Origin of the sequence: Bernardetia aquimarina (assembly GCF_042180575.1) — a bacterium.
Taxonomy (GTDB): domain Bacteria; phylum Bacteroidota; class Bacteroidia; order Cytophagales; family Bernardetiaceae; genus Bernardetia.
Genome location: NZ_CP170094.1, coordinates 3,373,700 through 3,431,370, shown reverse-complemented (window position 1 = coordinate 3,431,370; position 57,671 = coordinate 3,373,700). Strand labels below are relative to the sequence as shown.

The following is a 57,671-nucleotide window of genomic DNA, read 5'->3' as shown; positions in this document are numbered from 1 at the left end:
ATCTAGCATCAAAAGTGCAGGTTTCTGCAATAATAATTTTGCAAGCATGACACGCATACGCCAACCTCCCGAAAACTGAGCCAGTGGTTTTGTAAGTTCAGCCGTTTTGAAACCCAAACCTTCCAAAATTTCTTCTGCTCTAGCTTGAATGGAATATCCTCCTAAAGTTTCAAATTCTGTTTGAAGAGTTGCAAGTTCGTCTAAAAGTTTGTCATTATATTCTGTTTCTATCTTGGATAGAATTTTATTAATACGTGCAGAAAGTTCGTTTTCACGAGTAAAAGCCTGCATTGCCACATTGATAATTGGCTCATGACTTTCATAAGAGAGTAAATCTTGATTCAGAAAACCAAGTGTACAGTCTTTAGCCTTGCTAATATCGCCTTCATCGGGCGTATATTCGCCATCGATAAGACGCAAAAGTGTAGATTTGCCAGTTCCATTGGCACCAATAAGACCGATACGTTCTTTAGGTTTAACGTGTAAAGAAGCCTCAAAATAAATAGGGCGATCGGCAAAATAAAACGAGAGATTGTTGATACTAAGCATAATCAGCAAAATTACGATAGTTTCTTGTTAAAACAAAAGGAAATGAATTTGTGTGTGTTAAATTGTCTTATGCTTTTAAGTATTGATAATTTTTCAAACTTTACTCTTTCTCTTCATCACTTTCCATCTCAAAACCCACTTTATTATATATTTTCTCTATTGGAATTTTACATTCTCCCATCAAAACATCCTCATTTTCTGAATAGGTTTTTACTTTAAAATCTCCATCTTTATCTTTTGTATAAGTAATAATTAGCTTTCTTTCGCTACTCACAATAACATATTGCTCCAAACTTTTAAGTTTGAGATAGCATTTCATTTTTTCTCCCATATCATATTCTGCTGTGCCTTTTGATAAAACTTCTACTATGATTTGGGGATTAGTAAGTGCTTCTGACCTTCCTTTTTTCTTTTCTGCAAATTCTGGTTTTTTCACAGACTACAACTATATCAGGGTAACAGTATTTTTTACATTCAGACACATAAACAAGTAAATCGTTAGTAATAACCTCACAATTTGTCTCCTCCAAACAATTTCCTAAATGTCTTGATAATCTAGTAACAAGCAGACCATGATTAAAAGTTGCACCTGCCATAGCAATAATTTTTCCTGCATGATATTCGCTTTTTGTTTCAGCTAAAAATTCTCTTTTCAAATATTCATCTTCTGAAATAAAATCAGTTTTTTTGGAATGCTCTTTTTTAGTATTCTTTGTTCTTAATCTATTTTCTCTTTCTTCCTTTGTAGTTGCCATAATCTTATCTATTTTAGTGTGTTCTATAAAAATACATTATTTTCAGAGAGTTTTAAAATTATCTATTACTTTAAATTTTCTATTTCTTGAAATACCTCCTTTTCCCTTTTGCCATTTTATACAATTTAATAACTTGTATCAGAAATTATTTTTATGATAAAAAATGGTTTGAGTCTGTGCAGCCTTCTGTTTTTACTGTTTCAGTCGGAAACTTGACCGTAGGAGGAACAGGAAAAACGCCACACATAGAATATTTGATTCGATATTTTTTAGAGAAAAATGAAAGCTCAGAAAGTTATAAACTAGCTACACTTTCAAGAGGATACAGACGAAAAACAAAAGGATTTATTTTAGCAAATCAAGAAACAACAGCTTCTGAAATAGGCGACGAACCGATGCAGTTTTATCAAAAATTTGTAGCAAATAATAAATTAGAAAAAGTAAATATTACTGTTTGTGAAAAACGAGTTTTGGGAGTGCAGAAAATTCTTGAATTATTTCCCCAAACAAAAACAATTTTGTTAGATGATGCTTTTCAACATAGAGCCATAAAACCTCATTTTTCGATTTTACTTTCTGATTATAACCGTCCTTTTTATGAAGATTTTTTGTTGCCTATGGGCAGAATTAGAGAAAATAGAAAAGGCGCAAAACGTGCAAATGTAGTTTTGGTTAGTAAATCGCCTTTAGATTTGTCAGAAGAAAAAAGAAAATCTATTCGTCAGAAAATTAATAATTACACTTCGTCGCCTGTTTTTTTTACAAGTTTTGATTATGATAAACCTATTGATTTATTGAATAATAAAGTTTTGGAATTAGACCTAAAATCGAATACTGATAAAAAATATTCTTTTGGAATCTTGACAGGAATTGCAAATTATCAACCTTTTCAAAATTATATCGAAGCTAAATTTGCTTATTTTGGAAAACTAGAAAGACATAAACATTTTCCAGACCATTATAATTATACAGAAAAAGACGTTGAATTTTTGAAAGAAGGAAATAATCAAAATTCTAGTCAAACGATTTGGTTTACAACCGAAAAAGATGCTGTCAAACTTCGTCCTTTGCTTGAGTCTTTTACAAAAGAAGAACAAAACAAGATTTCTATTTTTTATATTCCTATAAAAGTTGTCTTTTTAGATAAAAATGAAGAAAAGCTATTTCAAGCATTGATAGAATAAAAAATTATTCAATAATTCTCATTTCTACCCTACGATTTTTTTGTCTTGATGATTCATTCGTATTATCTGAAATTGGTTTTGTTCCTCCATACGCCTTTGTTTCTATTCGTTTGGCTTCTATATTATTTCTCATCAAATAGAGTTTTACGGCATCGGCTCTTTCTTGAGAAAGTTTATAATTTAGTGTTGCATCGCCTGCTGTGTCGGTATGTCCTGAAAGTTCGATTCTGACTGTTTGGTTTTCTGTCATAAACTCTACTAATTCAGAAATCCCTGTTGTATCACTAAAAATGGCTGTTGCTCTCTCAAAACCAATATGTAAACGAATAATATCACCTTTTTTGATAGAAGTAGTTCCTAATCTAAACTCTCCCTCTGGGAGTTTTTGGAGTTGAGATAATTTGACTAATCCTTGTCCATACGTTCCTGCCCAAACAGTATTATCTTTTGGGTTTTGTACTAATGTACTTACCATAGTAGAAGGAAAAGCTGAATTTTGAGGATTAAAAACAGTCCACTTATCAGATGAATAAAGAGACAAACCACTCAAAGAAGCAGCCCATAACTCATTATTATCTTTAACAGAAAGCATTGTTCGAAACTGATAATGCACATCTTTAGAAGGTTTTTGTTTTTCTTCTCCTATAAAAAACTGTGCTGTACTTTCTAGTGTCGAACTAATCAATAATTCATTATCAGAAGAAAAAGCGATTGAATTAATAGGTTGGTCTTTCAAAGAAGGATAGATTTTCAAACGGTTATCATTATCTAATGTATAAAGTCCTCGCTCTGTTGCTATCCATTTTGTATTATTTTTATCAACAACAATATCAAAAACTCGTGTAAAAGCAACTCTTTCAACACTAATCAAAAGTTTGAATTTTGAATCAATTCGAAATAAACCTTCTTCTTCCGTTCCTACCCAAATTGTTTTGTGTTGGTCTTCTTTTATACAAAGGACTGTGTTTTTATTTGATTTTGAAGGAACTTGTAAGTGCGAAAAATTACCTGTTGCATCTATTTTATAAACACCTGCACCATACGTTCCGATATATTTATCGCCATCTCTTCCGATGGTAATACACTTAATCCCATAATCTTTTAACTCAGAGTTTTTGGGTGTATAGATGGTAGAATCTTTTTCAGACCAATGCACTAATCCACCACCTGTCGCAATCCAAAGTGAATTATCCATTTTATCGAATGCTAAATCATTGATAAAATTATGAGGAATAGAAGAATTTTTTTCATTATAGGTATCAAAGTGCCAAACTGGTGTAGTTTGGGCAAAACTCAATACAAATACGAAATATAAAAACAATGACAAAACAACCTTATAAAAGGTCTTATAAAAGGAAATATGGTTATTCATCACGAAGAAGAAATTAATTATTCAGTTGATAGGAATAGGTAGTTTTTGTATAGAATAACGTATTTTTTCTATTAATCTATATTATATCAGAGTTATTTATTGTGTTTTAACCTATTGAAATAGCAAATAGAATGTTAATTCTTAATAGAAAACTTATATTTATCACTCAATATTCTATCTCCATGACGTACTTGAAAATAGTATTTTTTCGCACCAAAGGTAGAAGCAGCTTGTTTCCATTCTACACGTTTGTATTCTGTATCAAAAACTTCATCTTGACAATAAACAGGAGCTTGACTTCCTTCTTCAAACAAACAAAGAGTTAGGGTTGCTTGGTTTGGGTTTCCATCTAATTTGAAAAAGTTCAAATCCAAATCAATGATTACTTGTCCAATATCAGATTGTGGATATGTTCCGTCTTCTTCTACCAAAAGTAACTTTGGACTATATCCATTGTCTTTCTTACGACTTGCTTCTAAATCTTTTTTATCTCTATAATAACAATCAAATTTATTGAAGGGAGGTATTTTATCAATAATATCTGTCAGTCCATCCATTACTTCATTGACTTCCTGCATTTGTTTTAATTGTTTTATCTTATTGACAATAAACTCATTATCTTCACGAAGTTTGCGTTTTTCTTCTCTAATTTCGGCGACACGCTTGTCTTCTAAAGCCAAATAACGATATTCCTTAAACTCTTTTTCTTTTTTGGATAAAGCTCCTTGATAACTTTTTATAGCTTTTTGAAGTTCTTGTGCTTTTCCCTTTAATTGGCTGGCTTCCTCGTCGGAAGATTCTCTGTTTTTGGCAAGCGCACGAATTGTTTGTTCTAATGTATCAATACGACGTTTCATCGTTTCGATTTCAGAATCTTGTTCTTTAATGATTTCCCTAGATTCATTGAGTGCTTCTTCTTTTGTATTGGTACAAGAAGTCAAAAAAACATTAGAAAATGATAAAGTAAAAAATAAAAAAAGGTAGATATATTTTTGCATTGCGTACTATTTATAATATTGTTTGTGAAAACACAACCAAATGGCAAGAAGGGAATTTTTATAGAAGTAAAACTCTTAGTGTTGCATGATTTTTAATTAAAAGACAAAGTTACTATTCGTTATGCTTTAAAAAAAATGTAGATTTTGAATTGAAAAAAATACATTTTGCGTATTTTAACTCCAAAATACGCAAAATCTATTAGTTTGAAAACAAACTTCAAAACTATTACTCAAAATTTGACAAAGAAAAATCCTTTTCTGATAGTTTGTATCAAAAAAGGATTGATTTTTACAAAGGTAATTCAGTAGAATATCAACAACAGTAAAGGTATTTTCAAGGTTGAAGCAAACTAAAAGCACTATTTTCATACTTCTTTATTATTCATTTTCAGAACTTACCACAATTCGCACTCCGTTTTCTTTTGTATCACTGATTGTCTTTACTTCATTTTCTTTAATAACTGATGCTACATTTTGTTTTCGTGTTGTGGTATCACCATTTTTTGGAGTTTGAAGAGGGACAGAAGTTACGACAATTTTCACACTATCTTCCGAATTGTTTTGAGAAGTCCCTTTTTGCTGATTTTGTGTAGAATCATTTTGCAATAATTCCTCTATCGGCGTTTTTGTATCTTGATAGGTATCCATCTCATTGGTAGGCTTATCTTCTCCCAAAAAGGATTCAAATTTTTGATGAAAATCAGTTGCTCTTTTCATCAATCCTTTTCTATATATTTTCATCGTTGGAGAAGCTGTTTTATTATAGATATAATTTTTTCGCTGTTTCAAAAGCCACTCCCACATTTGTTTTTTGGGTTGAGATTCGATGGCTTTTATGGTTTGCTGATTGAGTTTTCCTGTAACTTTTAGATTTGTGAAACCGTCTGCTTTTAATCGTTCTTGAAAGTAGCCGATTGAAGCAGGTGCAGCATAATACATTTCTGCAAAAAAAGCAGCGATTGCCAAGTCCTCAATAGCATTTGCCCCCGACATATACCAAAATTGCTCACGAATTTTAAAAACATCGTCATCTGTTAGATATTTAAAACGTTGAACAGTGGAAGGAATTTGAAATGTATCTGCCATAGCCAAAAAAGTTTTCCATTCTATACTTCTACTTACATAACGATAGCTATTTATATCTTCAGGATTTGGACGAATGGTATCGATTTTGTTTCCTTCGTACTTTTCTACGTGTGTAATCCAAGCATTGTAGGTTTGTTTGTGTGACTGACTAACCTTTATGATTCCATAAGCTGCCACCGAAGAAATTGATGCAATAAAGAGAATAAGAAGCGTTTTCATTTAGTAGTTTTTTAGTTAAAAAAATTAAGTTGTATTATTTTTAATTTCACTTTTTTAACAAAAACGTTTTTTAAGGTAGAAAAGTTTTTTATTGAATAAATCTAGTCTCATGTTTTCAACCTGCTTTATCGTAATAAACTAAAAAAGCATATCCTAATTTTTAGAATATGCTTTTTTGATTTATTTCTTGATACTCTTCAAATGTTTCTTACTTGTAAGGCGCACCACTTTTTGCATCTTCAGCTTCTACATTTCCTTTGAAAGAAATAACAGTTTGTCCTCCTTCAATATTTGCAGTTATTGTTGCAGTTTTGTTTTGCGCTCCTACTTTTCCAGAAGAGTTAAAACTAAGTGTAACACTTCCTTCAGCACCTGGTGCAACAGGTTCTTTTGTCCAGTCAGAAGCTGTACAACCACAAGACCCTTTTACATTAGTAACTACAAGAGGATTTTCTCCTGTATTAGTAAATTTAAAGGTATGATCTACCGTTTCACCTTGTTTGATGTTTCCAAAATCGTGTTCTGTTTCTTCAAATGTAATAGCAGCCATATTTGCAACTACTTCTGCTTCTGTATTCGCTACTTCTGTTGTTACAGCCGTAGAAGCATCATCAGTTACTGTATTTGCAATTTCTGTACTTGCACTTGTTTCGTCTGTACTTGCTTCACTAGATTTTTCACCAGAACAAGCTACAAAAAAACTACTCATTCCTAAAATAAGGAATGTTCCGATAATTTTGTTCATTTTCATATATGATTGATTTTTTGATGGAATAATTTTTAATAAATAGTTATACAAAGATACTACAAATTATTTTTTATAGTTTAAACTCAAGTAAAAATTTCGCCTACTTTGAATTCTAAGGTATTCTTATAAACTACTTTTGTGTACGAATTTGTGAAATAAGCGCATCAATTTCGGAGCGTAAATCTTCTGTACGTTCTCTTACATCTTCAATTACTTTTTTTCCTTCTTCTTGTGCTTCTTTAGAAAAAACACTTTCATTTGTAGAATTTATTTTATCTAAAAGCGAATTTACTCTATCACGAGTACGATAAAGGCGATAGTTTAGACGACTACGGGTATTTTTTCCTTTGTCTGGAGCATATAAAATCCCAAAAAATGTTCCAATGGCTGCTGCACCCACTACGCCAGCCAGCAATCCTATATGAGATGGTTTCATAGTATTATTATTTTATAAGTAATTGAAAATAAGTCTATAATAGGTCAATTACCTTGATTTAAGTTTGTGTTTTAGTAAGTATTATTTTGGTTAATGTTATACTAACGTATTTTTTGCTTTATAAGTTTGACAAAAATCATATTTTCAGTAGTTCGGAAAAAGCCTTTTTTATTGATTGTCCAAAAGCCCACGTCCACTTTTCTTGATTTGTCCTTCATTGACCAAATATTCAGAAACGGTATCCAAAATACCATTTACAAATTCTTTACTTTTTGGAGTACTATAGTTTTTGGCAAGCTCTACATATTCATTTATCGTAACTTTGACAGGAATACTTGGGCAGTGCATCATTTCACTAATTGCCATCTTCAAAATCAATGTATCTGTCATGGCAACTCTATTTATATCCCAGTTTTTGAGTCGTTCGCTGATAAGTTTTTCATTTTGCAAACTTTCATTTACTGTATTCTGAAAAAGTTCTTCAAAAAATTCTTTATCATCTTCCCAATTACGAGAAAGCAAATAAAGTTCCACAGGTTGATTATTTACAATATTCTCTTCTTCTATATTTTTGATAGTTTTGAGAAGCATATTACGAAGAACACTACGATTTTCTGTCCAATAAATATCATTTTCATCAAAAAATCCGTCTAAGACTTCATTTTGCATAATAAAATCTCTTGTCAGACTTATCATAAACTCTTTATCTTCTAAAAAAGTCGGATTTTTCAGACTGAGATATTTTTTATAAAACTCTTCTTCTTTAAGAATTTTGAACCAATGCTTTATGTTTTCAGTCGCCCAGTTTGAGCCTATCAATAATTCTTGTAATTCTTTATGTGCTACTAAATGCTTTATCAAAGCATTATTTGTAAAATGAAGTTCTGAATCAAAAACAATCTCGTTTGAATATTGCCTAGCCTTACGAGAATTGTATTCGGCTTCTGAATGGTCTGCCAAAGCCATGAGGAGTTTGAGAAGTTTGAGGTAATCATCATGAATTGCCTCTGTTTTCTTTATCATTTCTTGTCTTTGAAAACGTCTTTCTTTTTGGATTTGTGTATTGTACATACGCATTGCCTCACTAACAGCCACATCTACAGTTGGTTGTTCGCTTTTGGATTCCAAAGTTTCGTTTTGATAATTTGCTTCAAACAATTCTTTTCCTAATTTTCTTTTTTGAGCTACCTCTTCGGCTGTCGGAATGACCATCGAATTGAGGTTAGGTTCAAATTTTTGATGGATATAATCCAAGGCTAATTGATAATTGGAACGTTGAGCTTGCTCTAAAGCATACAAAGCCTGCATAGCTTTCAGGCGTAGAATACGACGATTTAACATTTTTGTATATGGAAAGTATCAAAACGAGTGAATAAAAAGAATAACCATTTGCTATTCTTATCATTTATATATTATCTTATTAGTTATAGGAGCTTTATTAAGCATCCACAAAAAACAAATAATCTATTTGACTACAAAAGTACAAAAAAATGTTTGAGTAGATAGAAATTCGTGATTATATTTTTAAATGTAGGAAGAAATTACTTATTCTCCATTTTTCAATCCTCATTATTCTAGTAGTGATTGTTGGAGTCTCTATCAACGCTAAAAACATATATCACACTTTTACCAACAACAGCTTTGATTGATATTTTATGTTAAAGGGTTCACAATTTTACCTAAAAGTAATTTTAAAATAAATTCAAAGTGGGTTATTTTTCGTTATTTTGCTATATCAACTAAGGAGTCTTTAAAATTCCCTAAGGTTTAAACAATAAATGACAAAGATTATCATAAAATTTTATTTCAATGAATAGGTTATTCTCATCATTATTAACTAAGCAAAAAACAATTTTAGCAGTATTACTCTGTATTTTTTGCTCTGTACTTTTAATTAACGCTAGTTTCGGACAAAATACAAAAACAGATTCTTTAACTACTCTTAAAGTAGATTCTACTTCACAAATTATCATTAAAGAAACAGTAAAAGACTCTACAAAGACAGCTAAAAAGATAAATAATGAACTAGATGTAAAGTTAGAACCCAAATTCAAACTTCGCCCTCCTACTCGTGCAGCACTTCTTTCGGCTGCTCTTCCAGGAGCTGGTCAATATTACAACAAAAAGGCATGGGCTATCAAAGTACCTGTGGTTTATGCTTTAATTGCCGTTCCTGCTTACCTTTCTATTACAAATCATGCAAATTATCGTACTTTTAGAGAAAATTATATATATATGCAAGACGAAAATCCAGCAACACAACCTGATGCTGATTTTGTAAATCGTTCGGCAGACCAAGTACAACGCCAACGAGATAGCTATCGCAGAGATAGAGATTTTTATATGATACTAACAGGTATTTTTTATTTATTGAATATTGGAGAAGCTACCACAACAGCACATTTCAATAATTTTGATATTGATGATGATATTTCGTTCAAATTCAAACCTCAAATGGAAAGTATCGGAACAAATGCTGACAAATTAGCTGGAGTTTCTTTAGTAATGACATTCTAATCAATTACGGATTACGGATTAAAAATTACGAACTTTATGATATAAGAAGAGAAATAAAAATTATACACTCAAAGTTATTATGTAATTGTTTATTTCATTGAAATTAACTGATTACTGGTAACTATTTACTGATTACTGACATGAAGATTGCGCTTTTAGGATATGGAAAAATGGGCAAAGAAATTGAAAAAATTGCACTTCAAAAAGGGCATTCTATTTCTTTCAAAATCAATAGAGAAAATAAAAATGATTTAGAAAAATTATCTCCTCAAAACACTGATGTAGTCATTGAATTTACTTCGCCTAAAAGTGCTTTTGACAATGTAAAACTCTGCTTAGAAAAAGGAGTTTCAGTAGTCTGTGGTTCGACAGGATGGAATGAGCAAAAAAAGGAAATTGAAACATTAGTTTTAGATAAGAATAAAGATAACTCTAAAAAATTGGCTTTCTTTTGGGCTTCTAATTTTAGTATTGGTGTGAATATTTTTTTAGAAATAAATGCCTTTGCAGCCAAATTAATGCAAAACTATGCTGATTATGATACAGAAATACTAGAAATTCATCATACAGAAAAGAAAGATGCACCAAGTGGAACAGCCATTACACTGGCAGAAACAATTTTAGAAAATTATGATTCGAAAGAAAATTGGCAATTAGTAGAAAAGAATCAAAGGAATAATCTGAATGAAAATTCTATAAATAAAACTACTATTCCTATCTTTGCAGAACGAGAAGAAGATGTAAAAGGAACGCATACCACTACTTATTCTTCAAACGTCGATGAAATTTCGCTTACACACAAAGCCTATTCAAGAGAAGGATTTGCAAAAGGAGCAGTTTTGGCAGCCGAGTTTTTGAAAGACAAAAATGGCTTCTTTGGAATGAAAGACTTACTCAAAACAAAATAGTTTTAGAAGTAAGAATCTAAAAACAGAGTGTAATAATTACTCTTTCTTAACTACCAACACTGTATCTAATCATTAAAAATTTCGTTAAAAAAGTACACCAAACTTCTTAGTCTATAAAAAAGCATTCTAATTATATCACACAGACAGGAGATTCTATTATACATATTAATAAAATAAATTATGGCATTTTTCAAAAAAAATCAAGTAGAAGAAGAGTCTAAAGACAAAACTCCCAAAAAGAAAAAAAGTGTCGCTAGAGAGTGGTTTGACTCTATTCTTTTTGCTGTTATTGCAGCGAGTTTAATTCGATGGCTTTTATTTGAACCTTTTCAAATCCCTACTTCTTCGATGGAAAATTCCCTTTTAGTAGGTGATTTTTTGTTTGTTAGTAAAGTACATTATGGAGCAAGAACTACAAAAACACCTCTGCAAATTCCACTCACACACCAAACTATTTGGGGAACAGATTCGACAAACTCCTATTTAGATTGGATTCAATTACCTCAATTTCGTTTACCTGGATTTTCTGATATAGAACGCAATGATGTCATTGTTTTTAATTATCCTGCTGAAGAACAACATCCTAGCGATTTGAGAACAAACTATATCAAACGCTGTGTAGCTATTGCAGGCGATGAGCTTGAAATTAAAGACCGAGTAGTTTATGTAAATGGAAATGCAATGGACTTTCCGAGCCAATCACAACATAAGTACATGGTCATTGCTTCTCAACTTTTGAATAAAGATACATTTTATGACCTCGGAATTCCGATAGACACTCAAACTGGTGCTGTCCAACCAACTCCTTATAACTATGATAAATATAATGATTTGCGTGGTTCTATGAATATGTTGATCGAAAATGGTAATGCTACTTTTGAGGGTGTAGAAAAATATAAAGAACAAGATGTATATGCTTACATAATGGATTTGAGTAAAGATGAAGTAGATGAAATAAAAAAACACCCTAAGTTATTTTTAGATGTTATTGTAAGTGTAGATGCCCAAGATGATTTGTTTCCTGCAAATGGAAATTATCTAAACTGGGACATCACAAAAACAGGTGCGACAGCTTCTGATTTTGATTGGAAATTAGATAATTTTGGTTCTTTGAAAGTTCCAAATGAAGGCTGGAAAATGCCTGTAACTCCTCAAAATTTGGCTTTGTATGGAAAATATATCAAAGATTATGAAGGAAATGATAATGTAGAAATTGATAATGGAAAACTCAAAATTGGTGGAAATGAGCTTTCTGAATATGTTTTTAAGCAAAATTATTATTTTATGATGGGCGACAATCGTCATTCGTCTGCTGATTCTCGTTTCTGGGGATTTGTTCCTGAAGACCATATTGTAGGAAAAGCAACCATGGTATTTATGTCTATTGACCCTGATTTTAATAAAGGAGGCTTTTTTAGTCGTATGCGCTGGGATAGAGCTTTTACAATTATAGAATAATATAAATCAGTGAACAGTTATCAGTAAACAGTTACCAGTTAAATACAAATTTCATTTTGGTAAAATTTATTGAAAACTAAGTAATTGTATTTAATATTTTTTTTAATTTAATAACAGATTACTAAATCATAGTTATTCTTCATTATTTAAGATAATTTTGAAATTAACTGATCACTGGTAACTATTTACTGGTAACTGATATAATATGAAAGGAATTATTTTAGCTGGAGGTTCTGGAACACGTTTGCACCCTCTCACACTCGTAATGAGCAAACAACTTTTGCCTGTTTATGACAAACCGATGATTTATTATCCTCTTTCGGTTTTGATGCAAGCAGGAATTAAGGATATTTTGATAATCACAACACCACACGACAACCCAAATTTTGTCAATCTTTTGGGAGATGGTTCGCAGTATGGTTGTAACTTTGAATATGCTATTCAAGAAGTACCCAATGGACTTGCACAGGCATTTGTGATTGGAGAAAAGTTTATTGGAGATGATAGTGTTGCACTTATTTTGGGAGATAATATTTTCTATGGTACAGGTTTACAAGAAACACTAAAGAAAAGTCAAAATCCAACAGGAGGAATCGTTTTTGCCTATCATGTAGCTGACCCAGAACGTTATGGAGTAGTAGAATTTGATAAAGACAAAAAGGCAATTTCTATTGAAGAAAAACCTTTAAAACCGAAGTCAAATTTTGCCGTTCCAGGGCTTTATTTTTATGATAATGATGTCATAGAAATTGCAAAAACTTTAGAACCGTCTGCACGAGGAGAATACGAAATTACAGACATCAATAAGCATTATTTGGAAAAAGGAAAACTCTCTGTTGAGATAATGGACAGAGGAACAGCTTGGTTAGATACAGGAACTTTTCATTCGTTGATGCAAGCAGGACAGTTTGTAGAAGTCATCGAAGCAAGACAGGATTTGAAAATTGGTTGTATTGAAGAAATTGCCTACAAAGAAGGTTTTATTTCTGCCCAAAAGCTAGAAGAACTTGCAAAACCATTGGTAAAAAGTGGCTATGGTTCGTATCTCTTGAAGATTTTGGCGCAGGAAAAGGAATTTGGAAAGTGATATATTTTAAAATCCACAAATAAATTTGTGGGTTTTATTTTTTGAATATATCAAAACCAATATCCACTATTTTTGGTAGTCTGTATTTTCATTAATCACTAATCGTTCATAACTCATCACTATTAAATTTCAATTCCAATCACAGTAATATCGTCTCGTTGAGGTGTTTCTAGTTGGTGCAAGTCTAACATTTCCATAAGCTCAACATACTGTTCTTCCATTGGCAAATGAAGGATTTCTTGTAGTGTTTCTTCAAATTTTCTTGAGCCTATTTTTTTACCCTCTGCATTGGGTTGGTCTATTAATCCATCACTTGTAAGATAAATTTTTGCACCTTTTTGCAGTTGTATTTTTTCACAAACAAAAGACTTTTCTTTTCGTGTTATTCCTCCAATAGACTTTCTTGTTCCTTGTAAAGTCTGTAATTTGTTTTCTGTATCTGCTTCATTTTTTCTACTCTCAGCATAATACAAAGGACGTTTTGCTCCTGTAAAATAAACGGTTCTGTCTGTTTCATTTGTTTCTTCCACAATACACAAGGCTACATCCATTCCATCAGCATTTGCTTTTTCATCTTGTCGAAGTGCTTTCTGAATTTTCTCATGTAGGGATTCTAATATTTCATCTGAATTGTATGTATTTTTTAAATGCACAATTTCATTGAGCAAAATAATTCCAATTACAGACATAAATGCCCCTGGAACACCGTGTCCTGTGCAATCAACGGCAGCAATAATTTTTTTAGTAATTTCTCCTCGTTGCAATTCGATAGGAGAACGACGAGGAAGAATAGATGGAGCAGCCGTTTGAATGGTCGCTGTCCAATAAAAATCGCCACTTACAATATCTTTAGGGCGAAAAATAACAAAATGCTTTTCAAAAGTTTGGTGTAGCGTTTCTTGAGACGGCAAAATGGCTTGTTGAATCTTTTCAGCATAACGAATAGAATCAGTCATTTGCTTATGTTGATGCGATATTTCATCAGACTGTAGTTGTAACTGTTCACTTTGTGTCAAAATTTCTACTTGTTTTTCTTCTAAAAGAATTGTCTTTTCGGTCAAATCATTGGTTCTCTGAATTACTTTATCTTCTAGTTCTTTATTTTTTGCCTCAATAAGTGCTTGTTTTTCTCTCTCTTGTTGGAGTTTGTTATGAATTAATTGTTTTCTTGTTTGATTAAAAGTAGCAGCTAATCCATACGAAAAAAGAGCCATTTGAAGTGTAATACTCGCCAAAACAATCGTTTCCAAATACCTAGAAGCATCAATAAAAAGTAGTAACTCCAAAGAATAAATGGTAATTGCAATTACAAAAAATGAATTTCCCCAAAGGAAATATTTGACATTTTTGTGTCCTTCATAATAACTTTTAAAACCTGCAAAAAGAAGTGCAATCAAAGAAAGTGGTAAAATAATCGTTGTCAAAACTCTTCCTAAATGCCAAAAACGTAAGAAATATAAAACTGTAATTGCTAAAGTAATATAGACCAAAACCTGAATAAAACGATGCCAAGCAGGTGCAAAAATAATTGTCTTTAAATGGTCTTTAGCAAACATAAGAAGTGCAAAAACCGACAAAATTCCACTAAAAAGCCGAACTCCAACATCAAAACGAGGATATTCCATCAAAAAAAGTTCGCCAAGCTGTCCGATATTACTAAAAATATAGGTAAAAATCAGAAAGTTATACAATACATAAAACAAATACTGTCTATCTCTAAGTGCAATAAAAACGAGTAAATTATAAATAAGCATGACCCAAATAGCACCATAAAAAAAGTTGTGAAAACTACGTGCTGTCAGAAACTCAGCTTCATAACCATCTGGTGTATAAGCCGTAAACCAACGGCGAAGGGAGTAACGAGTATCTTGTTCTGATAATTTGGTGCTACTATGCAAGCGAAAAAAAAATGTTTTTGTAGTCTGTGCAGGAATCTCTAATACAGAAACTGAAATTCCACCTCTTTTCACACTCCTTTCCGAACGAGGAATCAAAGAACCTCCAATTTGAGTAGAATAAATGCCTTCTGTTTCTTTCATAAAAAGCGTTACAGAATCTATAAAACCAGTAGGAATAAGTAACCTTTGAGTAGAAAAATGTGGGTTTTTGATACTCAAACGCAGCCAATATGTAGCTACATCTTCCGAAATATCGTGTAGTGTATAGGGAGTAAAAGAATAAGGATTGAGAGTTTCAAAAGTATAACTATTATCTCTATCCTTAAAAACATCAAAGTGAGTGTCTAATTGGTACTCTTCTTTTAAAGAATCCAAGACTAATATCCGTTCGATATCTATGTTTTTTGTAAAAGGCTGAGCAAATAAGCTAGAGGTAAAAATAAAAGTACATAACAAAAAACCTAAAACACTTACTTTGAATTTCAGATTTATTTTAAAATTTTCAAATCCTTGCTTTTTCATTTGAAAGGGGAAAGTAGAATTTTTTAGTTCTTAGTATGCAAATTACATGATTGTTAGTTAAGTTTAAAAATTATTTTGAGATTATCAAAAATACACCTTCTAGAAAAAATAATATTTTTGATTTTACTACTTTTTCAAACACCATGTAGTACTAAAGAAAGCCCATACAAAACACATATAAGTTTGCTCAACATTTTGAAGATAAAATTCATACTACTAGACACTTTTCCATAAATAGGTCAGTCCCAGAGGGCAGACCGTCTATGATAAAACTAAAAACAAGTAAAATTGACTATAAACGGTCTGCTCTACGAGGCTGACCTATACAGTAATTAGTTAGGGCAAACGCACGAAATTTTATTTTTTAAGAATTAGTTCAAGCGAGGACGCTTAAACCAGTTTTTGTCTAATTCAAGCGTCCTCGCTTGAATTTTAAAACTAAAAAAATAGGTCAAAAAGAGTGTAAAATCACACATTTTATTTTCGTGTGTTTGCCCTAGTAATTAGTAAAATGTCTAGTAGTATGGATAAAATTATTACTAATAAAAAAACAAGAAAAATGATAGGTAACCTTGATACACTTACTTGCTACTTTTACTCATGAAATGACTTTAGGTATTCATAACATAAAATATATCAAAATAATAAAAGGATTATTAGTTGAAAAATAGCTATTTATTATAATAATTTATTCAATATCTAATTCTTCACAAGCTCTTCTTGCTGCATCTTGTTGTGCATTCTTTTTAGTGTAGCCATTTCCTGTTGAGATAGGATTTTCATCTAATAAAACTTGTGCTACAAACTGACGGCTATTATTTTCTGCTTTATCTTTTGAGATAGAAAACTGAACGCTTCTATTTTCTTTTTGCGCCCATTCTATAAGTTTGGATTTATAATTTTTATCGGTTTCTATGATGGTTTGTAAATCCAAGTGAGTCAGTAAAATTCTATTAATTATAAATTTTTGACAAAAAGAAAATCCTTTATCCAAATAAACAGCACCAATAAACGCCTCAATGGCATCTCCATAAAGTGACTTGTGAGAATAAGCATTTTTTCGTTTGTTATCTACTTCGATAAGCTCATCCAAACCCATTTTTTTAGAGAGGTCTCCCAAAGAAGCTCTACTCACAATTCTAGAACGAATATCTGTCAAGAAACCTTCATTTTTATATGGATAGCGTTTGAATAAAAAATGAGCTACAATACTTCCCAAGACAGCATCTCCCAAATACTCTAAACGTTCGTTGCTTTCTTTAAAACCATCTTTATTTTCTTTTGCCACCGAAGTATGTTGCATGGCAAGTTTGTAAATAGAAAGATTGGTAGGCGATGTTCCGATAATACGTGTAATTGCATTATAGAGCCTTTTATCTGATTCATTAAGAGAAAATTTGCTAACTTTTGTAGCTATTTTACCAATCCAACTCATAGTTTAAGTTAAAACACTTTCTTTTCAGAATTGCTCGTGGGGACACGAGCAATGGTAAGTTATTTTTCAAAAATTGCCGTATTCTATAAGAACAGATAAAGCTTATTTTATTAAAAATTAATAGATAAAATAATAAACTTTATCGCTGCTCGTGTCCCCACGAGCGACCTAATCTAAAAAAATTATTCTTTATAACGACGCATTACGATTGAAGCATTGTGTCCACCAAAGCCAAATGTATTACTCAAAACTACATCAATATTTCTTTTTTCTGCTTTGTTGAGTGTAAGGTTCAGTTTTTGGTCAATCGCTTCATCAGGTGTTTCAAAATTAATGGTTGGAGGAACTACTTGTCTTTCCAATGCCATTACACATGCCAATGCTTCTATCGCACCTGCTGCACCAAGTAAATGTCCTGTCATAGATTTGGTCGAACTGATATTCATTTTATAAGCATGTTCTCCAAAAATAGTAGTAATTGCTTTTAATTCTTGTGGGTCGCCAAGAGGTGTAGAAGTTCCGTGAACATTTACATAATCTACCTCTTCTGGGCTAATTTCTGCATCTTTGAGTGCATTTTTCATTACATTAGCAGCTCCTAATCCTTCTGGGTGTGGTGCTGTCATGTGGTGTGCATCTGCTGACATTCCACCACCAATTATTTCACCATAAATTTTTGCACCTCTAGCTTTTGCATGTTCTAGTTCTTCCAAAACAAGAGAAATACCACCTTCTCCCATCACAAAACCATCACGAGTTTTGTCAAATGGTCTTGAAGCTGTTTGTGGAGAATCATTTCTTTCTGAAAGAGCTTTCATGGCATTAAATCCACCTACTCCAGATTCAATAATAGCCGCTTCACTTCCTCCCGAAACAATTACATCTGCTTGTCCCAAACGAATATAATTGAATGAATCAATGATTGCATTGGTAGAAGAAGCACATGCTGAAACGGTTACAAAATTAGGTCCTCTCAAGCCGTATTTGATAGAAATATGTCCTGAAACAATATCTACAATCATTTTAGGAATAAAGAAAGGATTGAAACGAGGAATGCCTGTTCCTTTATTAAAATCGGTTACTTCTTGTTGGAAAGTATGAATACCTCCAATTCCAGAACCCCAAATTACACCTGCACGGTCTGCATCTACATTCTTTCCTACTTCTAATCCAGAGTCTTCCATAGCTTGAGAAGCTGCACCTACTCCAAATTGAGCAAACAAATCAAGTCTTCTTGATTCTTTTTTGTCCATGTATTTGGTAATATCAAAGCCTTTGACTTCACAAGCAAATTTTGTTTTGAAGTTAGTAGTATCGAAATGAGTAATCATGTCGCAGCCACTTTTTCCTGCTTCTAGTGCGTCCCAAAACGTTTTGACATCGTTTCCTAATGGTGTAATAGCTCCTAGTCCTGTAATTACGACTCGTTTAAGTTGCATAAGATTATAGTTTGGGTAGAATGATGTGTGTTTGTGTGTTAGTATAAATTTAGAAAATAAATCTGAGCATTGAATTTTTGTATGTTATTCTATTGATAAAAACGTAATGCAAAAATTATTCATCAAAAATAACAACCCATTTTGGTAAGTGGGTATAAAGATAAGAATTTATAAAAAAATAAACCTACGGAGTAACACAAATTTACTCCGTAGGCTTGTACAAATTCAAATCAAATAAAGAATAATTTTGGTAAAAGGAAAGAGTTTAACTTTATTTTATCTAGTCTTATCTTTTCATTTTCATAAAATATATCCATAATTGACTCAAAAATTCTTTCAAAAAGTAATTTTGATAGATTCTATTCAGAAAATAAATAAACAAAGTTATTTAATTAACTCGCTTATGCTTTTGCTGAATGCTCCTCCAAATACTTAATTGCTTGTCCTACGGTAGAAATATGTTCTGCTTGGTCATCTGGGATAGAAACATTAAATTCTTTCTCAAATTCCATAATAAGTTCTACTGTATCAAGAGAATCTGCTCCCAAATCATTTGTAAAACTTGCTTCAGGAGTTACTTCTGAAGGCTCAACTGCTAATTTCTCAACAATGATGTTTTGTACACGTGCTGCAATATCTGACATAATGTTTTGTCTTATTTAGTTTTGTAATGAGTAAACTGAATGCAAAGAAAAAGATTTATCTCAATAAAATCAAATCCTTAGACAAACTTTAAGAGAAAGTTAAGTCTTGAATCTGTTTTTACTCTAAAAAAGAGAGAAAATGACATTTTTTAGGGTTTTTAGAGAAAAGAATTTGAGAATAATCTTGATGTTTTACCAAAAAAAGATATAGACAGCATTAAAACTCTGTTCAATCAAAAAGTGCATCTAATAAAAACTTACTTTTTCTCTTTCTCCAAACCAATTTCAAGATTATCAAAGGACATAATATCTACAACGGATTGCATGGCTTCATCATAAAAAACAGTTACCGAATCACCAGCCTGCGTAATGGGTAATTCTTGTGAAACAGACGAAGAGGCTACAAAAAGTTTGTTTGGTTCGCTATTAAGAAGTAAATAATAAAAAGTTGTACCTCCGTTTACATCTTCTGCAACACGCATAACTCGTCCTTTTATTTTATTGAGTTTACTTTCACTTGTCGGACGAATAGCATTTCCTACACTATTCAACGAACTTTTATATTCACGAAGAGCTTCCTGCAAATTATCGGCTGCTCCCACAATCGTATAATCCTGTACAGAAACCAATGCCATCATTTTTATTAGTCCAGAATTGTCCTTCAATGACATCACATAAGTAGGAACACCATTGATATTATAGGTAATTGGAAACGAACTATAATACCCTTTTTCTTGTACTTTTCCTTCTGCCGAACGCTGTGCAGCATATTCTGTCGCTCCTGTTTGGCGATACCATTTAGCTTCTTTTGTGCGAGTGTCCACCAAAACAAAACCTACTGTTCCCTCATCTGCCCCTACGGAAGTCAAGCCTGTGTACCAATACGAACGATTATCTTCTCCATAAACAAGCGACATTCCAGGGGTAGTGGTTAGTTTGTCTTTATTAGAAAAATTGAAATAACCGTGTACAAACTCGCCCCAGTCATCTAGTTGAGTTTCGATAAAATCTTCGGGTTGAATACGGTCAATCCAAATAGGTGCATCAGCAATAGAATAATTTTGTATGTCACCACTTTGTGCATTTACTACGACTACACCAACAGCTTCATTTCCCAAAAAGCCAACTGTTTTTTTATATTGAGTAAGTACCCAAAATGGATTTCCCTCATCATCAATTTCAAAGGTAAAGTCAGCCAAACCTTTAGTCAAATATCCATTAAAATAAACATGTCTGTGCAAATCATCAAAAGCAAAAGCTGAAGTTTGGTATTTTAAATATACTTGTTTTCCGTTTACTTCTTGTACCAATTTCACATCACGCTCATTGGTTGCCGAAACCATCACATAACCTGGAGTTCCTTCCTTATTGGTAAGCCATTTCAAAAAACCCGAGTGCAAAAGAGGTGCAACCCAATAGAGTTTGTCTTTTACTTTTTGAATATGAAACTTCCCTAAATACGTCTGACTACCCAAAGAAGCTTTTTCTCCCATCACTTTATCGCCTAATCGCTGTGCTACTTGCTCATCAACAATTCGAATATTATCTGTTGAAACAGGAGCGACTTCACTAGCAAAACTTTCTCCTACCTCCAAATCTCCTATCAAATTTCGGTAATCATCAGCTCTAAAAAGTGACCACGAAACTATTGAAGACCAAATAATTGCATAAAAACCAGCAGCAACACCAATTCCCATAATAATTTTTAGAATAGGCTTGTCTTTTGGGTTGACAAAGTTTTTTCCAAAATACATTGTAAAAAATGGAATGCTAAAAAACATAAGTACTGTAGCGAGTTCTGAAAAGCCATAATTCAGAACAGGAAAACTCATATAAGAATAAATAAGAATGGCTACAAAGTATGCAATAGCCAAAAATCGAACAGGTAGTTTCATGGTGTTTTTATTAAAGTTCAAAAATGTCTTTTTCTTTACTTGAATGTAGTGATTTTTTGGGAGAAATGGAATTAGTAATACACAATTTTACAATTAGGAATTAGTTTTGTCAACTGTCTTATTTGTTTTTTTCTAATATCTACCAACTCTACATGTAATTCAGATAAATGAATCAATTTATTAAATTCAATAGGAAAGTAAGTAATATATGCTCCACTCAAATCTAAATATTCTAATTTTTGAAGAGTGAAAAACTCAATAGGCAAGTCTTCTATTGGATTTGAAAAACTGAAATAGGTAAGATTTTCTAAATTAGCAATTTCTTTAGGTAGATTAGTAATTGCAGCACTTCCTAAATTTAATTTTTCTAGCTGTATAATTGAGGTTATAATTTGAGGAAATTCAACAAAATGATTATACTCTAAATTCAGATGAGTAAGTTTTTTTAGAGATAAAATTTCGGAAGGAACTACAGAAATTTCATTATGACTTAAATCTAATACTTTTAGATTTTGAAGAGAAAAAACTGATTGAGGAATTTCTTCTAAATGGAAAAAATGAAGTCTTAACTGTTCTAAATTAGGAAAATATGGAATGTATTTTTCCATTTCTTGAGATTTTAGATCCCAATTAGTGCTTAATTCTAATGTTTTGAGCTGTTTTAATTCTTTCAAACTTTCAGGCAAAATACTGATTCTAGTACGATTGATTATCAAATATTTTAATCTTTTTAAATTTCCTATTTCTTCTGGCAGCTTTGAAATATGAAAACTTTTAATAATCAATACTTCTAAGTTTGTATAATTGAATACCTCTAAAGGAATTTGATTGACTTGCATATTATTATCAAATGCAAATGCTTTGCTTGTAGGTTTTAAATCTTCTACTTTCCGTACAAAATCATACTTTGGGTTTCCCAAACTATCATTTAAATAAAGGGTTTCATCTTCATTCATTACTGCGAATTGAGAAAATGCAGATACAGAAATTATAAAAAATAATGTCGTAAGTAGGTATTTCATAGTTGTTTTAAATCTCTATTTTTGAGATATCAATGCTCATTTGAATTTTTAAGAAACGATATAAATTTTAAACGTCCTTTTTTCTACCTTTGTTTTATCAATTCAAACTATTAAAAGAAAAAATAAAAGATGGATTTATTGCGTTTTGCCACAGCAGGAAGCGTCGACGACGGAAAAAGTACGCTCATAGGAAGACTTTTATACGATACAAAAAGCATTTTTGAAGACCAACTGACAGCCATTGAAGCAGCCAGCAAAAGAAGAGGAGAAGAATATGTAAATCTTGCACTGCTTACCGACGGACTTCGTGCCGAACGTGAACAAGGAATTACGATTGATGTGGCTTATCGGTATTTTGCTACGCCAACTCGTAAATTTATTTTGGCAGACTGTCCTGGTCATATTCAATACACTCGCAATATGGTAACGGGTGCTTCGACGGCACAACTTTTAGTTATTTTGATTGATGCTAGACAAAGAATAGTCGAACAAACTCGTCGTCATACTTTTATTGCTGAACTATTAGGAATCAAAAATTTGGTAGTCTGTATTAATAAAATGGATTTGGTAGAATATGATGAGAATATTTACGATAAAATAAAATCAGAGTTTCTCAGTTTTGTACGAAAGACACGCATTTCAGAAGTGAGTTTTATTCCAATTAGTGCATTGAAAGGCGATAATGTAGTAGAAAAATCAGAGAATATGAAATGGTATAAAGGAACAAGTTTTTTGTATCATTTAGAAAATGCGTATATCGGAAATACATGGGATTTTATAAATTCTCGTTTTGCTGTTCAGCATGTTATTCGTCCACAATCTAAGGAACAAGAATTACACGATTATAGAGGTTATGCAGGGGAAGTTTTGGGAGGCATTTTTAAGAAAGGCGATAAAATTACGGTTTTGCCTTCTGGGTTTTCTACAACAATTAAAAAACTAGACTCCTTTGATGGCGAACGAGAAAAAGCATTCCCTCCTCAAAATATAACGATGCTTTTGGAAGACGACATTGATATTAGCAGAGGCGATATGTTAGTAAAGGCAGACAACAAACCAAACATAGGACAAGATTTGGAAGTAATGATTTGCTGGCTAGGCGAACAAAAACTACAACCAAATGGAAAATATTTGTTACGACATACTACCCAAGAAACAAAAGCAATTTTGAAAGAAGTAGTCTATAAAACAGATATAAACACGCTGCACAGAACAGAAAATGACTTGAATATTGGTTTGAATGATATTGGAAGAATCAGAATCAGAACAGCAAAACCAATTTTTTATGATAGTTATTCCAAAAATAAACGTACAGGAAGTTTGATTTTGATAGACTTACAAACCCATGCGACAGTAGCTGCTGGAATGATTATTTAAAATAACTCAAAAGCTGAATAGCTTCCATTGCAGGTTTGACATCATGAACACGCAAAATTTTTGCTCCATTTTGAAGTGCTATTGTATTGAGAATTGTAGTTCCGTTTAAGGCTTCCAAAACAGGAATATCAAGGCGTTTGTAAATCATAGATTTTCTTGAAATTCCTGCTAAAATAGGTAGTTCTAAATTCTCAAAAACAGCTAAGTTTTTCAATAAAAAATAATTTTGGTCTATCGTTTTGGCAAATCCAAACCCTAAATCAAGAATAATTTCCTCTACTCCGTAGCTTTTTAGCGTAGTTATTCGGCTTTGAAAATAGGTCATCATTTCGGCAATGATATTTTCATAATCAGTTAGCGTTTTCATCGTTTGAGGCGTTCCTTTCATGTGCATCAAAATATAAGGCACATTCAAACTAGCCACCGTTTCGAACATTTGTCTATCCAAACTCCCACCCGAAACATCATTTATCAAATCAGCACCTGCATTTATAGCTTCTCTGGCTACTTTTGAGCGAAATGTATCAATAGAAATAATAGCATTTGGAAATTCTTTTTTTAATAAAATAAATTGGACTTGCCACTCTATTTATTTCTTCTTCAATGGAAATATCCTCAGCATCTGGACGAGTAGAATAACCTCCAATATCCAAAATGGTTGCGCCCTCTTCTAGCATTTGAGAGGCTTTTTGGAGAATTTGTTGGTCAGAATTAGTTTCTATTCTGTTACCTTCATAAAAAGAATCAGGTGTAACATTCAAAATTCCCATTACAATAGGTTTTTGTAAGGAAATGAGTTTGTTTTTTAGACGTAGAGTGGGAATATTTTTTTGCAAAGCTAAATGGAATTATAATCTAATTATAGTGTCTTTTTTTAATAACTTTAGTATTTGCTCACTATCTGTTATGTCATCATAAAAAATCCAATCTGAAATTGTCCCTTTAGGTTTACTATATCTTTTTTCTAATGCTGTTGTATTTCTATTTACAATTGAACTGTCATTTATATTATTCTTAATTTCTGTTATCAATTTATGAGCTTGATTATCATCAATTTCTTGCCAATCTATAATTTGAGCTATCGTTATTTCATCAATAAAACCTTCTAAATCTTTACTAATCCAATAATTTTGTAAATCATATTCATCAATTTTTATTGTAGAAATAGCATTGATTTCTTTTAATGTAAAATCTAAAGGAGTTTCTTTACTTTCAAACTTGAGTATTAGTTGTTTTATTTGGTGTCTTATAGTTTCCATATTTTTGTAAATTAAATCCAAAACTATTTATTCTTGGCTCTTATCTGATATTGGACTGTTAGGAAATATTGTGTAATATTACCAAATTTTATTCGGTGTAAATATCATTTTTTCCATAGAATTGGGTTTGCAAACCCAATTCTATGGAAAAAACAAAACTATATATTGTTGAAAAATGAGATAATCAAAATTATATTAGTATCCCTCCAAAATCCATTAAGAGCCAAAGTTTTATTTCAAATAACTCAAAAGCTGAATTGCTTCCATCGCAGGTTTGACATCATGAACACGTAAAATTTTCGCTCCATTTTGAAGTGCTATTGTATTGAGAATTGTAGTTCCGTTTAAGGCTTCCAAAACAGGAATATCAAGGCGTTTGTAAATCATAGATTTTCTTGAAATTCCTGCTAAAATAGGTAGTTCTAAATTCTCAAAAACAGCTAAGTTTTTCAATAAAAAATAATTTTGGTCTATCGTTTTGGCAAACCCAAAGCCTAAATCAAGGATAATTTCTTCTACTCCATAATTTTTCAAAGTCATTATTCGATTATGAAAATACGTCATCATTTCAGCAATGAGATTTTCATAATTGGTTAGTGTTTTCATTGTTTGGGGAGTTCCTCTCATGTGCATCAAAATGTAAGGCACTTTCAAACTAGCTACCGTTTCGAACATTTGTCTATCCAAACTCCCACCCGAAACATCATTTATCAAATCAGCACCTGCATGTATAGCTTCTCTAGCTACTTTTGAGCGAAATGTATCAATAGAAATAATAGCATTTGGAAATTCTTTTTTTATGGCTGAAATTGGATATACAACTCTATTTATTTCTTCTTCAATGGAAATATCTTCAGCATTTGGGCGAGTAGAATATCCTCCAATATCAAGAATAGTTGCGCCTTCTTCTAGCATTTGAGAGGCTTTTTTTAGAATTTGTTTGTCAGTATTTATTCTACTTCCTTCATAAAAAGAATCAGGTGTAACATTCAAAATTCCCATTACAATCGGTTTTTGTAATGAGATGAGTTTATCTTTTATGCGTAGGGTAGGAATTGTTTTTTGCAAAATCATTAAATGTATAACTTAATTGTAGTATCCTTTTGTAACAAATCTATTATTTTCTCATTTTCTGTTATATCATCATAAAAAATCCAATCTAAAATTGAGCCTTGTGGTTTGCTAATTAGTAAGACATTATTAACAAGTGATAGAATAAATTTTCACAACACCACTAAAATTATAAATAACCACAATGACAAGGCATCAAAAGACCTATTCTTTTGGTTTAGAATAGGTCTTTATTTGGATTAACTCATAATTTTCTTTTTCATGCGTTCGTATTCTTCATCTGTCAAGATTCCTTTTGATTTCAAATCATTGAGTTCAGCAATTTTGGCTTCTTTTAATGCCTCATCGTCTTCATTATTTTTTTCTTCTTCTTTATTAGACTCTTGCTCTTTTGTTTCTGTCGCTTTTTTAGGTGCATTGGGGTCAGTTTTCATTGCTGGCTCGCCATTTTTGCCTAAATCTGTTTTTACTTTTTCACCTTTTTCATTGGCTTCATTATTATTCATAGAATTTTTTGCCTTGTCTTTCATTTCGGCAGCATATTCTTTTCCTTGTTCAAACTTTTCTTTATAGAAACTCTTGAATTTTTCGGTATCAATATCAAATAAATCTCCTCCAGACTCAAAATGTTGAACAAAAACACTTCCGATAGCATACGTAGAAGCTCCTGATAAAACAACCATTGCGCCACCTCCCAAGAAAGAACCAATAATTGGAATTGTTTTGACAGCCGATGCTCCCATACGAACAAGTGTACCACCTGCAAGCATAGAAATAAGCGATTTTCCCATATTTTCACTCATCTCAAAACCGTATAGATTAGAAACTTGCTTCAACATTTCGTATTGCATTGCCGAAACTGCAATCGTGTCTAAAAAAGGAATTGGAATTGCTCCCATTCCCATAGACCATAAAACGTGTTTTTGAACGATACCTTCGGCTTGGGCTTTAGCTTGACTCATAATTTTTTGTGATTGATGATTTGATGAATAATTTTTCTATGAAATTTTATTTATTGTATAATAAATTCTTAACGGAATATAAGCAAATGAAGTTTTGAATAATTCTTATTTAAATAATTTTCTATTTTCTCTCAAATATTCTTTTGCTTCTTTCTTGGTGGAGTGTTTTCGGTCTGCGTGGTCTTTTATTTTTTCATAATAGCCTTTTGCAGCCATATAATCTTTTTCTATGTGAGCAATTTGACCTAAATAAGCCAAAGAGAACAAATAATATCCAGAGTCTTGTGCATCTGCACTTTCTCCAAATTCTACAGCTTTTTTGAGATATTTTTTTGCCTCATCATAATTTCTCAATGCTCTAAAATTATGCGAACCTAAGAAAAATGCTGCATAACGTCCGATTGTTCCCTCGTAACCAAAGGCATTTTGTTCGATAAGTTCTAAGGCTTTTTTAGATTCTTCGATAGTTTTATTTCCATCACCTGTTAGATATAAAAGCTTTAGATATTGGCGATGAAAAAAGGCGTTTTTTGGATAAATTTGATGTAAATATCCTGCTAAATTCAATGCTTTTTCTCTATACATTGGATCTTCTTTGGCTTCACTATCATAAATACGAATCAAAAAAGTTTGAGCTTCTGTTTTGGTATAAAATCCTTCTGCTGTTACTTCTTCTAATTGTTTTATTCCTTTTGCTTTGTCACCATCTTTGAAAAACCAAAAAATAGGTTTTAGCTCTCCATAATTTTCAGGAATCCATTCTACATAATAGTTATAAAGACCATCTCCAAAAAGCAGTTCTGGACTCAAATCGCCATATCCTCTAGCATCTTCTAAATAATTCAAGGCTCGTTTTCCTGCAATAGTGGCAGCCGTCCAATTCCTTCTATTTGATTCTAAACGTCCTTTGAAAGCATAAGCAGCCGATAAAAAAAAGGCAGCTTCTATTTGTTTGGGAGATTTTTTTTCAGCATCATCAAATATTTTTTCGGCATAAATAATAGTAGAATCCATGTATTTATTAAAAATTCCATCATAGGCTTTTTCGTCTTCATTAGGCATCATTTTCCAAAAATTACTCAACCCCATCAAAAAATAACCTAATGGATGTTCAGGATAACGCTTTTTTATCCATTGAAACTGACTTTCGGCACTTCTAAACTCAAAATTGTACATATCGTTTAGCCCTTGTGTAGCTTCAATTTGCATTGCCATACTTGTGATGAGCATTTCGACACTATCTGGATGAGGCAAATCTTGTGCTTTTGCAGTTTGATAAGTAAATGGATAAAATAAAAAAAATAAGAGAATGAGAATATAAGGTAAATTTTTCATTGCTTGATAGAATATTAGTGAGTGAGATGGGCATCTTGAAATAAATTGTTTTTACTTAAACTCTAAAAAAGTCTTTTAGATAAAGTAAAATCATTATTTATAACTACTCTAAATAACAAAACCATACCAAATAATAAAGTTAGAAGTCAGATTGTAAAAAGTTAGAGATGAATGTTATTTTGGGATAAATTGATTATTACACCTTCACTACTACACTACTAGGTTAATCGCACCAAATTTTGAATGTTTTTAGTATTTGCACAAGATAATCACAATAATTTCTTTAAAAAGAACTCATTTTAGTAGAATTACAAAACTTCTATGCTATTTTTACTCAAAAAAGCACAAAATAAGTTTGATTTCCGTTTAAATTCTCTAATTTTGCACATGATTTTATAGAATCCTCTTTTCAGAGGTAAATTTCTCAAAATCAATAGCTAACAACAGCACAAACAAATCATTAAATCAAAACTCATCAAAATAAAAATATTTTTATTTTGATGTATGTTAGATTTAGTCTAATTAGAATTTCAATTTACTTCAATACGAAGTAAGTTTATAATAAAAAATATTTCCATTTATTTTATTAAATAACTTTTTTGTTGTAATAAAATAAAGAAACAATCCTGCTACTCACTCTATTTTATGGGTTTCTTTGACGTATTTACTAGCGATATTGCCATTGACTTAGGCACAGCTAACACATTAATTATTCATAGAGGGAAAATCGTTGTAGATGAACCTTCTATTATTGCTCTTGACAAACGTACTGGAAAAGTAATGGCTATTGGAAGAAAAGCCATGCAAATGCACGAAAAAACTCACGAAGATATTCGCACTATTCGTCCTCTTCGGGATGGCGTAATTGCTGATTTTGATGCTGCTCAACAAATGATAAAAGGACTTATCAAGATGATAGAACGCAGTCGTTTTAATCTTTCTAACCGAATCGTAATTTGCATTCCTTCTGGTATTACAGAAGTAGAAAAACGTGCTGTAAAAGAATCTGCCGAACAAGCAGGTGCAAAACAAGTCTATATGATAAAAGAACCAATTGCAGCAGCGATTGGTATTGGTATTGATATTGAACAGCCTGTCGGTTCAATGATTGTAGATATTGGAGGTGGAACAACCGAAATTGCCGTTATTGCACTTTCAGGTATTGTTTGTGACCAATCTATACGTACAGCAGGTGACGTTTTCAACAAAGATATTTTAGATTATATGCGTCGTCAGCATAATCTTTTGATTGGAGAACGCTCGGCAGAACGTATCAAAATTGAAGTAGGAGCTGCTATGTCGGAGCTTGAAAATGCACCAGACGATTATGAAGTACGTGGACGAGATTTAATGACAGGTATTCCGAAAGTAGTAAAAGTATCGTATAGCGAGATTGCTTTTTCATTAGATAAATCTATTTCTAAGATTGAAGAGGCTGTTTTGAAAGCTCTTGAGATTACTCCTCCAGAATTAGCTGCTGATATTTATGAAAATGGTATTTATCTGACAGGTGGTGGTGCGCTTTTGCGTGGACTTGACAAACGTCTTTCTCTCAAAACAAAACTTCCTATTCATATTGCAGAAGACCCTTTACGTGCCGTAGTCCGTGGAACAGGGATTGCTCTCAATGATGTTGCTCGTTTTAAACCTGTTTTATTAGACTAATTCAATAAAGTTAGAGGTCAGAAGTATGAATTAAGAAGTAATATTCTAAAAATTGTACTTGGCTTCGCTGTTTTATCAAGTTTCATTCTCTGTGTTCTCTGAAACTCTGTGTTTAAAAATGATTATACAAAGTGAAAGAATTAATTAATTTTCTTTATCGGTTTCGTAATTTTTTGCTTTTTCTTTTACTAGAAGCAGTTTGTTTTTGGTTGATTGTAAATCACAATACATATCAACGAATTGTAGTACTTACTTCAGCGAGTTCGGTAGTCGGAACGAGTTTGAATATGCAAAACTGGATAGCTACTCGTTGGAACTTAAAAGATGAAAACGAACGACTTTTAGAAGAAAATGCAAAACTTCATTCACTTTTAGCTTCACAGATACGCAAAAATCAAGTTGAGGATACTCTTGCCTTCGATAAACTCTATCTAAACTTTAATCAAAAACAAAAGGATAGTTTGAGATTTGTTTCCTTGTCTGAAAAATTTGAAGATTTAGATTCACTCCAACTTTTATCTGTTTCTGAATATCAACTTATTCCTGCTAAAGTCATTAAGCATTCTTATTTATTAGAAAGAAATTTCTTGACAATCAATAAAGGAAGCAAACAAGGAATAAAAAAAGGAATGGGAGTAATTACAGGCTCTGGAATTGTAGGAAAAATAGAAGCTGTTTCTAGTAATTATGCAACGGTCAGAAGTATTCTACATATTGATTATCAAGTGGCTTCACAGATAAAACGCAATGGCGTAAATGCAACCACACAATGGGATGGAATAGATTATCGAAACTCAAATCTTTTATATACTTCTGCAAAGGATATAAAAGTAGGTGATACGGTAGTTACGAGTGTAGAAAATAATTTTTATCCAAAAGAATTTTTGGTTGGTTATATAGAAGAAGTTAATTTTACTTCTGCCAAGGGAAACTTTAATGAAGTACGTATGCGTTTGGCAACTGATTTTACAACACTTTCATATGTCTATATCATTGAAAATCAATACAAACCAGAAATTGATTCTTTAGAACAAGTTACGATAGAAAAGTAAAAAAATGAACCCAAGTACGATTACTCAAATTATAAGTTTTTTTATTTATTGGCTTCTTCAAGTGTTACTTTTCAGAAATGTAGCTCTTTTTGATACAGCTTTTTGTTTTGTCTATGTAGGCTTTTTGTTGTTACTTCCTATCGAAACAAGTCTTACAACACTTTTACTTTTGGGCTTTAGTATGGGATTAGCTGTAGATATTTTTTATGATACGGCTGGCGTTCATGCTGCAACAATGGTTATCATTGCTTTTATTCGTCCTTCTCTTTTGCAGTTTTTGCGACCTAGTGGAGGTTATGATAATGTAGAAAAGCCCACACTTTCCAAACTGGGGTTTAACTGGTTTGTCATCTATGGAGGAATTACCTTACTACTTCACCACGCTATTTTATTTTTGATACAAGGAAGTAATTTTTCACTTTGGATTTCTAACTTTTTTGTCATCTTAGCAAGTACAGTTTTGAGTTTGTTTGTACTTGTAATTGGACAATTTTTATTTTATAGAAATAGATAAAACATTGATTTTAATAAGAAACACCTAAAATTATTACTCTAGGTGTTTTTTTTTTGATTTGTAAAAATATCATATTTTTTAGTAATACTTATTTTCTATCAAATAATTTTTGACATAATCTTCTACTCCTTCTTCTAGTGTATGAAATTTTTTGGTGTAACCTGCACTTTTTAGTTTTTGCATATCAGCCTGTGTATAATATTGGTATTTATCACGAATATCAATAGGTGTATCTACAAAACCTATTTCAGGAATTTTGTCAAGAGCATAAAATGTATTTTTTACTAAATCTAAAAAAGTACGTGCTGTGCCACTTCCCAAATTATAAATAGCTGATTTAGGCTGTTGATTCATCAAAAACAAACATACTTCTATCAAATCTTTTACATAAACAAAATCACGAAGTTGTTCCCCATCTTTAAAATTAGGATTATGAGAACGGAAAAGGTTCATTTTTCCTGTTTTCAGAATCTGATGATAGGTATGAAAAATCACTGAAGCCATACGCCCTTTATGAAACTCATTAGGACCATATACATTAAAAAATTTTAAGCCAGCCCAAAAAGGAGGTGTTTTATCTTGTTCTAATGCCCAAATATCAAATTTTTGTTTTGATTCTCCATACGGATTGAGAGGCTTTAAAAGAGGAATTCGACTTTCATCATCTTCATAACCATATTCTCCTGCACCATACGTAGCAGCCGAAGACGCATACACCAATGGAATAGAATAATCAGAACACAACTTCCACATTTTTTTGCTATAATCAACATTCAAATGCTCAAAAATACTATAATCAAACTCCGTAGTATCTGTGCGTGCGCCAATATGAAAGATAAATTCTACGTCGATGTAATTTTCTTTCAACCAATCGAAGAATTCTTCACGTTCTATACGCTGATTAATTTGCTTTTCTGCTAAATTTTTGTTTTTTTCGATAAATGAAAAATCATCTACGGCGATGATATCACCATAACCAGCTTCTAAAAGACGACTAATTAATGCGCTACCAATAAAACCTGCTGCACCTGTTACTACAATCATTTGTATTATATTTTTGTATGTAGGACGAATTAGAACAAAATAAGTATCTATTTGACTATATTTTGCTTGTTTTGTCAGTTAATTTATCAATAAATAATAATTTATGTATTGCTCGTTTTTTATTAACTTTAAATAAACAAACGAAAATCAAAAATAAGGATACTAAACCTAATTTGAAAGCCATACAGCAAAGATTTTCATAGATACGTCGAATGAGAAACATTTTAAGTAGTAAAAACCAAAATAGGTACTTTGTTTGCTATTTTGATACTAACACCTCATTTGATAAAAAAGACCTACTAACAAACGAACTATAAATTTAGCCATTATTTTAATTGACTTTTATAGAATTTTAACGAGTTATTAGTAAAGTATTGATTTTTGGTGTATTTTTGAACAAGAAACTAAGACCTTATTATAAATATCACTCACGTATGCAATTGCTTTTTTACTCATTACTTTTAATTTTTAATTGGAGTTTTTTCACTTTACCTACCTCAAATTTACCTGTAAATACAGAAAGTAAGGTTGTGGAAATAACTGAAAAACCTCAATTTAAACTTACCGAACGCAGTACTCCAAATGGTTGTAAACAAGGAGGTTGTAGTTTTGATAGAGGCTATGTCAGTACCCGTTCTGCTGATTGGGTAGTAGTAGCTGTATATGTACAAACGAAAGCAGGTTACTGGCAGAAAAAAGAATATACAAGACAAGGAGCAGGGTTTATTGAACTCAAACTTTCTGATTGTAATTATACTGGAAATTATTATGCCTTTGCTTGTTTTCAAGATGATGGAACTTGCTCTTTTCCTGATACCTACAAAGTAGAAGAAATGCACAAACAAAAAGACCAAACACCAAAGTTTAAGGTCTTCAAAGTAGATAAATTGCCTTGTGAGGGTACTGATGTTGGTGCAAAAGCAGAAAAAGGATATGTTTATTCTCCAAATGGTGGGCAAGTAGAAATAACGCTCTTTATGGAGAAAAAAGATGGTTCTTGGAGAAAGAAAACGTACTTGTTCTTTGGAACTGGAATGATAGAACTGGATATGCAAGGCTGTGACCTAACTGGTAATTATAAGGCAACTATCAGATATGCAACCTAAAAAAGCTAGAAGTATAAAAAAAATTAGAAATCAATAACATTCAGAATTCTATATCGCTAAAAATAATAAAAAGTCATTTACAATCTATCTTCTGTAAATGACTTTTTTTGTTGCTTTTATTTTACTCTCAAAAGCATATCCATAAAATACCCTTTACAATCAGTATAAGACTCTACAAACTCAAAGCCTGCCTCTGTTGTAATTTCTTTCATTTGATTAGCACTGTATTTTTTAGAAATTTCAGTATGAATAGTTTCCCCCCACTCAAATTGTATTGTTTTATTTAATTTCTTTAAAATTATTTTTTGTTTGGCTGCACTTACAATATAACTTCTGACCTCGCCTGTTTCGGGCATATAAGTAGAGTAAAAATCAAACTTTTCGATATTAAAATTTGCATTTAATTCTCTATTTATTCTCTTTAAAAGGTTTAAATTGAATGCCTTAGTTACTCCAGTAGCATCATCATACGCCATTTTGATAACTTGTGGATGTTTTTTGAGGTCAAAACCCAAAAGTAAATAATCATCTGTGGTTAGATTATCAGCTAATTGTTTGAGGAAATTTAAACTTTGTTCGTTTCCAAAATTTCCAATATTCGAACCCAAAAAGAGAACAATATTTCTTGTAACTTCTTTTTTAGAAGATTCCTTTTTATTTTTTAATTGTGCTAATGCTTCAAAATATTCGCCTTTAATTCCTTCAAAATTAAGAGAAGGAATAGTTTTATTAAATCTTGTTTTTAATTGATGAAGTGCTTCTGCCGAAATATCAATAGGCAAATAAGAAAAAGGAAGAGTTCTTTCTACAAAATGAGAAAGTAAAACCTGTGTTTTGAGTCCGTCACCTGCTCCTAACTCTATTAGATTAAATGTTTGAGTATCTTTTGAAAACTGGTTGTATAGATTTTCTTTATATGATTCAAATATTTCATATTCACTACGAGTAAGATAATACTCTGGTAAATTCATAATGGATTGAAACAATTTACTACCTTCATCATCATAAAAATATTTAGAGGAAAGTTTTTTTGGAGTAGCTTCTAATCCTTCTAAAATATCTTTTTCGAAGGGAGAGAATTGATTTGTTAGTCCAGAGTTTAGAGTAGAAGAAGTCAAAATGATAGAGGTTTAGACAAAAAATAACGACATTAATTTTATACTTCTGCTAACTTATAGAATCAATTTTGGTTCACTTTTTAATTAAAAATTTGATTTACAAAATCTATTCATTCTTTTGGTTACTATTGTTCAAATATGTATTTTTGGAATACAGACTTTTTGAAAAAGTGTATATATTTGACTTTAACTCCCTCATTTTTGTTTCTAGTTTATGAAAAAAACTACTCTTCCGTTGGTATCATGGATTTTGGTTATTGTTATTTCGCTAAGTTTGGCGTATGATATTTTTTCACGCAAACAAACTTTTGACAAAACAACAGCCTTAGTAGAGCAATCAAATAAACGTTTGAGAGGTTTTTTTGGTCTTTATCAACAAGACAAAAATAAAATTGGATATTTCAAAACAAACTGGCAAAATGCACAAGGAGATTCATTAATACATCTTCAAAGTATGGAATATGCCTACGAAAAAAGTCAATCGTTGAGAGAACGTATTGATGCTTTTCGGCAAGAAATGATAGAATCAAATTCTAATTCAGCAACAAATAACGAAACACTTTTTTTATCTCAAAATGCTCAAGGTTTACTAAAAGATAGTCTTGAAACCTATCACGATGTTATTGCTAAAAAATGTAAGGATTGTGCATTAGGTTCTGATGCATATTCAGATGTAGAACTAGACTTTTGGAAATTAGAAACTACATTACCTTTGATTTGGAATACAGCCTTACTTAGCCTAGAAGCCAAAACGTGGCTCTTGCAACACCGAGTTATAGATTTTCACTCTAAGGAGTATCTAAACAAAGAAGTGATTAATTTTCCTTATAGTAATGGTAAACTATATGTAAAATCTGAATTCAGAGTAGTTGAAGAAGGAAAAACGTATAATTCACAAATTTTTTATGGAATGAGCGTACCGATGTTGTATAATTATTTATCTATGAAAACAGATTTTCAGAAAGTAATGGTTAATAATCAAGGAGAAGGGCGTGTTTTGTTTACAACTTGGACAAGTAGTTATGACGAATCAGGTGAGTTTCATAAAACTTGGGAAGGAGATATTTATATCGTAAAAGATTTTATGTTATTGGACAATTCTCTTCAGTTTAAAGATACAACTCTCAATGTAGAAGATGATTATATGCTAATAAGAGAAAGTTATTAATGTAATTCTTGACTTCCTTTATTCTACTTTTTATCTTTTTGTTTCTGTCTTTTGTACTCCCAAGGACAATTTAAACATATGTTTTTACAGCAATATCCTCTTTTTAAATGATACTGCTCTGTAAAAACCATCAATCCTTCGTCATTAAAATAATAATCTCCTTTTTCTATTGTAGGTAATGGTTTTTCGAACATGGTTACATTTTTTATTAAAATTGTTTAATAGAATTTGGTAGAAATTATTCTATAACTCCTTCAAATATTTTTCAAATTTTTCTTTATTTAGTACGATTTGCATTTCATCTTTCAAATCTAAAAGCTCAAAAACTAATTGTTCTTTATGACGATTAACTTTTATATTTGTTAGTTCGCCTTTTGGGTCATTAGGAGCGCAAAACTGACGATACAAAATTGCATCTTCTCCAAAGACAGTCATTTCTTTATACTCTTCTTGTAATTTCTTAATTTGAGAAAGTAGCGTTTCATTGATTACTCTTAATTGTTCTTCTGGGAGTGCATCAGTGTAATTTTCTGAATTATCAGCATTATATTCAAACTGAATCTGTAAAAGTTCATACAAATCTTCATTTTTATAGGCTTCTGTCAGACGACGCATGACATCATTTTTTTCTACTTTTCTTTTTTCATCTTGCTCCAAATCGGGATGTAAATCTTTTGCAAGACGAGTATAAAGAATACGCAAAGCTTGTGCAGTATCAAATGGTTTATTTTTTTTGTCCGAATGAAATACCACACGCTTTTTATTTCCTGTATCAAAATCTTCTATTCTAAATCCTCCATTTTCATCGTTGTCTGCATTTGGGTTGTCAGAGTCTTCATTTATATCAAAACGCTTTTTGTTTTTCTCTCTATTTTTTCGCCAATCAAAAAGTAAATCATTGACTGCTTCTGCAAATTCCTTAGCGACATCACTTGCTGAATTAAAGACATCAGTATCCAAATTTCGATTGTGTTTGACATACTTTTTATACATTTTGCGAGCAGGCTCAAAACGATACTGCTGTAAAAGTTGATGACTACGGTCTTCAATCAATTTTCTGATATGTTCTTTTTGTTTGAACGTAAAAAACTCTTTTTGATATGCTTCATCCAAGATACGCACAAACTCAAATTTTTGAGTAGCAATTCTATCAATAATAGGCATTAAATCTTTACGGACGTGATGACGAGCCTTTTCTATTTGGTTTCTAGTCGTACCAATATCCTTTTTGATGTACTGCAAACGCTGCATACGAAATTTATAAACACGTTCTGCGTGTGTGCTTTGCTTTTGTTTGTCGTCATCACTATTTCCATTTCTTGATTGTTTGGAAAGTGGAATGAGTACATTTTCTTTATTATTATTCTGTTTTTTGAATTTAGACAAATCTAAACTGCTAAAATCGTCTTTTGTATCGTTTTTCATATAAGTTTTATACCCAAATAGTAAGTTTAGCAAATAAACGGAATTTTTGAAGGTAGGGTTTTGATTTGAAAATTTTTGCACTATTAATTTTTCAGAAATTAGCTAAATGACTTTTTGGGAATTAAAATAAGTTAGTATACTACTAGACATTTTATTAATTACTGTATAGGTTACCTCGTAGAGCAGACCGTTTATAGTCAATCCTGCTTATTTTTAGTTTTATAGACGGTCTGCCCTCTGGGACTGACCTATTTATTTGAAAATCTCTAGTAGTATGTAAGTTAGTAATCAATTATTCGAAATCAATTTTTATGCTAATCTAATTGTTGTTTCGTCGTCGCCAAAATCATAAAAAACAAAGTCAATATGTTTTTGTATTTCAGATAAAAGCATTCCTATTTTTGACTTTTTATAAGGCGACCATTTTTTACATATTCTTACTTCATTTTCTATTTTTGCAATAAAAAAATAATCTGTCCCATCTAATCCAGCACCTCCTCTTTTAGAGACTTTAGCTTCTTTTACTGCATTGGTAATACTATCAACTAAATAATCTACTTCTTTTGCTTCAATATTTTTCCCTCTTTCCTTTAGTATTTGCGTTTTAATAGGTTTGTGTTTAAATGGAATATTTCTATCTACACTTGTTTTTACTATTTTTTCTTTATCTATTTTTAAATAAAACATATCTTCAAAAGAAGGCATAACAAACAAAGCTACTTCATTTTCATTCGGTAAATCTACCTCCATTCTATTGATTAGCTTTTCAACATGTTTACTTGTATTAACTTCTAAATACTCTGCGTTGTTGATAGCCTCTTTATAATCTTGATAAGATTTTTTCATCATCTCATCGTCGTAAAACTTACTATATGCTTCTCCAAGTCTTTTTTTATAATATTCTCTGTATTCTTCTAAATTCATAACTGAAATATTAGGTTAATTAAATTTTAATGAATTTAAGTAATTTTTTTCATTTTAAATGAATTTCAAAACAAACAAACTGTAGATACTCCAAAATTTCGTATCTTTTCGTTCTAAACTGAAAGCAACCAAATTATACCAAAATAGATTGTATGCCTAATTCTTCACTTGTTACTCGTGTCGCTTATATTACTGATTATTACAAAGAGTTTCGTCACAAACAGCTCTTGACAGATAGCCGAAAACTTGCCATTCCACACGATACTATATTTTTTGCCATAAAAGGAAAACGTCAAGACGGACATAATTTTATTACAAGTTTGTATAATAAAGGCGTTCGATATTTTATAATTGAAGATGAAGCAGCAGCTTTAAGGCATTTTAGAAATGAGGAAGAGGCAGAGGGAGCGCATTTTTTGCTTGTCAAAAACAGTATTCGTGCCTTACAAGAATTGGCTGCACATCACAGAAAACAGTTTAAACTTCCTGTTATCGGAATCACAGGGAGTAATGGAAAAACGATAATAAAAGAATGGTTGTCTCAGCTTTTGTCGGATAGTTTTCAAATTATCAAAAGTCCGAAAAGTTATAATTCTCAAATTGGTGTTCCTCTTTCAGTTTGGGAGCTTTCAGAAGAACATACACTTGCCATTTTTGAAGCAGGAATTTCTCAACCTGGGGAAATGGAATATTTAGAACCTATCATCCAGCCTAACATCGGAATTTTCACCAATTTAGGAAGCGCACATGATGAGGGTTTTGAAAGTCGAATAGAAAAAGCTACCGAAAAAGCAAAACTATTTGAGCATTGTAAATTCTTGATTTCAAGAGATATTTATTCAGCAGTCAATACAGCAATTCTTTATTTGAAGGAACGAAAAGGCGACCCTCATTTTTTTGGTTGGACTACTCAAGATGTTGCTATCTATCCTTCTGCTGTCGATATGCGCTATCTTGACCCGAATGTTGGAGGTGTAAATGTTGGATTATATGACCCTCATACTGACAAAAAACTCAATTTTTACTTGCCTTTTTCTAATCCTGCTCATGTAGAAAACTGTTTGCATTGTATTGTTACGATGCTACTTTTTGAGTATAAAGAAAAGGAAATTCAAGAAAAAATAAATAAGCTAAAAGCCGTAGAAATGCGTCTTGAACTCAAACAAGGTCTTTTTAATTGTAGCTTGATTGATGACACCTATAATAATGATTTTGCAGGACTAAATGTAGCCTTAGATTTTTTGTTACAACAAAGTAATAAGCCAAAACGAACAGTTATTTTGTCGGACATGCCAGAAGAAAATCAAAAAGGATTATATGAAAAGATATTTCAACTCTGCGCCAAAAAAGGAGTAGAACGTGTTATTGCTGTTGGAGAAAATATCAAAAGAACACTTATTCCAGATACAGAGACACTTATTGATGCAGAGTTTTTTGCCACCACAGAAGATTTTTTGAGTGATTTTGCTGATGGAGATATTCGTTTTGGCAATGAAGCCATTTTGATAAAAGGAGCAAGAAGATTTGAGTTTGAGAAAATTGTAGATGCGTTAGAGCTAAAAGTACACGGCACAAAACTAGAAATCAATCTCAATAACTTAGCGCATAATTTGGATTATTTCCGTTCACTTATTTCTCCTAGAACAAGAGTGATGGCAATGGTAAAAGCCTTTGGATATGGAAGTGGAACAAATTTCGAAATTGCTCATCTGTTGCAATATCATAGAGTAGATTATTTGGCTGTGGCGTATGTAGATGAAGGAATTGCACTCAGAAATGAAGGAATCAGAACACCAATTATGGTCATGAATCCGTCGGTAGATAGTTTTGAAAAAATGTTTGTTCATAACCTAGAACCCGAAATTTATAGTGTTGCAACACTCAAAAGATATGTAGAGTATGCAAAAGAAAAAACCTATCATTTGAATTTGGCAGAGTTTGGAGCAGATGTAAAAGATGTCTTCAAAATCCATTTGAAATTAGATACAGGAATGAGCCGTTTGGGTTTTGCTACTAATGACTTACCTATTTTATTAGATTTGATTCATTCGGTAGGAGAATCTTTAGAAGTGGCTAGTGTTTTTACGCACCTTGCAGCTTCAGACGATGAAACAATGGATGATTTTTCGAATCAGCAAATCAAAGAATTTGAAGAATGGGCTGCCGAATTGGAGAATCAATTAGGTTATTCTTTCCTTCGTCATGCCGTCAATTCAGCAGGAATTATTCGCTTCAAAAATGCACATTTTGAGATGGTACGTTTGGGTTTGGGATTGTATGGTGTTGATGCTTCCAAAAAAGCACAAGAATATTTATTGCCTATTAGTTCACTAAAAGCAACAATTTCACAAATAAAAGTAGTTCATCCAAGCGATAGTGTAGGCTATTCACGAAAAGGACGAGTAGAGCGTATCTCAAAAATTGCTACTATTGCGATTGGTTATGCTGACGGTTATGATAGGCGTTTTGGAAATGGAGTTGGGAAAGTTTATTTGCATGGAGAACTTGCGCCTACGATTGGAAATATTTGTATGGATATGTGTATGGTGGACGTAACCGAAATTGAAGATGCAAAAGAAGGCGATGAAGTAATTATTTTTGGAGAATATCCAACTGTTACAGACCTTGCTGATACCATAAATACCATTCCGTATGAGATTTTGACTAATGTAAGTGAGCGTGTGAAACGGATTTTTTATGCAGACTAAGAGGTCAGTTACCAGTAATCAGTTAATTTCTAATACACAATTTCATTATTCAAAGTTATGCTAAACCAAACAATAGTTTATATCATTTTTATTGCTTTTTTATTTGTTACTCAATTTTCTTTTGGGCAAGTTACTAACAATGAAAAATCGCTTCTAAAAGAACTGAAAGTCAAGACAAGAAAAACAGTTTATTATAAGTCTGAAGATACTACACAGTCTAAACCTAAACTATATTTAAAAAGTGATTATCATGAAGATAGAAGATTAAAAGAACATTATTTTTATGTCTTTTTTGATGTCGTAAAATACTCTCGTACTACCAACTATAAATATGATGATGATAAAAATTTGATAGAATCTACTACGTGGCAAAAAATTTTCAATGAAGGTGATAATGAATATCTTGCTATGTTTGGAGATGACCCAATTCATGAGCGAAGACTTTATACATACAATAAAAAAGGAAAATTGATAAAGAAACGAGAATATACTTTTGGTGAAAAAGAATTTGATGAGAGCAAACCCAATCAGACTATTACTTACACGTATGAAAAGGGAACATTAAAAGAAGAAGAAGGAAATTCGCATCGTAGAAATTCTAAACTTGGAGCATCTTCACAAGATTATATTACTACTTATTCTTATGACAAAAAGAAAAATCTAATTCAGAAAAAAACAGTTTTTATTACTCTTCCAAATAAACCAGAAACAATAATAGATTATAGTTATGACAAAAAAGGAAGTTTAGTAGAAGAAAAAGCTCAAAGTACTTCCTATGGAAATAGAGAGAATTATCACAAAAAATATGAATACAACAAAAAAGGACAAAAAATCAAAGAGTTGGTTTATAATTCTCAAAGTAAAGAGTGGGAAGAAGAAATATTTGAATATAATGACGCTGGTAATATTATTCCAAAAAATACAGAAAGTGATACCTATTATTTCTATCCAAATGGACTTATAAAAGGATATATTTGGAAGAGTGGAAATGAAGTTTTACACTTTGTTGATGAGTATGAATTTTATTAACTCAATAAAAAAGTGTCCACACACCAAAACATCCTACAAAATATAAAGTGTTAGGTTGCTTTGAAGACAAACTATTTTTTTATAAATCTACGCTATATTCTTTGGTTTTTGGTAAAAATTGAGTTGATTTATCAAACTTTCCGTTGCTATTTAAAAGGTACATTTTCTTGACTTTCTCTGTCAAATCGACGATTTTTTCAATACTTTCGTTGTATTCATTTATCATATTACGACTTACTCCAATTTGAATGCTACGAATATTGAGTTTTGCTCCTCGTAGTGTGCGTTCTGGATCCCATTGAACCAATATTTGAGCCTCTTTTATATTTCTGTCCGACTTACTAGCATCTGTATCTACGGCTAATTCAAGACATTTATCCCAGAAAGTTCTTGTAATATGAATTTCTAAGATTCGGTTTTGATTGGTTTTGCTTGCCCAGTTGCTGCGTTCCATAAGCCATAAAAAAGAAGGTTTTATCCAGCTCATTCGATTAAATGAAAACTCATTTCCAAATTTTTGTAATTGTATCGCTTCGTTAGCAATTTTATCATTATAGGCTTGATAGACAATGATTGTATCTTTATTAAAAGTAGCACGAATGGTTTTGTAGTTATCGATATTAGACATTTTCTGATTTTTTTAGAATAAATTGGTTTTTAATCAAAACTCTAATTTGTTGTTTTTAATTCAGAAAAGATAAAAAAAATCCTTCATTCAGCTTTCAATAAAAAACTAAATGAAGGATTTATAAAAATGTTCTAAATGATAAAACCAAAAACTATTTCACTTGCGCCCCAGTATTGACCATTTTTTCAGGACTTACAAAGATGAGTTTTCCATTTTCATTTTCTGCTAAAAGAATCATTCCCTGCGAAACAACCCCTCTCATTTTTCGTGGTGCAAGATTGGCAAGCCAACAAACCTGCTTTCCTATTATTTCTTCAGGAGAAAAATGTTCTGCAATTCCACTTGCTACCGTTATTTCTTTTCCTGCTACATCTAACGTAATTTTGAGAAGTTTATCGGCTTTTTTGATAGGTTCTGCATTTGTGATGGTCGCAACACGAATATCAATTTTAGAAAAATCTTCAAACTGAATTTCGGGTTGAATCTCTGCAATCGGATTTTTTTCATTAGTCACACGACCGTGTGCCTTTTCATTGAGTTTTTTTAATTCTTGCATTTTTCTAGCCTTATTATCTTCTAATTTCTTAACTTGACTTTCTACCAACTCATCTTCTATTTTTTCAAAAAGTAAGGTAGCTTTATTTACTTTTCCTTTTATTAGGTTAAAATTTCCTGCTAAATCCCAAATTGAACCTTCTTTAGATTCTAATTTTAAATTCAACATTTGAGCAATTTTATCAGAAGTTTCAGGCAAAAATGGACGCATCAAAACTGATAAATTAGCGGTCAGTTCTGCACTAATTTTCATAATTTGTTCTACTTGCTGTGGCTCTGTTTTTTGTAATTTCCAAGGTTCTGTTGTGGCAAGATATTTATTTCCAATTCGTGCCAATTCCATTACTTCATACAAACCTTCTCTAAAATTAAAGCTCTCTAAATTCTGACTTACTTTTTCAGTCTGCGTTTTGATTCCTTCTAAAGTTTCTTTATCAAAATCTGTCAAATCTTTTTCAGTTGATAAATCAATATTCGGAACAGTTCCTTCATAATATTTATTTATCAAAACAACAGTACGATTTACAAAATTACCTAATGTATCAACTAATTCATTATTGATTCTTGACTGAAAAGTTGCCCACGTAAACTCACTATCTTTTGTTTCTGGTGCAATGGAAGTCAAGACGTAACGCAATTCATCTTTTTTGGTAGGAAATTCTTCTACATATTCGTTGAGCCAAACAGCCCATTCTCTTGACGTAGAAATTTTATCGCCTTCTAAATTCAAAAAGTTGTTAGCAGGAACATTTTCAGGCAAAATATAATCTCCATGCGCTTTCAAAATGATAGGGAAAATTAGACAATGAAAAACAATATTATCTTTTCCAATAAAATGAATAAGACGAGAATTATCAGATTCATCTTTTTGTTTTAACCAATACTTTTTCCAATCATTATTTGTATCTCTTGCCCATTGTTTTGTAGCCGAAATATAGCCAATAGGAGCATCAAGCCAAACATAAAGCACTTTTCCATCAGCATCTTCTTCTTTTGAAAGAGGAACAGGAACACCCCAATCCAAATCTCGTGTCATCGAACGCTCATGCAAACCTTGTTCTATCCAAGATTTACATTGCCCATAAACACTTGTACGCCACTCGTCTTTTTTGTCTTCCAAAATCCATTCTCTGAGCCAAGTATCATAATTTTGTAAAGGCAAAAACCAATGAGAAGTAGATTTCAAAACAGGTTTTTCGCCACTCAATGCTGATTTTGGATTGATTAATTCTGTCGGACTTAACGTAGAACCACATTTTTCGCATTGGTCGCCAAAAGCATTATCATTCTGACAATTCGGACATGTTCCTACAATATATCTATCAGCCAAAAACTGCTCAAATTTTTCATCGTAAAACTGTTCGTTGGTTTGTTTTGTAAAAACTCCCTTATTATATAGAGTCTTAAAAAATTCTTGTGCTGTTTCTTTGTGTAAATCTGTAGATGTGCGATGATAAATATCAAATTCTATCCCAAAATCTTTGAAAGAATTTTTGAGAAGGGTATCATATTTATCAATAATTTCTTTTGGTGTAATTCCTTCTTTTTTGGCTCTAAGCGTAATGGCTGCTCCATGTTCATCACTTCCACACACAAAAACAACATCGTGATTTTTCATTCGAAGGTAGCGCACATACGTATCTGCTGGCAAATATGCACCTGCAATGTGTCCGATATGAAGTCCACCATTGGCATACGGAAGGGCAGCCGTAACGGTAGTTCTGTTGAAGTCTTGTGAAGTTTTGATAGAAGTCGACATAGAATAGTTGTATATATTTTCAGAACTGAAAAAACAGTTTAATAAATAGCGTTTTAAATGAATTGAAATTAGTATGCAAATTTAGGAAAAATGTAAACCGAATAATAGCTGCAAGGATTAAAACTTTATTATTTTCAAAAAGTATAAGAGTTATAGGATTTTTGAATTAAACAGAAAGTGAAAATTTTATTAAAAGCAAAAAAACATTCCAATTAAATAGCACTATAAAAGGTATTTATATGATTAAACTGCTAATTTTTATTTTTTTTGAAAGAAATGAAAGTTGTGCATCAAATTTGCAAACTAGCTTTTATACTTAATTAACAAAGTATAATCTTAATTACTCAAATTTATTTAATTTAAAATCAGACACTTATGAAAACTCTTTTTTCTTTCATGTTTGCGACGATATTATTCTTCGCTATCCAATCAGAAGCTGCAGCTCAACAATATTTCACGTATGATGGTGATGTTTTTTCTGTACAACTCAAAACAAATAGTGCAAATACTCAAGTAATGGAAGTGTTCTTTTCTAGCAAAGGAGAATGGCACAAATTTGATATTATTGATTTTCACGATTTAGAAGATACTAGTGAAGGAGGTTTTCTTTACACAGTAAAAGATGGCAAAGGTGATACGTATGATGTAGATTATTACCGTAATCAAAATTATATTATTGTGTATGCAAGCGACCACAGTACACAGTGGACACTTTATAAAAGATAAGAGGGTTACTCCCAAAAAATATTCAAAAAACATCTATCAATAATTTGGTAGATGTTTTTTTTATGCAACATAAAATTTTGATAAATACTTTTTTACCCCCCTAAACAACTATATTTTACCGAATACTTGAAATATAATTATTACTGCTTTTTTTATAAAAATACTATGTTTCTAAAACAAAAATAAAAAATATCTTAAAAATAGCACATTGTTTGTGAATAATTTTGTGTGCTTAATTACTAATGTTACTACAACCTAAATTTAAACAGTATGAAAATTTTGTTTTCCTCTATGTTTGCAATGATGCTAGTATTCGTCTTGCAATCTAATGCCTCAGCTCAACAGTATTTTACGTATGATGGAGATGTATTCTCTGTACAACTCAAAACAAATAGTGCAAATACTCAAGTAATGGAAGTTTTCTTTTCTAGCAAAGGAGAATGGCATAAGTTTGACATTATCGACTTCCACGATTTAGAAGATACTCATGAAGGAGGTTTTCTTTACACAGTAAAAGATGGTAAAGGTGATATCTATGACGTAGATTATTATCGCAACCAAAATTATATCATTGTATATGCAAGTGACCACAGTACACAATGGACACTTTATAAACGATAAATAACTTTATTGTTAAAAATATTTTAAAAAACACCTATCAGCTATTTTATAGGTGTTTTTTTGCTTTTATTTTCACAAAATCTTCTGTTGCCATTTCCAAGCTGAAAGCATCATTTCTTGAGTTTGACACTTGTAGTAGTCAAAATACCTAAATTGAATCGTATTGGCACTTTTTTTTTTAAAAATGTAGTGCGAAAAGATGTTGTAAATATCCTTTTTTTATGCTAAACTTGCCTTTTTGTTTTCGACACCTAATTTTAGTATTCCTATGGCATTTTTATGAAAAGACAAAAAAGGCAATGAGTATTACCTGCGTATCTGCAAAAATGTACGTAGTGGTAAAAAAGTACACCAAGAAACACTCTACAGTTTGGGTAAAGTGTCAGACTATAGTGCTGAGAGTTTGCAGCGAATAGGGACACAACTTTACGTTTTGGGAGAAGGCAATTTAGAAGATTTGGCTCACAGTTTAGCCAAAGAAGTGGGTCGTTATAACTATGGTTATCCGTTGGTTGTCAAACACTTACTTCGTACTTTTGGTATAGATACTTTTTTGGAAACGATACAATCTAAGCATCATTTGAAGTATAATTTATGGGAAATGGTCGTCTTAATGCTTTGCAATCGTTGGTCATCTCCCCTATCCAAGTTGGGAACTTACCATACACAGAGCGATTTTTTTGGGTTTAGAAAAGTTAGAACTTCAACATTTTTATCGGACATTGGACAAGTTGAGTCAGTATAGTGATGCTTTGCAGCGTTTGATTTATGAAAAAAATAAATCTTTTGAGTCCTATTGCTTAGATGTTGTTTTTTATGATGTAACCACTTTTTACTTTGATTCAGAACTTGTTGTAGAAGGTGCTTTACGTCAAAAAGGATTTAGTAAAGATGGCAAAATAGATCAGACACAGATAGTTTTGGGCTTATTGTTAGACAAAAATGGGCTGCCTGTAGGCTATGGTTTATATGCAGGAAATCAATATGAAGGACATACTTTAGTGAGTGAAATAGAAAAATTAAAGAAGAGCTATCCGATTGATAAAGTGATGGTGGTGACTGATAGTGGCATGTTGAATACTTCAAATTGTGAACAAATTAAAGAAGTATTGGGCTACGATTTTTTACTAGGAGGTCGTCTAAAAAGTTTGCCTAAAGCTATCAAAAAGCAACTTTTAGATAAAACAAGTTACCAAGTTTTGGAGCTAGATGATACTGAAGAAGAAGCTAAAAAAATATACATTCAGTACAAAGCTATCTTACACAAAGAACAAAAACTACTTTGTACATACAGTCCACAGCGAGCAAAAAAAGATAAAATCAAACGAGAAGAACGCATTGCAAAAGCTACTCAATTACTCAAAAATCCTTCTCAGTTAGAAAAAAAGGCAGCTCTTTATTTTTTGAAAAAAGAAGGGCAAAATAGCTATCGGCTAGATGAACAAAAAATAGCAGAGCAAGCCCTCTACGATGGTTTAAAAGTCATCACTTGTAGTGTCCCCCTACTACCTCAGAAGAAACAATGTTAGTGCAATACAAACACTTATATAAAATAGAGCAAAGTTTCCGAACCTTCAAGAGTTTTTTAGAAACTAGACCGATGTTTCATTGGACTGATGAGCGTATCAAAGGACATTTTGCTTTCTGTTATTTATCTTTTGCACTATTGCGTAACTTGCAATATCAACTCAAAAAAGCAGCTTTGCCTTATACTGAAAATGAACTTAGAAGACTACTCAATGCGATGCAAGTAAGTCATCTAAAACAAAATAAAGAGGATTTTTATGTTCGTTCAGCGATGAATCAAGAAACGGAAAGCATACTAAAGAAAATCAAACTTAAAAAACTACCTAATATGACAACTAAAAACTTGATAGACAAATACTTAACCTAAAAATGTAGTGCAACTAAAAAAACACAAAACATTGACTATCAGATACTTAAAAGCAAAAGCTGTCAAAGTCAAGAAAAAAGGCAACAGAGGAGAACATACAATTATTGAATGCATTGGTACTCTAAAAGTAACCGATGAAGCAGGACAAAGTGTAACAGAAACCTTTTTTGGTCAGTGTGCTTGTTAATTTTTCATTTTTAAAAGCATAAAAAATCCTTCAAAATAAAATTTTATTTTGAAGGATTTTTTAGTTTTGATTTTTCTTTCTTAAAAACGCATTCCCATTACTAAAATATCATCAATTTGAGAACGTTCGCCTTTCCAAGCCTTAAATTTTTCATCTAAGATTTGTTTTTGCTCCTCAACAGGCTTTTCATGAATTTCTTTTAATAGTAATTTGAAATTTTTACTCATAAACTTTTCAGACTTTTCGCCTCCAAATTGGTCTTGATAACCATCCGAAAAAATATAGAGCATAATTGGTTCGCTCAAATCTACTTCGTGGCGAGTATAATGTCTATCTAATTGAAACTGAACACCTCCAATAGGATATTTATCTCCTTTTATCACAGTCATTTCTCCATTTTTGAAATAAACCAAAGGGTTTTTTGCCCCCGAAAACTGTAACTTTTTGTTTTCTGTATCAATAACACAAAGAGCCAAATCCATTCCATCACGACTTCTATTTTCTTCTTGTCGTAATGCCTTTCTAACACTGTCATGAAGTTCGTTTAATATTTTATCTGATTCTATAACTCCTCTAGCACTTACAATCTCGTTGAGTAGGTCATTTCCAATCAATGACATAAATGCACCTGGAACGCCATGTCCTGTACAATCAGCAGCCGTTACGATTATTTTGTTTCCTTCTTTTACAAACCAATAAAAATCTCCACTTACAATATCACGAGGTTTGAAATAAATAAATGACTTTGGAATAGATTCTTTAATTTCTTCTACACGAGGTAATGCAGCATCTTGAATACGTTTTGCATAATTGATGCTTTCTGTAATACTTTGATTTTTTGCTTCAATGATTTCTTTCTGAACCGTAATTTCATTGGTTCTCTCTTCGATTGTCTTCTCTAAATCTCGGCTGTATCGCTCTAATTTTTGATGTAATTGTTCTTTTTCTGTAATTGATTCTTTGAGACGTTGTACATGCTTAATGGTTTTGGCAATAGTCGCTCCCAAATCATTAAAGTTAATTGGTTTGGTTACAAAATCAAAAGCTCCATTATTCATGGCTCTTCTAATATTCCTCATATCTCCATACGCTGAAACAATAACTGTCTGAACAGTTGGATTGACTACTTTTGTTTTGGAAAGCAGCGTAATTCCGTCCATTTCAGGCATATTCACGTCACACAGAATGACATCAATATTCGGATTATCTTTTAATTTTTCAAGTGCTTCAGAACCATTAGCAGCAAAAATAAACTCATATTCATGATTGCGAAGTTGCTTTCTGAATTTTTGTTTCATCAAAAGCTGCACATCTGGTTCGTCATCTACAACCATTAATATTGTCGGCATAGGGTAGTTTATTTTATAAGGAGGTGTATTTTCTTCAGACAAATTTTATAAAAATGGTCTTTTTTATAGGAATAATATAATAAGGCTTAGGCAAATTTAATGCAAAAAATTAGTTTACCCTAAACATACTCAAAAGTTAGGACACAAACAAAGGAAAACTATCGATTAATCAATTAAAACACTCGGTAAACTCTACAAAATTAAGAATAAATAAACAAGGAAAGGAACAATTATTACCAAAAATCAATTATTATTTAGTAAATTTAGAAACAGAAAATATTTTTTTTTGATTCAAATCAATATCATTACTCACCAACTGGTAACTATTTACTGGTAACTGATAACTGAAAAAATGCGTAGTTTTGCAGAATTCAAAGCCCTTTTTGATGAAGATTTACTTCCTCATTTAGAAGATTTGAAAAATGAACTTTCTTGGCGTAATATATTTCAATTTGGAATTGTGATAGCTCTTGCTATTATTTTGATTGTCCTTTTTGTGTTGATAGCTATGGAAATGGTAGCTGTTTGGGCTGTCATTTTGTTGTCTATTTTTTTGATTGCAGGAGCAATTTGGCAAGTACGCAAATTGGCAGACAGACGAGATATTCAGATACGCTACAAAAAATTAGTTAATTCAAAACTAATAGAATTTGTAGCTCCACGAGGAGAATATGATTCGGATGGTTTTGTTCCATACAAAGATTTTTTGGATAGTGAGCTATTCAAACGAGAACCTGATTATTATGGTGGAGATGATTTATTGACGACCAATCAAGGAGGCGTAGAAGTACAGTTTTCAGAAGTAAAAGCAGCTTGGGAAGAACAAAGTGAAGATATAAAAGGTAATGATTCTAGCCAATGGCACGTTATTTTTGATGGTATTTTTATGGTTTCTTCATTGAGTAAAAGTTTTCCTGATATGATTATTATTCCTGATGCTTCAAAGGGAAGTTTTGGTAGATTAGGATATGAAACCAAAAAAGCAAACGAACAACATGGAGAATTTGTAGATATGGAACATCCAGAATTCAATGATTACTTTACAGCGTATGCCAAAGATGCAAAGAAAGCTAAAAGTATGATAAGTGAAGATTTTATGGATAAAGCCGTCGAAATAGCCCAAACTATCGAAGAACCTATTTATTTTTCATTCAAAGGAAGAAAAATGTATGTCGCTATTCGTTATGACAAACCAATGTTTGAGTTTAATACGTATCTTGCCAACGTTACCAGTCCAGAAAAACCTTATGAAATCTTTAAAGAAATGGATTTTCTAGTCAGTATTGGTTCTTCTCTAAATAGTATGCAAAGAAGAGAACAATCTGATAATTTTGGAGGAATGATGGGAGGAATGGAAAATATGGGAGGAATGGGCAATTTGGGTTCTATGTCTTCACAAGATATTGGTCTAACTGATGAAGAAATCCGTGCTATGATGGAGGGAGAATAAAACTATTTCAATAAAAAAATTAATTACTATTTAGCTTATTTTAGGTCATGACTTTTTTTCAACGTATCAATAATTTTTACTTTTGGTTTTTTATAGCCTTTATAGCATGGATGTTTTTTTTAGATGGAAATGATGTTTTGAATCAAGTCCGTATGCGTCAAACATTAGAAGAACTACAAGCCGAAAAAGAGTATTACAGCAAACAAATTGAGCTTTTAGAAACAAAAAAAGCACAAATAAACGATGCCAAAAGCCTAGAAGAAATTGCACGAGAAAAATACCTCATGACAAAAGAAGGGGAAGATGTGTATGTAGTGGAATAATATAAAGGTAGAAGTCCGATTTTAGAAGTTAGAACTGAAAGTCAACGTAGCTAATTAACTCAATTTTATTTTCTATATTTTGCTTTGAAATAAATACACAGTAGTTCTTTTTTTGAACTGATGATATTTTTTAAATAATTGAACGCACTTGCGTTTATAAATGAGTTATGAGCAATCGCAGGAAAAAAAAGAACAAAAATAGTTCATCGTAACAAGCACTTTTCTAACAACTTGTGATTTTTCAAACTAAACAAAAAAAAGAGCTATTATTTACAGAGCATCAGCTTAACAAAATCATTAACTAACCTTTGAAAAAAATATTGAGCAAACGAAAAATTATAGGAACTCATTTAGTTTCGTTTTTAATATTGACAGTTATTTTATTCGTATCATCAGAACCATTATTGAATAAATTTGCTTCTGGAATTCATAACGTTGTAATGTGGCTGAACTTAATAATTTATGGAACAATTGGGATTCTAATTTTAACAATTATTTCGTGCATAATTTTTCTAAAAAAAATGACTCGAATAAAAGACTGATTTTGAATCGAAAATCAAATGTTTGTTTGAGAACAAGCGTTTTAGAACTAATAAAAAGCGAATGCTCATAACATTGGCTTAGCGAAAAATGGGCGTAACCTTTTGACACAGACATTTGAACATAAAATAAACTTTTAGAGGTTTAGCGAGGGAAGAAGCTAAGAAATCCCACTTTCGCTAAGCCATACCGTTGTGCATAATTGATAAAATGAATATCTGTACGTTTCAAATCTACCAATGTCGAATTACTGTTGATATAGATAAAACAACAGCATATTACGCTGAACAAAATCTAATAACAGACGATTGTGATTGTGACGATTGCAGACATTATGCAGAAGATGTGATTAATAAGGATGTAAGAGTTTTCCAGATACTCTCAAAAATGGGAGTGGATTTGGCAAAAAATGAAAACAATCAACCAAGTGGTGTTTGGCATACTGGGTCTCGTGACAAGTTTAAAAACTCCTACATTCATTACTACAAGATTTTTGGAACAATTGGCAAAACAACTTTATCAACTCTAAAAACAGATGAGAACGAACTGAAAAGTGTTGAGTATTTTAATAACGAAACAGACTCATACACCAACTACATTTTTCGACAAACAGAGGATGATGAAATTGAGTGCCAAATTAACATTGAATGCGACCGAATATAAAAACTTCCTACAACGTGATTTTATCAACATAAAAAAAGACAATTTTAAATTAAAAAAATAAAACTATACCTAACATTGTTTAGCAAAAATGAGCTTAACGTTTTGACACAGGCATTTGAACATAAAATAAACTTATTAAGGTTTAGCGAGGGACGAGCTAAGAACTCCCACTTTCGCCAAGCCATACCGTTATGAGCAATTAAATGAAATACGTAATATTCATACTGTCTCTCTCAATTTTTTTTTCTTGTAATAATCAGAAAGAAAATAACTCTGATGCCATTGAAAATAAACAACAGAATACAGAAAAGAATTATAAAGGTCAATTTTACTCTGACTTCGACATATTTACAGGAAATGGAATAAATCCTATTGCACAAAATGAATCTAAACTCTTTCCTAAAATAGAACTCATAGAACGAAATGATTCTCTTCTTGTAAATTTTTGGTTTGATGATTTAATAGAAGGAGAAGGTTCTCTCTTTTTCAAAAAAGAATCAAATTATTTTTATAGAATAGATACATTAGAGTTTGATGGTCAAAAAAGTATTTGGTATGAGTATCACACACAAAATCAAGTAATACAATTCGAAAAATACTTTACCAATAAGAATAGATCAGAGTTTAAACTTTCAGCATCTCTTTTAACCAATAACAAATTTCAAGAATTTAATTTACTCGTAGCTGATTCAATGAATATTGGATTTAACTCACATCTCCTATCAGACAAGCCAAAGAAATCAGAAATAAATTTAAGTGAGACTAATTTTGATGAAATTAGCCCAAGAGTTCGACTGAATGAATTTTCAATATTTTGGCATCATTTCCTTTGTTCGGGAAAATATTGGATTGGATATGGAGTTAGTTGTGAGTATTTAGATTAAAAAAAGAAAATAACAATGGCTCTCACTCGTTTGTCAATAAGTGAGTAAAGATATTTTGAACTGAAAAAAAATATAATGAAAAATACTATCCTTCAAAAAGCTGTTATTGTATTACATATTGGAATATGTGTGTTTTTACTTTTAGGGCTTGTAGAAGAATTTGAAAAGGGAAAGAAAGTAATTTTGAATTTTGATTTATTTTCTCCTTATTTTTATAAAAATTTAGTCTATTGCATTGCCTTTCTTTTAGGCATTTTGTATATCCTAGATAGCATTAAAAAGGGTTTATCAAATAAAGAGTTAAGTATATTATTTTCCTTGTTCTTATTTATTTTTGCAACTCTATTCTCCTATATTCAAATTAATAGGATAAGTTGTACAATGTCTTCTGAAGTTAATGAACGTACTATTTCGGAATGGATAATGATGATTAGCTTTCCTATATTATTTTTATTGCTTTCATTTTCATCGTTAATTTACCCTATCAACAAATTAGAAAAGGAATTATATTTAGATTCAGAGTTAATACAAAACAATATTCCTAATTATTACTTTTGGCGTATTCATCATATCCTTTCTATTCTACTTTGCATTATTGCTTTTGGGACTTGTATCTATATTAATTACAGTTATGATGCAAGCTGGATTCCTTATTCAATTTCTACTTTCCTTTTTATTAATAGCATTTTACTTTGGTTTTTACCAAAATGGGGAAGTATATCATTTTCTATTTTATGTATGATTGTAATTTGTGGTATATACTACTTATTCATATCTAAGCCACCTAAAGCAATAATTCTGATTTGCATTCCTCTATTCATGACTTTATCATTCGGAAGTATTCCATTTATTTTGCTCAATAAAGATGCTCGCAGAGAGTGGGAAATGAAATAATGCAATTTTTTATATAGGAAAAAGCAAATCATTTTTCCCATGACCTTTCTACATTTTGCATTTACTTCTGACTTCTAAAATCTAACTTCTAACTTTATTTTTATCCCATCTTAAAACCAATCACGAGGACATCGTCTATTTGTTGGCGTTGTCCTTTCCAACGCATAAATCCACGCTCTAAAAGTTGCCTTTGTGCTTCCATGTCTTCTGCATAAATATCTCTCAAAACTTGACGAAAGCGTTTTTTCATAAACTTATCATCGTGTTTTCCTCCAAACTGGTCTTGATAACCATCAGAGAAAATATAAAATGATGTTGGTTCTGTTACTTGAATGATATGATCCTTAAAAGTAGGTGTATTTTTGAGATATTTTCTTGAATACCCTCCAATTCCTCTAATATCACCTTTTTGTTGTTTGACATTTCCATTTTGTATATAAATCAGAGGGTTTTTTGCTCCTCCAAAAGTTACTGTATTATTTTGTTTGTCAATTACACAAATTGACATGTCCATTCCGTCACGACTTTGTGTTTCATTTTGACGCAATGTTTTTCTTACAGACTTGTCCAATTCTTCCAAAATCATAGCAGGAGTCATTACCCCCATCACATTGACAATTCTATCCAAATGTGTTTCGGCAATAATAGACATAAATGCCCCTGGAACACCATGTCCTGTACAATCAATCGCTGCAATAATAGTTTTGCCTTCTCGCTCTGTAAACCAATAAAAATCTCCACTTACAATATCACGAGGTAAGAACAAAACAAAGGCCTCAAAGGCATCTTTCAAAATAGACAAAGGTGGCAAAAGTGCATGCTGAATTCGTTTGGCATAATTTATACTGTCTGTGATATGTTTATTCTTTTCTTGAAGAGCAGTTCTGTTTTCATCTATTTCGTGTTTTTGTTCGGCGATTTGTGTATAGGCTTGTGAGTTATCCAAAGCAATTACGATATAGGTAGCCAAATTTCGTAGAATCGACAAATGTGTTGTGTCAAAAGCATTTTCTTTATAACTCTGAACACTTACGACACCAATTTTTCGCTCTCCCAAAACTAAAGGAAGATAAACAACAGAAGAAGTAGTTTTTCCAAAATTTGGACTTGGTTTTTCTTCCATATATTTCAAATACTCTTGTTGAATATTATGAATAATAACTTCACGTTGCTCATTAAATGATTTTACAGCTAACTCATTCTTATCATTCAAATCCAAAACATGAAAAGGCAATACATTTCCATTTTCAATAAATCCAGACACAGTCAAGTAATTTGCATCCTCATCAAAAAGAGCTACTCCAAAAGCATCAGCAGGCATTACTTTTTGAATATTCTCATAAACTGCTTTAATAATTTCTTTGTGATGCAAACTAGCCGTTATTTGCCTTCCAATATCACTCAATAAACGAATATTTGCATACGCATTTTCTAATTGGTCACGCTGAACACGCAGTTCTTCGGTAGTTTCTAAAAGTTCTCCAGTTCTTTCTTTTACTGAGTTTTCTAATTTAACATTTCGTTCTCTGATAGATTTTGTTCGGAAATAATAAATTGACCAAAACCCACCAGCAATAATTAAAATAACAACAATTCTGAATCCCCATGTATTCCAAAATGGAGGTCGCATTCTAATTTTGACAGATGCTCCTTCATTATTCCAAAGTCCGTCATTATTTGCAGCACGAACTACAAATTTATATTCTCCTTTTGGTAAATTGGTATAAGAGGCAAAACGACGGTCATTTACTTCATTCCAGTTTTCTTCAAACCCCTCCAAACGATAGGAATACCTATTATTTTCTGGATGTAAAAAATTAAGTGCTGTAAACTCAAAGGTAATTACTTGGTCTTCATAATCCAGAGTTATTTCATCAACAACTGAAATATGGTGTTCAAGAGGCGAATCTTTATTATTTTCATCTCTAACAGGAACAGACTTATTAAAAACCTTGAAATCCGTCAAGACAACAGGAGGAAGATAATTATTTGACTTTACTGTGTCTGGATGAAACATAGTTAGTCCACCGATTCCACCAAAAAACATCATTCCATCATTTTTTCTCAAATGAGAAGCACCCGAATTAAACTCATTGCTTTGTATTCCATCTTCAATATTAAATTCCCAAACAATACTATCCCCAATATCAAATTTCAAGATTCCATTATTGGTACTCATCCATAGATTTTCTTTTTTATCTCCCAAAATTCCATGAATGACTCGACCAAGTTTTTGGTCTAACTCTCCAAAATGTAATGCTTTTTTAGTTCTTGGGTCAAAACGATTCAATCCATTTGGTGTTCCTAGCCAAAGATAACCTGATTCATCCTCCCAAATAGTTCTGATTGAATTACTACTAATACTTGTGGGATCATCATCTTTGTAAGAAAAATTTTCAAAAGAAAGGATATTTCCTTTGCTATCTCGCTTTGCAAGGCTAATTCCTCCTTCTTCTGTACCTATCCATAGATTTCTATTTCGGTCTTCAAAGATAGTACGAACGCTACCTCCTGCTAAAGAAGTTGCATCATTTTTATTATGCGTAAAATACCTAAAACGATATTTTTTAGTCGTATCTTTTTTTGTTTCTAAATAATTCTCTGTTCTATCTTCATACACTTCATTTAGTCCTTTTCCTAATGTTCCTATCCAAATTTTGCCATAACTATCTTTATACATTGTATAAATGATATTTCCACTTGGGGAAGTATTCAAGCTATCATTTCCTTTTGCTACAAAAGTCTGAAAATCTATAGGAATATGAGTTTTTTTATCAAGTGTGGCTCTAAAAATTCCGTTGTTTATTACTGCTCCCCACAAAACAGAATCTCCTTCATTTAGAGAAGCTACGACATCCCTATTATTTGGATTTTGAAAAGAAGAAAAGAAAGTACTGTAATTGAAAGCTGAATCTTTTGCAGTATTTAGATAACTCCAACCATCGGCAGTTCCTACCCAAAGGTTATTTTTATCAGAGTTTTCTATACTCCACACCCACGCAGGAGGAAGGCTATTTGGATTTTCAGGGTTATGGCGAAAGGTTTTGAATTGCTTGGTACGAGTATTTACTTTAAAAATACCATTTTTATTTGTTCCTATCCATAAAAGTCCAGATTTACTTTTTGCAATAGCTCTGAAAGAGCCATAATTATCGAATGTATTTCCTATATTTTGTCTTGTATAAGTATGATTATTTTGATTGAATTTGCCGAGTTCAGACACTGAAATAATCCATAAGTCACCGTCTTCATCTTGTTCTATTCCTTCA

54 protein-coding genes (2 of these 54 running past the window's edge) are annotated in these 57,671 nt (G+C 31.6%); 24 read left to right on the top strand and 30 right to left on the bottom strand.

Annotation, left to right across the window (positions count from 1 at the left end; all coding sequences use genetic code 11):
• From ACE193_RS14605 to ACE193_RS14595, 3 genes are all read right to left on the bottom strand, one after another.
• A protein-coding gene (locus ACE193_RS14605; protein ID WP_375558959.1) for an ABC-F family ATP-binding cassette domain-containing protein crosses the window boundary here: on the bottom strand, positions 1-549 show its 5' portion. Its footprint begins 1,416 nt before the window's first position; 549 of the gene's 1,965 nt are visible here — the first part of the coding sequence; the start codon lies at positions 547-549; the stop codon falls past the left edge of the window.
• Positions 550-649: 100 nt separating this feature from the next.
• A complete protein-coding gene (locus ACE193_RS14600) occupies positions 650-985 on the bottom strand; it encodes a Uma2 family endonuclease (protein WP_375558958.1) in 336 nt (111 codons plus the stop codon).
• On the bottom strand, positions 930-1,304 hold the full coding sequence (locus tag ACE193_RS14595; RefSeq protein WP_375558957.1) for a Uma2 family endonuclease: 375 nt from the start codon (positions 1,302-1,304) through the stop codon (positions 930-932). The genes ACE193_RS14600 and ACE193_RS14595 overlap by 56 nt, the downstream gene beginning before the upstream one ends.
• A gap of 86 nt (positions 1,305-1,390) precedes the next feature.
• Between ACE193_RS14595 and lpxK the strand changes: the two genes are divergently transcribed.
• A complete protein-coding gene (gene lpxK, locus ACE193_RS14590) occupies positions 1,391-2,488 on the top strand; it encodes a tetraacyldisaccharide 4'-kinase (protein ID WP_375558956.1) in 1,098 nt (365 codons plus the stop codon).
• 4 nt (positions 2,489-2,492) lie between these two features.
• Here lpxK and ACE193_RS14585 read toward each other — a convergent pair whose 3' ends face one another.
• The 6 genes from ACE193_RS14585 to nusB all read right to left on the bottom strand — a co-directional run bounded on the left by ACE193_RS14585 (position 2,493) and on the right by nusB (position 8,688).
• Complete coding sequence (locus ACE193_RS14585; RefSeq protein WP_375558955.1) at positions 2,493-3,785, bottom strand: OmpA family protein; 1,293 nt, start codon at positions 3,783-3,785, stop codon at positions 2,493-2,495.
• 209 nt (positions 3,786-3,994) lie between these two features.
• The gene (locus ACE193_RS14580; RefSeq protein WP_375558954.1) at positions 3,995-4,858 is read right to left on the bottom strand and encodes a hypothetical protein; all 864 of its coding nucleotides are present in this window, start codon (positions 4,856-4,858) and stop codon (positions 3,995-3,997) included.
• Positions 4,859-5,236: 378 nt separating this feature from the next.
• Positions 5,237-6,163, bottom strand: coding sequence for a hypothetical protein (locus ACE193_RS14575; protein WP_375558953.1), 927 nt, complete (start codon positions 6,161-6,163; stop codon positions 5,237-5,239).
• A gap of 208 nt (positions 6,164-6,371) precedes the next feature.
• Entirely contained in the window at positions 6,372-6,914 is a 543-nt protein-coding gene (locus ACE193_RS14570) for a DUF1573 domain-containing protein (protein WP_375558952.1), read from the bottom strand.
• Positions 6,915-7,041: 127 nt separating this feature from the next.
• Complete coding sequence (locus ACE193_RS14565; RefSeq protein ID WP_375558951.1) at positions 7,042-7,347, bottom strand: YtxH domain-containing protein; 306 nt, start codon at positions 7,345-7,347, stop codon at positions 7,042-7,044.
• A gap of 168 nt (positions 7,348-7,515) precedes the next feature.
• Positions 7,516-8,688, bottom strand: coding sequence for a transcription antitermination factor NusB (gene nusB, locus ACE193_RS14560; protein WP_375558950.1), 1,173 nt, complete (start codon positions 8,686-8,688; stop codon positions 7,516-7,518).
• 468 nt (positions 8,689-9,156) lie between these two features.
• Here nusB and ACE193_RS14555 point away from each other — a divergent pair, with 468 nt between their 5' ends.
• The 4 genes from ACE193_RS14555 (at position 9,157) to rfbA (ending at position 13,317) form a co-directional block, all read left to right on the top strand.
• On the top strand, positions 9,157-9,864 hold the full coding sequence (locus ACE193_RS14555) for a DUF5683 domain-containing protein (protein ID WP_375558949.1): 708 nt from the start codon (positions 9,157-9,159) through the stop codon (positions 9,862-9,864).
• 140 nt (positions 9,865-10,004) lie between these two features.
• Complete coding sequence (gene dapB / locus ACE193_RS14550) at positions 10,005-10,772, top strand: 4-hydroxy-tetrahydrodipicolinate reductase (protein WP_375558948.1); 768 nt, start codon at positions 10,005-10,007, stop codon at positions 10,770-10,772.
• Between the two features lie 180 nt (positions 10,773-10,952).
• On the top strand, positions 10,953-12,230 hold the full coding sequence (gene lepB / locus ACE193_RS14545) for a signal peptidase I (protein WP_375558947.1): 1,278 nt from the start codon (positions 10,953-10,955) through the stop codon (positions 12,228-12,230).
• A 205-nt stretch (positions 12,231-12,435) separates the two neighbouring features.
• Positions 12,436-13,317, top strand: a complete 882-nt coding sequence (gene rfbA / locus ACE193_RS14540; RefSeq protein ID WP_375558946.1) for a glucose-1-phosphate thymidylyltransferase RfbA — start codon at positions 12,436-12,438, stop codon at positions 13,315-13,317.
• A gap of 122 nt (positions 13,318-13,439) precedes the next feature.
• Here the strand turns inward: rfbA and ACE193_RS14535 are convergent, their stop codons facing one another.
• The 6 genes from ACE193_RS14535 to ACE193_RS14510 form a co-directional block, all read right to left on the bottom strand.
• Positions 13,440-15,737: a 7TM diverse intracellular signaling domain-containing protein gene (locus ACE193_RS14535; RefSeq protein WP_375558945.1), complete on the bottom strand. Its 2,298-nt coding sequence runs from the start codon at positions 15,735-15,737 to the stop codon at positions 13,440-13,442.
• A gap of 688 nt (positions 15,738-16,425) precedes the next feature.
• Positions 16,426-17,172, bottom strand: a complete 747-nt coding sequence (gene rnc / locus ACE193_RS14530; protein ID WP_375558944.1) for a ribonuclease III — start codon at positions 17,170-17,172, stop codon at positions 16,426-16,428.
• Between the two features lie 182 nt (positions 17,173-17,354).
• Positions 17,355-18,611, bottom strand: coding sequence for a beta-ketoacyl-ACP synthase II (gene fabF, locus ACE193_RS14525; RefSeq protein WP_375558943.1), 1,257 nt, complete (start codon positions 18,609-18,611; stop codon positions 17,355-17,357).
• A 401-nt stretch (positions 18,612-19,012) separates the two neighbouring features.
• On the bottom strand, positions 19,013-19,255 hold the full coding sequence (locus ACE193_RS14520; protein ID WP_338793958.1) for an acyl carrier protein: 243 nt from the start codon (positions 19,253-19,255) through the stop codon (positions 19,013-19,015).
• A gap of 257 nt (positions 19,256-19,512) precedes the next feature.
• Complete coding sequence (locus ACE193_RS14515) at positions 19,513-21,150, bottom strand: hypothetical protein (protein ID WP_375558942.1); 1,638 nt, start codon at positions 21,148-21,150, stop codon at positions 19,513-19,515.
• A gap of 71 nt (positions 21,151-21,221) precedes the next feature.
• Positions 21,222-22,172: a leucine-rich repeat domain-containing protein gene (locus tag ACE193_RS14510; protein WP_375558941.1), complete on the bottom strand. Its 951-nt coding sequence runs from the start codon at positions 22,170-22,172 to the stop codon at positions 21,222-21,224.
• A 129-nt stretch (positions 22,173-22,301) separates the two neighbouring features.
• Between ACE193_RS14510 and ACE193_RS14505 the strand changes: the two genes are divergently transcribed.
• The gene (locus tag ACE193_RS14505) at positions 22,302-23,549 is read left to right on the top strand and encodes a sulfate adenylyltransferase subunit 1 (RefSeq protein WP_375558940.1); all 1,248 of its coding nucleotides are present in this window, start codon (positions 22,302-22,304) and stop codon (positions 23,547-23,549) included.
• On the opposite strand, the gene folP (ACE193_RS14500) is transcribed toward ACE193_RS14505, so the two are convergent.
• From folP (ACE193_RS14500) to ACE193_RS14475, 6 genes are all read right to left on the bottom strand, one after another.
• Positions 23,542-24,078 (bottom strand): dihydropteroate synthase, encoded by a 537-nt coding sequence (gene folP, locus ACE193_RS14500; RefSeq protein ID WP_375563362.1) that lies wholly within the window; start codon positions 24,076-24,078, stop codon positions 23,542-23,544. The two genes, ACE193_RS14505 and folP (ACE193_RS14500), sit on opposite strands and share 8 nt — an antisense overlap.
• Positions 24,074-24,385 carry a dihydropteroate synthase gene (locus ACE193_RS14495; RefSeq protein ID WP_375558939.1) on the bottom strand — a complete coding sequence of 104 codons (312 nt, stop codon included), beginning with the start codon at positions 24,383-24,385 and terminating at the stop codon, positions 24,074-24,076. The genes folP (ACE193_RS14500) and ACE193_RS14495 overlap by 5 nt, the downstream gene beginning before the upstream one ends.
• Positions 24,386-24,397: 12 nt before the next feature.
• Positions 24,398-24,808 (bottom strand): hypothetical protein, encoded by a 411-nt coding sequence (locus ACE193_RS14490; RefSeq protein ID WP_375558938.1) that lies wholly within the window; start codon positions 24,806-24,808, stop codon positions 24,398-24,400.
• Positions 24,809-25,039: 231 nt separating this feature from the next.
• Positions 25,040-25,882, bottom strand: coding sequence for a dihydropteroate synthase (folP, locus tag ACE193_RS14485; RefSeq protein ID WP_375558937.1), 843 nt, complete (start codon positions 25,880-25,882; stop codon positions 25,040-25,042).
• 236 nt (positions 25,883-26,118) lie between these two features.
• Positions 26,119-26,841, bottom strand: coding sequence for a DUF697 domain-containing protein (locus ACE193_RS14480; RefSeq protein WP_375558936.1), 723 nt, complete (start codon positions 26,839-26,841; stop codon positions 26,119-26,121).
• A gap of 105 nt (positions 26,842-26,946) precedes the next feature.
• Positions 26,947-28,176, bottom strand: coding sequence for a tetratricopeptide repeat protein (locus ACE193_RS14475; protein WP_375558935.1), 1,230 nt, complete (start codon positions 28,174-28,176; stop codon positions 26,947-26,949).
• Between the two features lie 645 nt (positions 28,177-28,821).
• On the opposite strand from ACE193_RS14475, the gene ACE193_RS14470 reads away from it, so the two are divergent.
• The 3 genes from ACE193_RS14470 (at position 28,822) to ACE193_RS14460 (ending at position 31,407) form a co-directional block, all read left to right on the top strand.
• On the top strand, positions 28,822-29,841 hold the full coding sequence (locus ACE193_RS14470) for a rod shape-determining protein (RefSeq protein WP_375558934.1): 1,020 nt from the start codon (positions 28,822-28,824) through the stop codon (positions 29,839-29,841).
• A gap of 131 nt (positions 29,842-29,972) precedes the next feature.
• On the top strand, positions 29,973-30,893 hold the full coding sequence (gene mreC / locus ACE193_RS14465) for a rod shape-determining protein MreC (protein ID WP_375558933.1): 921 nt from the start codon (positions 29,973-29,975) through the stop codon (positions 30,891-30,893).
• 4 nt (positions 30,894-30,897) lie between these two features.
• Complete coding sequence (locus ACE193_RS14460; protein ID WP_375558932.1) at positions 30,898-31,407, top strand: Rod shape-determining protein MreD; 510 nt, start codon at positions 30,898-30,900, stop codon at positions 31,405-31,407.
• Between the two features lie 78 nt (positions 31,408-31,485).
• On the opposite strand, the gene rfaD is transcribed toward ACE193_RS14460, so the two are convergent.
• Positions 31,486-32,451 carry an ADP-glyceromanno-heptose 6-epimerase gene (gene rfaD / locus ACE193_RS14455; protein WP_375558931.1) on the bottom strand — a complete coding sequence of 322 codons (966 nt, stop codon included), beginning with the start codon at positions 32,449-32,451 and terminating at the stop codon, positions 31,486-31,488.
• A gap of 434 nt (positions 32,452-32,885) precedes the next feature.
• Between rfaD and ACE193_RS14450 the strand changes: the two genes are divergently transcribed.
• Positions 32,886-33,557, top strand: a complete 672-nt coding sequence (locus ACE193_RS14450; protein WP_375558930.1) for a hypothetical protein — start codon at positions 32,886-32,888, stop codon at positions 33,555-33,557.
• 116 nt (positions 33,558-33,673) lie between these two features.
• Here ACE193_RS14450 and egtD read toward each other — a convergent pair whose 3' ends face one another.
• A complete protein-coding gene (gene egtD / locus ACE193_RS14445) occupies positions 33,674-34,675 on the bottom strand; it encodes an L-histidine N(alpha)-methyltransferase (protein ID WP_375558929.1) in 1,002 nt (333 codons plus the stop codon).
• A gap of 214 nt (positions 34,676-34,889) precedes the next feature.
• On the opposite strand from egtD, the gene ACE193_RS14440 reads away from it, so the two are divergent.
• A complete protein-coding gene (locus tag ACE193_RS14440; protein ID WP_375558928.1) occupies positions 34,890-35,843 on the top strand; it encodes a hypothetical protein in 954 nt (317 codons plus the stop codon).
• A gap of 23 nt (positions 35,844-35,866) precedes the next feature.
• Here ACE193_RS14440 and ACE193_RS14435 read toward each other — a convergent pair whose 3' ends face one another.
• From ACE193_RS14435 to ACE193_RS14425, 3 genes are all read right to left on the bottom strand, one after another.
• Complete coding sequence (locus ACE193_RS14435) at positions 35,867-36,037, bottom strand: DUF5522 domain-containing protein (protein ID WP_375558927.1); 171 nt, start codon at positions 36,035-36,037, stop codon at positions 35,867-35,869.
• Positions 36,038-36,086: 49 nt separating this feature from the next.
• A complete protein-coding gene (locus tag ACE193_RS14430) occupies positions 36,087-37,268 on the bottom strand; it encodes a hypothetical protein (protein WP_375558926.1) in 1,182 nt (393 codons plus the stop codon).
• Positions 37,269-37,577: 309 nt separating this feature from the next.
• Complete coding sequence (locus tag ACE193_RS14425) at positions 37,578-38,192, bottom strand: hypothetical protein (protein WP_375558925.1); 615 nt, start codon at positions 38,190-38,192, stop codon at positions 37,578-37,580.
• A gap of 152 nt (positions 38,193-38,344) precedes the next feature.
• Between ACE193_RS14425 and ACE193_RS14420 the strand changes: the two genes are divergently transcribed.
• Both ACE193_RS14420 and ACE193_RS14415 read left to right on the top strand, forming a co-directional pair.
• Entirely contained in the window at positions 38,345-40,900 is a 2,556-nt protein-coding gene (locus ACE193_RS14420; RefSeq protein WP_375558924.1) for a bifunctional UDP-N-acetylmuramoyl-tripeptide:D-alanyl-D-alanine ligase/alanine racemase, read from the top strand.
• A 57-nt stretch (positions 40,901-40,957) separates the two neighbouring features.
• Complete coding sequence (locus ACE193_RS14415; RefSeq protein WP_375558923.1) at positions 40,958-41,929, top strand: hypothetical protein; 972 nt, start codon at positions 40,958-40,960, stop codon at positions 41,927-41,929.
• Between the two features lie 79 nt (positions 41,930-42,008).
• Here the strand turns inward: ACE193_RS14415 and ACE193_RS14410 are convergent, their stop codons facing one another.
• Both ACE193_RS14410 and metG read right to left on the bottom strand, forming a co-directional pair.
• Positions 42,009-42,557 (bottom strand): DUF4291 domain-containing protein, encoded by a 549-nt coding sequence (locus ACE193_RS14410; protein WP_375558922.1) that lies wholly within the window; start codon positions 42,555-42,557, stop codon positions 42,009-42,011.
• A gap of 151 nt (positions 42,558-42,708) precedes the next feature.
• Entirely contained in the window at positions 42,709-44,871 is a 2,163-nt protein-coding gene (gene metG / locus ACE193_RS14405) for a methionine--tRNA ligase (protein WP_375558921.1), read from the bottom strand.
• Positions 44,872-45,246: 375 nt separating this feature from the next.
• On the opposite strand from metG, the gene ACE193_RS14400 reads away from it, so the two are divergent.
• From ACE193_RS14400 to ACE193_RS14375, 6 genes are all read left to right on the top strand, one after another.
• On the top strand, positions 45,247-45,597 hold the full coding sequence (locus ACE193_RS14400) for a hypothetical protein (RefSeq protein WP_375558920.1): 351 nt from the start codon (positions 45,247-45,249) through the stop codon (positions 45,595-45,597).
• Positions 45,598-45,867: 270 nt separating this feature from the next.
• On the top strand, positions 45,868-46,218 hold the full coding sequence (locus ACE193_RS14395; protein WP_375558919.1) for a hypothetical protein: 351 nt from the start codon (positions 45,868-45,870) through the stop codon (positions 46,216-46,218).
• 379 nt (positions 46,219-46,597) lie between these two features.
• A complete protein-coding gene (locus tag ACE193_RS14390) occupies positions 46,598-46,963 on the top strand; it encodes a hypothetical protein (RefSeq protein ID WP_375558918.1) in 366 nt (121 codons plus the stop codon).
• Entirely contained in the window at positions 46,899-47,747 is an 849-nt protein-coding gene (locus ACE193_RS14385; protein ID WP_375558917.1) for an IS1634 family transposase, read from the top strand. Before ACE193_RS14390 ends, ACE193_RS14385 begins: the two co-directional genes overlap by 65 nt.
• Positions 47,741-48,112 (top strand): hypothetical protein, encoded by a 372-nt coding sequence (locus tag ACE193_RS14380; RefSeq protein WP_375558916.1) that lies wholly within the window; start codon positions 47,741-47,743, stop codon positions 48,110-48,112. The genes ACE193_RS14385 and ACE193_RS14380 overlap by 7 nt, the downstream gene beginning before the upstream one ends.
• Positions 48,113-48,143: 31 nt before the next feature.
• The gene (locus ACE193_RS14375; RefSeq protein ID WP_375558915.1) at positions 48,144-48,299 is read left to right on the top strand and encodes a hypothetical protein; all 156 of its coding nucleotides are present in this window, start codon (positions 48,144-48,146) and stop codon (positions 48,297-48,299) included.
• Positions 48,300-48,379: 80 nt separating this feature from the next.
• Here ACE193_RS14375 and ACE193_RS14370 read toward each other — a convergent pair whose 3' ends face one another.
• Positions 48,380-49,648 (bottom strand): response regulator, encoded by a 1,269-nt coding sequence (locus ACE193_RS14370; RefSeq protein ID WP_375558914.1) that lies wholly within the window; start codon positions 49,646-49,648, stop codon positions 48,380-48,382.
• Between the two features lie 352 nt (positions 49,649-50,000).
• Here ACE193_RS14370 and ACE193_RS14365 point away from each other — a divergent pair, with 352 nt between their 5' ends.
• From ACE193_RS14365 to ACE193_RS14345, 5 genes are all read left to right on the top strand, one after another.
• Positions 50,001-51,098, top strand: a complete 1,098-nt coding sequence (locus ACE193_RS14365) for a DUF3137 domain-containing protein (RefSeq protein WP_375558913.1) — start codon at positions 50,001-50,003, stop codon at positions 51,096-51,098.
• 47 nt (positions 51,099-51,145) lie between these two features.
• Positions 51,146-51,421: a septum formation initiator family protein gene (locus ACE193_RS14360; RefSeq protein ID WP_375558912.1), complete on the top strand. Its 276-nt coding sequence runs from the start codon at positions 51,146-51,148 to the stop codon at positions 51,419-51,421.
• 750 nt (positions 51,422-52,171) lie between these two features.
• Positions 52,172-52,624 (top strand): hypothetical protein, encoded by a 453-nt coding sequence (locus ACE193_RS14355; RefSeq protein WP_375558911.1) that lies wholly within the window; start codon positions 52,172-52,174, stop codon positions 52,622-52,624.
• A gap of 203 nt (positions 52,625-52,827) precedes the next feature.
• Positions 52,828-53,508, top strand: a complete 681-nt coding sequence (locus ACE193_RS14350; RefSeq protein ID WP_375558910.1) for a hypothetical protein — start codon at positions 52,828-52,830, stop codon at positions 53,506-53,508.
• 75 nt (positions 53,509-53,583) lie between these two features.
• Complete coding sequence (locus ACE193_RS14345) at positions 53,584-54,402, top strand: hypothetical protein (RefSeq protein ID WP_375558909.1); 819 nt, start codon at positions 53,584-53,586, stop codon at positions 54,400-54,402.
• A gap of 100 nt (positions 54,403-54,502) precedes the next feature.
• Here the strand turns inward: ACE193_RS14345 and ACE193_RS14340 are convergent, their stop codons facing one another.
• Positions 54,503-57,671, bottom strand: the 3' portion of a protein-coding gene (locus ACE193_RS14340) for a two-component regulator propeller domain-containing protein (RefSeq protein ID WP_375558908.1). Its footprint extends 821 nt past the window's final position; the window shows 3,169 of its 3,990 coding nt (coding positions 822-3,990); the start codon falls outside the window, past its right edge; it ends in the stop codon at positions 54,503-54,505.

Coding starts and splice junctions, on each gene's coding strand:
- ACE193_RS14520 (WP_338793958.1), bottom strand. CDS start 19,255: ATGTCAGATATTGCAGCACGTGTACAAAACATCATTGTTGAGAAATTA.
- nusB (WP_375558950.1), bottom strand. CDS start 8,688: ATGTTAAATCGTCGTATTCTACGCCTGAAAGCTATGCAGGCTTTGTAT.
- dapB (WP_375558948.1), top strand. CDS start 10,005: ATGAAGATTGCGCTTTTAGGATATGGAAAAATGGGCAAAGAAATTGAA.
- ACE193_RS14415 (WP_375558923.1), top strand. CDS start 40,958: ATGCTAAACCAAACAATAGTTTATATCATTTTTATTGCTTTTTTATTT.
- ACE193_RS14350 (WP_375558910.1), top strand. CDS start 52,828: ATGAAATACGTAATATTCATACTGTCTCTCTCAATTTTTTTTTCTTGT.
- folP (WP_375558937.1), bottom strand. CDS start 25,882: ATGATTTTGCAAAAAACAATTCCTACCCTACGCATAAAAGATAAACTC.
- ACE193_RS14440 (WP_375558928.1), top strand. CDS start 34,890: ATGAAAAAAACTACTCTTCCGTTGGTATCATGGATTTTGGTTATTGTT.
- ACE193_RS14470 (WP_375558934.1), top strand. CDS start 28,822: ATGGGTTTCTTTGACGTATTTACTAGCGATATTGCCATTGACTTAGGC.
- ACE193_RS14410 (WP_375558922.1), bottom strand. CDS start 42,557: ATGTCTAATATCGATAACTACAAAACCATTCGTGCTACTTTTAATAAA.
- ACE193_RS14370 (WP_375558914.1), bottom strand. CDS start 49,648: ATGCCGACAATATTAATGGTTGTAGATGACGAACCAGATGTGCAGCTT.
- ACE193_RS14580 (WP_375558954.1), bottom strand. CDS start 4,858: ATGCAAAAATATATCTACCTTTTTTTATTTTTTACTTTATCATTTTCT.
- ACE193_RS14400 (WP_375558920.1), top strand. CDS start 45,247: ATGAAAACTCTTTTTTCTTTCATGTTTGCGACGATATTATTCTTCGCT.
- ACE193_RS14535 (WP_375558945.1), bottom strand. CDS start 15,737: ATGAAAAAGCAAGGATTTGAAAATTTTAAAATAAATCTGAAATTCAAA.
- rfbA (WP_375558946.1), top strand. CDS start 12,436: ATGAAAGGAATTATTTTAGCTGGAGGTTCTGGAACACGTTTGCACCCT.
- ACE193_RS14575 (WP_375558953.1), bottom strand. CDS start 6,163: ATGAAAACGCTTCTTATTCTCTTTATTGCATCAATTTCTTCGGTGGCA.
- metG (WP_375558921.1), bottom strand. CDS start 44,871: ATGTCGACTTCTATCAAAACTTCACAAGACTTCAACAGAACTACCGTT.
- ACE193_RS14510 (WP_375558941.1), bottom strand. CDS start 22,172: ATGAAATACCTACTTACGACATTATTTTTTATAATTTCTGTATCTGCA.
- ACE193_RS14480 (WP_375558936.1), bottom strand. CDS start 26,841: ATGAGTCAAGCTAAAGCCCAAGCCGAAGGTATCGTTCAAAAACACGTT.
- rnc (WP_375558944.1), bottom strand. CDS start 17,172: ATGAGTTGGATTGGTAAAATAGCTACAAAAGTTAGCAAATTTTCTCTT.
- ACE193_RS14490 (WP_375558938.1), bottom strand. CDS start 24,808: ATGGAAACTATAAGACACCAAATAAAACAACTAATACTCAAGTTTGAA.
- ACE193_RS14555 (WP_375558949.1), top strand. CDS start 9,157: ATGAATAGGTTATTCTCATCATTATTAACTAAGCAAAAAACAATTTTA.
- ACE193_RS14365 (WP_375558913.1), top strand. CDS start 50,001: ATGCGTAGTTTTGCAGAATTCAAAGCCCTTTTTGATGAAGATTTACTT.
- ACE193_RS14360 (WP_375558912.1), top strand. CDS start 51,146: ATGACTTTTTTTCAACGTATCAATAATTTTTACTTTTGGTTTTTTATA.
- fabF (WP_375558943.1), bottom strand. CDS start 18,611: ATGCAACTTAAACGAGTCGTAATTACAGGACTAGGAGCTATTACACCA.
- ACE193_RS14430 (WP_375558926.1), bottom strand. CDS start 37,268: ATGAAAAACGATACAAAAGACGATTTTAGCAGTTTAGATTTGTCTAAA.
- ACE193_RS14515 (WP_375558942.1), bottom strand. CDS start 21,150: ATGAAACTACCTGTTCGATTTTTGGCTATTGCATACTTTGTAGCCATT.
- ACE193_RS14570 (WP_375558952.1), bottom strand. CDS start 6,914: ATGAAAATGAACAAAATTATCGGAACATTCCTTATTTTAGGAATGAGT.
- ACE193_RS14565 (WP_375558951.1), bottom strand. CDS start 7,347: ATGAAACCATCTCATATAGGATTGCTGGCTGGCGTAGTGGGTGCAGCA.
- ACE193_RS14345 (WP_375558909.1), top strand. CDS start 53,584: ATGAAAAATACTATCCTTCAAAAAGCTGTTATTGTATTACATATTGGA.
- ACE193_RS14460 (WP_375558932.1), top strand. CDS start 30,898: ATGAACCCAAGTACGATTACTCAAATTATAAGTTTTTTTATTTATTGG.
- ACE193_RS14475 (WP_375558935.1), bottom strand. CDS start 28,176: ATGAAAAATTTACCTTATATTCTCATTCTCTTATTTTTTTTATTTTAT.
- ACE193_RS14420 (WP_375558924.1), top strand. CDS start 38,345: ATGCCTAATTCTTCACTTGTTACTCGTGTCGCTTATATTACTGATTAT.
- ACE193_RS14450 (WP_375558930.1), top strand. CDS start 32,886: ATGCAATTGCTTTTTTACTCATTACTTTTAATTTTTAATTGGAGTTTT.
- ACE193_RS14595 (WP_375558957.1), bottom strand. CDS start 1,304: ATGGCAACTACAAAGGAAGAAAGAGAAAATAGATTAAGAACAAAGAAT.
- ACE193_RS14395 (WP_375558919.1), top strand. CDS start 45,868: ATGAAAATTTTGTTTTCCTCTATGTTTGCAATGATGCTAGTATTCGTC.
- lepB (WP_375558947.1), top strand. CDS start 10,953: ATGGCATTTTTCAAAAAAAATCAAGTAGAAGAAGAGTCTAAAGACAAA.
- ACE193_RS14425 (WP_375558925.1), bottom strand. CDS start 38,192: ATGAATTTAGAAGAATACAGAGAATATTATAAAAAAAGACTTGGAGAA.
- ACE193_RS14505 (WP_375558940.1), top strand. CDS start 22,302: ATGGATTTATTGCGTTTTGCCACAGCAGGAAGCGTCGACGACGGAAAA.
- ACE193_RS14355 (WP_375558911.1), top strand. CDS start 52,172: ATGAATATCTGTACGTTTCAAATCTACCAATGTCGAATTACTGTTGAT.
- ACE193_RS14435 (WP_375558927.1), bottom strand. CDS start 36,037: ATGTTCGAAAAACCATTACCTACAATAGAAAAAGGAGATTATTATTTT.
- ACE193_RS14380 (WP_375558916.1), top strand. CDS start 47,741: ATGTTAGTGCAATACAAACACTTATATAAAATAGAGCAAAGTTTCCGA.
- rfaD (WP_375558931.1), bottom strand. CDS start 32,451: ATGATTGTAGTAACAGGTGCAGCAGGTTTTATTGGTAGCGCATTAATT.